Below are 57,671 nucleotides of genomic sequence, written 5' to 3'. Positions count from 1 at the left end.
CTTTTCAATTTCTGCTTTGGCTGCAGCTAACATCTGTTCCGCTTCTGCTTTTACTTCTCGAAGGTGTTGATTCTGCAGCTCTTTTTTTGCCTGCAAATCAGCATTATGGTTTGTCTCATCCATCATTTCAAAAGCAGTTCGAATCGGTTTCAATCCAATTACTTTTGACTCTTTCACTGCAACTGATTGCCAGATATTAGACAATGATGTCATCTCCTCCGCCACGGGATATAACTATCTCGCCTACTTCCTCCAGTCGTCGAATTACAGAAACAATTCGACTTTGTGCTTCTTCCACATCTTTCAAGCGGACAGGTCCCATGAATTCCATTTCTTCTTTAAATGTCTGCGCCATTCTGTCAGACATATTTTGGAATACGATATCCTTCACTTCGTCGCTTGCCACTTTTAGAGATAGCTTCAAGTCATCATTCTCTACTTCACGTATTACACGCTGAATAGCACGGTTATCAAGCGTAACAATATCTTCGAAGATGAACATTCGTTTCTTGATCTCCTCAGCCAAATCAGGATCCTGGACTTCCAACTCTTCCAGAATGGTCCGTTCCGTACTCCGGTCTACTCCATTCAGCACTTCGACAACTGCTTGAATGCCTCCAGTTTGTGTATAATCCTGTGTTGCCGTTGCGGAAAGATTTTTTTCTAGTATCTGTTCAACATGACTAATAATTTCAGGTGATGTACTGCTCATCGTAGCAATACGCTTTGCCACATCAGCCTGCATATCTTGCGGTAATTCAGACAGAATTTGACCAGATTGTTCCGCATCGAGATAAGATAGTACCAACGCAATGGTTTGCGGGTGCTCGTTTTGAATAAAATTAAGTATTTGGGTCGGGTCCGCCTTTCGCGCAAAATCAAATGGTCTGACTTGCAAAGTGGAAGTAAGCCTGTTCATGATAGCAGCTGCCTCATCTGCTCCAAGTGCCTTTTCTAATACGGACTTCGCATAGCTAATCCCGCCTTGCGATATATAATCCTGAGCAATGGCAATTTGGTGGAATTGGTCAATAATGGACTCCTTTTCTGCACTATCTACTTTCTTAACAGAAGAAATCTCCAACGACATACGCTCAATTTCTTCTTCTGTTAAATGCTTATATACGTTCGCTGCCGTATCAGCGCCAAGAGAGATCATCAAGACCGCCGCTTTTTGTTTTCCTGTTAAACGTCCTTTCACAGCTGCCATTCCTTCATTGCTCCTTTAATCTTCAGCCATCCAGCTTCGCAATAATTTCGCAAAATCTTCTGGTGACTCTTGTGCTAATTTTTCCAATTGTTTCTGCTTCATTGTTGCTTCTGTATCCGGTGCATCGTCAATTTCTTCCACATTAATCGTCGGAGGTACAATCTCCGGCATGTCATCCATTTCACTTTCTTCCGCTCGATCTCTTCTCGAACGAATCAGCATAAAGACAAGTACCACTACAGCCACTAATAAAATACCGCCAGCGATATAAGCCCAAATTGGAATTCCTGCTTTCAATGCGTCATCAGCTTGTGTACTCGTACTCTTTGCAAATGGCTGGAACACAACAGAAATACTGTTTTCCGGATTGATCGCCTGTGCAGCTTCTGCATCAACTGATGTGGATACAATTGAATTTAGAATCGATGTAATACTTTCTTCTACTTCAGTCTGCTCTTGAGCACTCAGCTGCTGCATTTCCCCATTTTCTGCGGCTGTGTTTTTATTGCTGTCTACCGCAACCTGAATACCGATGTCTTGGATGCTGTATGGGCTCTCTGTAATTTCTTTCTTAATCTTATTAAACTCATAGTTCACGGATTCTTTTACATTGTTATAAGCGCCATCACCAGTGGTCTCTTCCTCAGCAGCGACGTTTGGAACCTCTTCTTCTCCAGTTCCAGCTACGCCCGCTTCTTCTCCAGGCTCACCTTCGTATGTTTCTGTGATGGTTTCTACACTTACTGGCAGACCTTCATTGTTTTCTTCATCAACTGGTTCAACCAATTCTTCTGTCCGTGTTTCCTGATCGAAGTTTATAGCAGTTGTGACGGATACCCGTACATTTTCAGCACCGACCATAGCTGCGAGCATTTGCTGCACACGCTGCTGAAGTCCTTGCTCTATTTCCTGCTTGATGCCCATTTGATTCGTGTAAGCATCTCCGCCGGATTGTGCTGTGTCCATGTTGATGTATTCAAAGTCTTGATTGGTAATAACAATATTATCTTCAGGAAGATTAGGTATTGTTTTTGAAACCAGGCGATACATTGCTTCCACTTGATTAGGCTGAAAATCGTATCCTGTTTCTGTGTTCAGCACGATGGAAGCTGAAGCTTCTTCCTGCTCATCGGTGACAAATACGGGATCAGTTGGCTTATTAATCATCACTTCAGCACTTTTAATACCGTCTATATTCGTCAATAATGCTGCCAGTTCTGTTTGAAGGGCATCCAGCTTGATAACATCAAATTCATTATCTGTCATGCCCCAAGATGCATTGTTACTAAAGAAGGAGTAATCAATGCTTCCCGTCTTAGGCAGTCCTTCAGCAGCCAAATCGACAAGCAATCCTTCTGCTCCTGCATCCGGCACAAGGATAGTTGTTCCATTTCCTTCTAATTCATAGCTAACACCTTTAGCGTCCAATTCTTTCTTAATCTGCCCCGCTTCTTGTGCGGACAGGTCTTTGTACAGCGGCACCATCGTTTCCTTAGTTGCAAAAAAAGATGTGATACCGATGATTAGAATAAGAAGAATTGGGGTACCTATTAGTAAAGCTTTTTGCCAAGCTGGTCTTGTTTGCCAGAAACCAGCCATTTTTTCTTTGTATTTAGCAATTTGCTGATTCATTTTGTTCCCCCAAAGCTAGGTCAAATTCATAACAACAGCATGTCTGATAAAACAAATGTTTCTGTTACATAGACATGCGCATCATTTCCGTATAAGCGTCGATTGCTTTCCTTTGCACTTGAACAGCTGCATCCATCGCTACACTTGCTTTTTGAGACGCAATCATAACATCATGCAAATTAGTGACCTCTCCAGCTGCCATTGCTTCTGTCATTTTATCCGATGCTTGCTGGGTTTCGTTTAAACTTTCAATTGCCGCCTTTAAACTCTCGGTGAAACTTGCTTGTGCTTCTCCCGGTGTAGCTTGTTTGACTGAAGATATGCCATTCAACCCACTTAATCCGCTAATTCCTTCAACTGCCATGTTTTATCCTCCTTTATTTCCCGATTTCCAATGCTTTTTGAAGCATACCTTTTGTCGCATTCATAGCTGTTACGTTCGCTTCATAGGAGCGAGTAGCACTAATCAAATCTGTCATTTCTTTTAGTGGATCGACATTGGGCATTGCGACATACCCTTCTTCGTTTGCATCTGGTGAAGTGGGGTTGTATACCATTTGGAAGGGTGTCTCATCTTCTGTAATCTCTGATACTTTAACACCGCTTGAGGCTTGCTTCCCGCCTTGTGCGCGTTCCAGAAAAGAAGAAAAGCGATTAGAATCGCGTGACTCCAGTGATACCATCTTCCTTCGATATGGGACATAATTTCCATCTTCATCAATCGTTGCCCGGGTTGTCTCTGCATTTGCGATATTAGACGACACAACATCCATTCGCAGTCGCTGCGATGTAAGTGCACTCGCACTTATATTCATAGATGAAAAAATTGTCACGATTAATTGCCTCCCTTAATAACTTTGGATAAGCTGTTGAATTTTCCGCTTATCCGATCAGCGAGCGCTTGATAATATAGCTGGTTATCGGCTAATTCCGACATTTCCTTATCTATATCTACATTGTTGCCACTGTTTGTATAGGAAGTGTCTTCCTTTTTGGTTACCTGAAAAGCTGATGAATTTTCAGAACTGCCAAAAGCGAGGTGTTTTATATTGGTACGCTTGGCTGTAAAAGCAGAATTCATTGTCTGCTCCAAGGTGTCCTTAAAGGAAACTGTTTCTGCCTTAAACCCGGGTGTATCGGCGTTCGCTATATTATTGGCAATGGTTTGATTTTTCAAATTGGCATAATCCAATGAACGATCCAATTTTTGTATCGTCCCTCCATATAGGTCCATTGTCGTCCCTCCTAGAGTGCTATGTATACTGTCGAATTAGCTCTAATGTACAGGATAATTGTATTGAAAGGAGGTACGTGTGTCTATATGTTCTGTGATAATTTTCTTATATTTTATAAAATGGTCTAAGCATACTAATCCTATATACCCATTAAAGTTACATCTACTTACAGATTTCGCAGGTTTTAAGGTATTAACTTTTTTTCATATCTGATATTAATCTACTAAACATTTCCTCCATCCTGTTTAATTCCCTTTATTTTTCTAGCTATGTGAATATATTTTACTAGAATAAGATACATCTCTCCGAATCATATGTAAGGGTTTTCTTAGAAGTTCTCTCTTTCTAACAACTTACTAGTATAAGAGTCACAGATTTAATACCAAAAAAAAGAAGCAGGCCTGAATGCCTGCTTCTTTTTGATTAACTCGTATGTTTTTGCAGCTCTACTAAGAATTTATTGTTAAGAACTTTGATATAAGTTCCTTTCATTCCTAATGAACGAGATTCAATAACGCCTGCACTCTCAAGCTTACGCAGTGCGTTTACAATAACGGAGCGTGTGATACCGACACGATCGGCAACTTTACTCGCTACAAGCAAGCCTTCACTTCCATCCAATTCTTCAAAGATATGCTCGATTGCTTCTAATTCACTATAAGACAAAGAACTAATCGCCATTTGTACGACAGCTTTGCTGCGTGCTTCTGTTTCAATTTCCGCTGATTTTTGATGAAGTATTTCCATACCTACTACTGTTGCACCGTATTCTGCCAGCAGAAGATCATCATCACTGAAGTTCTCTGCAATTCGGCTTAGAATCAAAGTACCCAGTCGCTCTCCGCCGCCGATGATTGGTACGATTGTTGTTAACCCGCCTTGGAAAAGATCTTTATTTTCAACAGGGAAAGCCGTGTATGGACTCTCGATATCAATGTTAGCTGTTGTCTGCTGAATTTGGAATAAACTATCTGTATATTCTTTCGGGAACTGTCTTTCTTCCAGCATTTGTTTCATCCGGTCATTTTCAATTGCCTGGTTAATGCTAAAGCCAAGCAGTTTACCGCGACGGCTGACGATGAAAGTGTTACTCTCAATAACTTGCTGAAGTGTTTCCGACATATTATTGAAGTTAACAGCCTTTCCTGCTGTCTTTTGCAGCATAAAGTTTATATCTCTTGCCTTATCTAATAATTTCATGTTGTCCTCCTGTGATTTATAAAATATACTGGCTTAAATCTTTGTTCTTTGCAATGGACGCCAGTTTGTCATCTACGTAACTTGGTGTAATTTCTATTGTACCCATACTGATATCTGATGCTTCAAAGCTCAAGTCCTCCAGAAGCTTCTCTAAAATCGTATGAAGACGGCGGGCACCAATATTATCGGTTTCCTGGTTCACTTCAAAAGCCACTTCTGCCAGTCTGGTAACAGCTTCGTCCGTAAACACGACATTTATACCCTCTGTTTCCAATAATGCTTGGTATTGTTTCAGCAGCGCATTAGATGGCTCAACGAGAATTTTTTTGAAGTCCTCTACAGATAGCTTTTCCAGTTCGACACGGATTGGGAACCTTCCTTGCAGTTCTGGTATAAGATCGGAAGGTTTCGCCATATGAAAGGCACCTGCTGCAACGAACAGGATGTGATCGGTTTTCACCGGACCGTATTTTGTTGTGACAGTCGACCCTTCGACGATGGGAAGAATATCACGCTGTACACCTTCACGTGATACATTGGCGCCTTGATCTCCTTTAGCAGCTACTTTATCAATCTCATCAATAAAGATAATACCAGACTGCTCTACTAACTGAACTGCCTCTTGTGAGACTTCGTCCATATCAATCAGCTTTTGCGCTTCCTGCTGGACAAGCAGCGGACGCGCTTCAGATACAGGCAGCCTGCGCTTCTTCTTTTTCTTTGGCATAAATTGACCAAGTGCATCCTGCATATTCATCCCCATCTGCTCCATGCCAGAACCTTGGAGCATATCAAACATGGATGATTGCTGTTCTTCGATTTCAATGGTTACCATTGTATCTTCCAATTCACCCATCTCAAGCATGCGCTTTGTGCGTTCACGCTTCGATTCCGTTTCTTCGGAAGTTTTTTCATCTGGCTCTTCGTGCTGCTGCTGATTGAAGAGCATTTCGAGAGGATTTTTAAAGTTGTTATGCTGCTTCTTAGTTTCCGGCACAAGCAGCTTCACAAGCCGTTTATGCGCTTGCGTTTCCGCCTTCTCTGTCACAGATCCAAGCTTGTTTTCACGTACGATTCTGACAGCAGCTTCAACTAAATCACGGACCATGGATTCCACATCACGCCCAACATAGCCAACTTCAGTAAATTTAGTTGCTTCTACTTTAACGAATGGCGCACCAACAAGCTTCGCAAGTCTTCTGGCAATCTCTGTTTTCCCTACACCTGTCGGACCAATCATCAGAATATTTTTTGGCGTTATCTCATCACGTAAGTCACTGCTCAGCATCATACGGCGATAACGGTTCCTAAGCGCGACAGCAACCGATTTCTTGGCACTCTGCTGTCCAATAATATAACGATCCAGCTGCGCTACAATTTGTTTCGGTGTCAAATTCGTCTCCATCTTAACGCCTCCTATTCCAGAGTTTCCAACGTGATTTGATCATTTGTGAATACACAAATTTCCCCAGCAATCTCCAAGGCTGCACGAGCAATTTCAGCAGCAGACTTTTCTTCGGAATATCTTTTCAGCGCACGGCCGGCACTAAGAGCAAAATTACCGCCGGAGCCAATTGCCAGAATATCGTCATCTGGTTCAATTACTTCTCCTGTTCCGGAAACGAGGAACATCTGCTCTTTATTCATGACAATGAGCATTGCTTCAAGTTTTCGGAGCACTTGATCGCTTCGCCATTCTTTTGCCAATTCTACAGCGGCGCGCGCAAGATTGCCATTATAGGCCTCAAGTTTGCCTTCAAACTTCTCAAACAGCGTAAAAGCATCCGCAACGGAGCCTGCAAAACCGGCCAGCACCTGTCCTTTGAATAGTCGTCTGACTTTCTTCGCTTTATGCTTCATGACTACTTGATTGCCAAGCGTCACCTGTCCATCTCCTGACATCGCACACGTACCCCTGTGGCGTACGGCGAAAATCGTGGTCGCATGAAATTCCGAACTCATGTCTAGTCCAACTCCTTTATTCCCGATTCGCTCTCGGATGGCTATTCATATATATCGTACGCAAACGATCTTTCGTTACATGCGTATAAATCTGTGTAGAAGATAAATGCTCATGTCCGAGCAACTCCTGCACTGCACGCAAATCAGCACCTTCATTCAGCATGTGCGTGGCAAATGTGTGGCGCAGCTTGTGCGGATGCAGGTGCATATGTACAGCGGACTGCTCAACCAATTTATTCAGAATGAGACGAATACCCCGCTCTGTTATCGGTTTTCCTCTGCTGTTCAGAAATAGTTTATCGGTGTTTTCTTGCGATTTCTCTAACAGACGGCGGCGGCCATCCTCCACATAAGTCCGGATTGCTTTCTCCATAAAGCTGCCGAACGGAATATACCTCTCCTTGCGCCCTTTCCCTCGCACTAGCACAGTTCCAATGGACATGTCGATATCATCCAAAGTCATACCAGCACATTCACTGACTCGCATTCCTGTGCCGTACAGAGACTCCAAAATAGCTTGGTCGCGCTGTCCTAAAGGCGAATCCAAGTCGGACGCATCAAACAGCTTATCAAGTTCCTGTTCATACAGAAAGCTTGGTACATAAGCCGGTGCTTTCGGCTGTACGAGACGCAGAAAAGGATTAGCTGAAACAACATCCTCGCGTTCCAGAAACTTATAAAAAGCACGCAAGCTGGATATCTTCCGGGAAACTGTTCGCCTGGAAAGCTTACGATCATATAATTGCGTTAGAAACACGCGGACAACACCAGGATCAACCTGTTCAAACTGAATTGCTTCCGTTTGAAGGAAATCAAGGAAAAAATTCACATCATTCAGATAATAGTAAATGGTATGTGAAGAAGCATGCTTCTCCACTTGCAAGTACGATTTAAACGCTTGTACGTACTGTTCTGCTTTTTTCAATTTGATCTCCCCACTTCAAGCGTATAAAGCTTACCATAACTACGAGCGCATAAGCAAACGATAAAAGCAAGTTGTGGCAAAATTCTGAATTAAAGTCCATGCAGACCAGCAAAGCTTGTGATTGCTTCTGCTTCGTTGGCGTTCATTTCTATCCATCGCTATCTATATGCATCTAGGCGCTTTGCTTGTACCTCTCAACTGTCAAGCAAAATTCCTTTCCAATCCGTTATTATAGACCTCGCGCAAAACTGTGTCAAACTATTTCCTGCATATATTCTTATTTTAACTAACTCTTAACAGTTTAAACAAAAACTCCGGCTTATCAAAAGCCGGAGTCTGCCTGCCCTACTGCTGCACTTCTTCTTTATAATCGCAGCTGGAGCATGTAATTTGTGTGCCCTTCTTCGCTTTCTTTTCAACAAGCATTGAAGAACATTTTGGACAAGGTCTGGATATCGGTTTGTCCCAGCTGAGGAAATCACAGTCAGGATAGCGATCACAACCATAAAATACTCGGTTTTTCTTCGACTTGCGCTCTACTACTTCGCCCTCTTTACATTTAGGACATGTTACACCGATTTTCTTCAGAATTGGCTTGGTATTCCGGCAGTCCGGGAAGTTGGAACAAGCGAGGAATTTACCGTAGCGCCCCATTTTATATACCATTTCATGACCGCATTCTTCGCAATCAATCCCGGCTGGTTCATCGCGAATCTCGATTTTTTCCATTTCCTGCTCGGCCTTTTCCAATCTTGTGTCAAAGCCTTTATAAAATTCATCGATGATGGTAACCCACTGTGTCTTGCCATCTTCTACATGGTCAAGATCTTCCTCCATCTTAACCGTAAATTCCAAATCGATAATCTCCGGGAAGAATTCCTTCAGAATATCAATTACAATTTCGCCTAGTTCTGTCGGAACGAAGCGTTTATTATCAAGTGTCACATAGCCGCGGCGCTGGATTGTATCCAATGTAGGTGCAAATGTAGACGGTCGTCCGATTCCCTGCTCTTCCATTGTACGTACGAGGCGTGCCTCTGTATAACGCGGTGGCGGCTGCGTGAAATGCTGATTCGGCGTTATTTCTTCCGCTTTCACTTGCATGCCTTCTTCCAAATTTGGAAGCATTTTATCTTTCTCGTCCTTATTGTCGTCGTTTCCTTCCACATAGACCTTCATGAATCCTTTAAATTTCACTTTAGATCCGGTTGCACGGAACTCGACACCTTCATTGGTTAAGTGCACAGTCATTGTATCCAAAACCGCTTGTGACATTTGGCTTGCAATGAAGCGTTCCCAGATAAGCTTATACAGTCTGAACTGGTCTCGAGAAAGGATTGCTTTCACACTATCCGGATGGCGGAAAGCAGATGTTGGACGAATACCTTCATGGGCATCTTGTGCGCCTTCTGTTTTTTTCGCCTTCGCTCCCGCTCCGAGGAATTCCTCGCCGTACGTTTCTTTAATAAAATTGGCTGATTCTTCCTTTGCTGTGTTCGAGATTCTGGTAGAATCGGTACGCATATACGTAATTAAACCAGTAATACCGCCTTCTTTTTTCCCTAAGTCGATACCTTCATACAGCTGCTGTGCAACCATCATCGTTTTACGAGCTCGGAAGTTCAACTTACGTGCTGCTTCCTGCTGCAGAGATGAAGTTGTAAAAGGAGCTGCCGGGTTACGCTTACGCTCACGTTTGTTTACTTTATCCACTTGGAAGTTATTACCGCTTAACTTACCAAGAATTTCTTGCACTTCCTCTTCAGATGCAAGGCTGACCTTCTCGCCGTCTACGCCGTAAAATGCTCCTTCAAAGCTGTTTTTACCGGATTGGAACGCTGCATCAATGGACCAATATTCCTCAGGAATGAAAGCTTTGATTTCGTTTTCGCGGTCTATAATCATTTTAACAGCTACAGATTGGACACGGCCGGCACTTAATCCCTTCTTCACTTTTTTCCAAAGCAAAGGGCTGATATTGTAACCAACAAGCCGGTCCAAAATTCGACGTGCTTGCTGTGCATCGACTAAATCCATATTGATGCTGCGCGGATGCTTGAAGGATTCTTTAATAGCATCCTTTGTAATTTCGTTAAATACGACACGGCAATCTGAATTTTCATCTATATTTAAGCTATGCGCAAGGTGCCAGGCAATTGCCTCTCCCTCGCGATCGGGATCGGCTGCGAGATACACTTTTTTCACTTTCTTCGCAGCACTCTTTAATTCTTTCAGCACAGGGCCTTTTCCGCGGATGGTAATATAGCGAGGCTCAAATGATTCCTCGACATTGATACCCATCTGACTTTTAGGTAAATCTCGAATATGTCCCATCGATGCTTTTACTTTATATTTTTTTCCTAGATATCGTTCAATTGTTTTCGCTTTTGCTGGAGATTCCACGATTACAAGATAATCTGCCATATTGTTTCCTCCCAAGAGGTTTTTCTTTTCTGTTCTCTTTTTTGTATATTGTTTGATAAATCTTCCCTATTATTGAATACTTATCTTCTGTTTGTCAAACATAACTTGCTATTTTTTGTAATAGAAGAGTTTGAAAAATGCTAGTTTCTACTATTATAGTGTGCCCAATTCGTCTTATTCTGTTCCCACTCCTCTAGCAGCTGTCCCGGTTCAAATATAATTCCAGCTCCCTCTGAAATCATTTGATGACACCCTGCAGTTTGGGCTTTGAGCGGATCACCTGGAATGGCAAAAACTTCCCTTCCTTGTTCAAGTGCATGCATCACCGTATGCATGGAGCCGCTTTGCTTTTTCGCTTCCACAACGACGGTGCAAAAACCTAGTGCGCTAATAATTCGATTGCGCTCCGGGAAATGATGCTTACGCGGGGGCTGATCGGGATAATACTCACTAATCAGCAGCTGTGATTCTGCCATTGTATCAAATAATTTCTTATTAGAAAGCGGGTAAATATGATGCAATCCGCTGCCCAGAACAGCAATTGTGCTACCGTGTACGCGCAGCGCAGCATGATGAGCCATGCTGTCTATTCCTTTGGCCATACCGCTAACAATTGTCCATCCAGCCGATGCTAAAGGCTCTAGTAAGTATGCTATTTTTCCTGGTGCAGCATGTGTCGGCTGCCGGCTGCCGACAACACTGACAGCAGGCATTTGGTCAAGCAACTCAAGTTTGCCAGCAGCGTACAGTACAAGCGGTGCATCCGGAATTGCTTGCAGAACAGCTGGGTAATCTGCATCAAAACAGGTTACGGTATGAAAGTTTTGCACAGCTTGTTCGATTGCGTACCGATGAAAAGCGTCTTGCAGTGCGCGGAATAGTTTTCCTGCAAAAGTCTCAGAGAGGTGGTAGTGCAGCCTCAATTCTTGTGAGGATGCAAGTAAGAGGTTATCCAGTTGAGGATCGCACGCGAGGATATGCCGCATGAGCTTACGCCGTCCTTGCAGCACACGATGTAACAATAACAGTCTTTCCCGTTTCTCCAATATCTCACTCCTGTCTCTAAAAAAGATAAGAAAGCGGGCCGACTGTTCGGCCCACTTTCATCTTAATGTGTCTGACAGATTTCGTACAGTCCTTTTTCTTTCAGAACTTCAATCAGCGTCTCGCCCATAACAGCAGGTGTATCGGCGACCTTCACTCCGCATGCTTCCAAAACTTTCATCTTTTCAGCCGCAGTGCCTTTTCCGCCGGAAATGATTGCCCCAGCATGTCCCATTCGTTTTCCTGGAGGTGCTGTTGCGCCGCCGATAAAACCGACTACCGGCTTTGTCATATTATCCCGGATCCATTCAGCGGCTTCTTCTTCTGCCGTACCGCCAATTTCTCCGATCATAATAACCGCTTCTGTTTCACGGTCTTCGTTGAAAGCTTTTAAAACATCAATGAAGTCTGTGCCGTTCACTGGATCTCCGCCAATACCGACAGCTGTGGACTGTCCGATACCTGCTTGTGTAAGCTGATGCACTGCCTCATACGTAAGGGTGCCGGAACGGGATACAACGCCGATATGGCCTTTTTTATGGATATAACCTGGCATGATGCCGATTTTACATTCGTCCGGTGTGATAACACCTGGGCAGTTCGGTCCTACCAGTCTTGTATGTTTGCCTTCCATTGCACGTTTCACACGTACCATATCCATAACCGGAATATGTTCTGTGATACAAATTACTAAGTCTATCTCTGCATCTACCGCTTCCAAGATAGCATCCGCAGCGAATGGAGCCGGTACATAAATAACCGAAGCAGTCGCTCCAGTTTCGTGTACAGCCTCTTTCACTGTATTATAAACCGGTACGCCTTCCACTTCCGTACCGCCTTTTTTCGGCGTAACACCCGCAACGATTCGGGTACCGTATTCGATCATCTGCTTTGTGTGGAATAGTGCAGTAGAACCAGTAATACCTTGTACGAGTACTCTTGTATCTTTGTTAATGAAAACACTCATGTATTTGTACCTCCCCCGTTAGTTTACAAGTGCAACGATTTTTTCAGCCGCATCAGCCATGGAAGCTGCGGATGTGATATTCAAACCGGATTCTTCCAACAGCTGCTTGCCTTGCTCTACATTCGTACCTTCCAGACGAACAACAAGCGGAATGTCCAGCCCGACTTGACGAGATGCACCAATGACGCCTTCTGCAATTACGTCACACTTCATGATGCCTCCGAAAATATTAACCAAGATACCTTTTACATTCTGATCCGCCAAAATGATTTTAAACGCCTCAGTTACTTTTTCTGTTGTAGCACCGCCCCCAACATCAAGGAAGTTAGCGGGATCTCCGCCATAATGCTTAATAATATCCATCGTAGCCATGGCCAGACCGGCGCCATTTACCATGCAGCCGATATTCCCATCTAAGGAAATATAACTCAAATCATATTTTGATGCTTCAATTTCTTTTTCATCTTCTTCATCGAGATCACGAAGTCCAGCGATGTCTTTATGTTTGTATAATGCGTTTTCATCAAAGTTCAGCTTAGCATCCAGTGCCAATACCTGGCCGTCGCCTGTCGTAACAAGCGGATTAATCTCGGCAATCGAGCAATCCTTCTCCACGAAAGCCTGATACAAACTCATCATGAAGCCGACAGCTTTATTTAAGGATTCTGGCGGAATATTGATTGCAAATGCCAGTCTTCTAGCTTGGTAGCCAGTCAACCCGACAACAGGGTCAATCGTTTCCCGGAAAATCTTCTCCGGTGTCTTTGCAGCAACTTCCTCGATCTCTGTGCCACCTTCTTCAGAAGCCATCATAACAATACGAGATGTGCTGCGGTCAAGAACAAGACCGATATAATATTCCTTCTGGATATCACAGCCCTCTTCTATGAGAAGCCGTTTAACTTCTTTCCCCTCAGGGCCTGTCTGGTGCGTCACCAGCGTTTTGCCTAAGATTTCCTCCGCATATGTACGAACTTCATCCAAGCCTTTCGCTACTTTAACACCGCCTGCTTTACCGCGTCCGCCAGCGTGGATTTGCGCTTTGACAACGCATACATTTGTGCCTAAGCTTTCAGCTGCTTCTACAGCTTCTTCGACACTGAACGCCACTTTACCAGCAGGAACAGACACACCAAATTCACGTAAAACCTCTTTGCCTTGATACTCATGAATATTCATTCTGTACCCTCCCCGTCAGATTCCGTGCAAGACTATTGTAAACGATTTCTTTTAGGAATGTCTACCAAAAACTATAGAAATTACAGAATCTACATAAAACGCACAAGCACATAAGAAGAAGATAGAGCAGGTTTCAAAGAAGATTTATGAAAATGTTTTCATGAGAGAATTTATGGAAGAAGCATCCTGCAAAGGATGCTTACTCTCCGGCTTGTCTGTCCGCTTTATAGATGAATGCGAAGACTTCGGCCACAGCTTCGTATAAATCTGCTGGAATTGCATCATTCACCTTTAATTCGCCTAATAGACCTACCAATGCAGGGTCTTGCTGGATTGGGACACCGTTATCTTCAGCTCGCTTGATGATAGCTTCAGCAGTTAAACCGCGCCCGCTCGCTGTCAGCACAGGGGCGTGCTGCTTCGCTGTATCGTATTTTAAAGCTGCTGCTTGGCGTACAGGATGCTTGTCTGTCATATCCGGAAATCGACTCCTCTCTGTTCGAAGGAAACGTTTGGCTTTGCAACAGCATGCTGCCCAGCTGTATTTGCTTTACCCGACAAAGAATATTTTACAGAGGAGAGGTGATAGCCGCTAGTTTCCAATGCTGCCTTCAGCTTATTCTGCAGCGGGCGCATCACACTCTCTGTTGCATCTGATTGTGTATAAATATGCAAACTAATTGCTTTTTTCTGCACGAACATATCGACTACCAACTCTTTTAATACAGGCATGTCCAAATAGAACATGATGCGGCAATGTTCTGCAGATAATTGGCCATCTGCTTCTTTTCTGCTTTCGATGTCCAGCAGCATATCCTTATTCAGACCAAACGGCGCACCTGGCAGCTGCAGCTGGATATAAGCCATTTGCTTGTCATCTTGAACTTGAAGCAGCTGACTGCCCGTAATTTGCTGCAGCAGCTGCGAAGATAGCTCTGCTTTTTCGCTACCTGCTGCATGATGCTGAAGAAGCAATCCTTTTAAAGGCAGCTCTGTTACATCAGCAGCTGCCACATCGTGTTCATAGGAAAAACCCATCACCCGCATCACGTCTTGCAACAGCACCTTAAAAAATGCACCATCTTTGCTTTGTTCATTCCGCTGTGCCAGCTGAAGGAGCTGCAGCATATCAGCAGTCTTTGCCAATAGCTCCTCATTCTTCGAATTGCTGTTTGTGAGCATTTCTTGTAAACTCTGAGCTGTTGAGACCATGTTGAACGCATCTAACGCCTTGCTTACACTGGCTTGAACATTTTGTGCTAATGGCTGATCCGGGAACATACGAAGCAGCTGCTGCGCTGTAGAAAGTGCTGTTTGTGCATTTGACTGCACTGCAGCAATCGGCTTCGCAGCTTGCTGTAGTTCTACCATAAATGATTGCAAAGCAGCCGGGAAAGGAATCTTGCTGTCCTTGGAGACGCTGTTCATGGATACCTGCTGCAGACTTTGCGTATCCATTGCTCTCATTGTCTTTGTGTCAAAATTCAGCCACTCCTCTTGCCACGTGTTATATGTTGGCGGGTTGGAAGGAAAGAATGGCCGGATCGCTTGATACGTATCCTGTTTTCCTGATTTTACTTCTTGCACGATCTGCTGCACAAGCTGTGCGCTATTTCCTGTAGCACTACCGGGCGCCAATTTACTAAGTACGTTCTGAAGAGGCAGGTTCACCTTTCCATCCGCTGGCGAATCTTGGGCCAGCTGCTGTATGGATGCTGTCAAATCCATTGTTTGACGCGCTGTGATTGCTTGCAGCACATTTGCTGATAGCGGGAGCTGCCTTTTCAGCATAACTTGCAGTGCATCTTTGCTGACTTCCATAAGATGCGGCTCCTGCTGCTGAAGAAGCTGTAAAGCTTGTTTCAACTCTGCTATTGTAAAAGAAATCTGCTGTTTTCGCAGGCCTTCTATAAAGCTGCTGGCTGTGCTGTTTACCTTATTGCCAGTAAGCTCAATTAAACCTGCAACACTGCTTTGCCTTTGCGCTGTTGGCGGAAGAACTTGCAGCAGCGGGCGCTCGCCGCCTTCTTTTACTTCAAACCAATACGTACCTCCAGCTGATAACTGCGTTTGTAATTCCGCAATTACCTGCTTTGCGCCAATTTGCAGCAACGCTTTGTTATCAGGATAAAACTTATTGATCTTGCCTGTGACAATTTCACCTGACCGCAGTGTTTTTTCTTGCAGCTGTGCTGCTTGCATAAGCTTACCAGTCGCTTGAATTGAATGTTGGTACATGCTGTCGCTTCCCTTCTAGACGCGGGAAAGTTCCTTCACAGGACCAAAAGTCGTCCGATGAAGAGGCGTTGCTCCTTGCGATTGCAAAGCTTCAAGATGCTGCTTTGTGCCATAGCCCATATTGTCTTTAAAACCATAACCCGGGTATTCTCTATCTGCATCTTTCATAAGCCGGTCGCGCGTTACTTTGGCAATAATGCTGGCTGCCGCAATACTTACGCTCCGCTGATCTCCTTTAATAAGCGATTCGTAGGAACATGACAGTGTATCCAGCGGCATGGCATCGACCAACACATGATCAGGCTGTTGTTCCATTGCCTCGACAGCTTCTATCATTGCTTGCTTTGCAGCTTGATAGATATTAATTTCATCGATCCGCTTACTGGACACAATACCTACCCCGTAAGCTGTACAAGAAGCAATTATTTGCTTATATAATGCTTCTCTTTTTGTTTCACTTAGCTGTTTGGAATCATTTAATCCAGCTATGTAGACTTCTCTCGGTAAAATAACGGATGCTGCCACGACCGGCCCAGCAAGTGGTCCTCTGCCCGCTTCGTCGATACCAGCAATATACTTTTTCCCATCTGCGTAACAAGCATTTTCAAAGCTGCACATTTCGGTGTATAACTCACGAAGCTCTTTTTCTTTCGCCTCTTTCCGTTGATGTGTCGCTATCAGCTTTTGAACACCGGTACGATGGTCTTCCTGCCAGGAAGTGAGCATCTCATTTGAGTACGTGCCTTCATGTAAATGAGTGCGTATTTGCTGAATCGTCAGTGCGTCTTTCATAAAACTATCTCCCTTTTCTTTGTTTATCGGTCAGCAAAGCAAAAAATAAAGACATACATAAAAAATATGTATGTCCAATTATTCTGCTGCTGGCTTTTCAAATGTAACATTCGCTATACGCTTACTGCGCAGGTCGCGAATAACAATTTCGTATGTTTTCTCGTAGTTAATCATACCGCCGCCTTCAAGAGCACCGCGGATACGGCCAATATGCGTAAACATCTCTATCACTTCAATATCAGCAAGATTATCGATCCCGTATCTCTCGGATAGCTGAGCCGGATAATGTTCTTTTAAATAAGAAAGGATGAATGTTGCCACTTCTTCCATCGGCAAAATCTGATCTTTGATTGTACCAATTGCAGCTAACACAAGACCTACTTGCGGATCCTCAAATTTCGGCCATAGAATCCCTGGTGTATCCAGCAATTCGAAATCCTTCTTTACTTTGATCCATTGCTGCTGCGTAGTGACACCTGGTCTGTCGCCTGTTTTGGCAATTTTCTTGCTGGCAAGCCGGTTGATCAGTGTCGATTTTCCTACATTTGGTATACCAATAATCATCGCACGGCCGGGGGGAGGATTTTGCAAGCCTTTGCGTTTCCATCTTTCCCGTTTAGCTGCATGCATGTCATGCGCCCGCTGAATAACACGCTGTACGTCACCTTTTTCATCCGCATTAACAGCAAGTGCCGGCGTTCCTTGTTCCTCGTAATAACGGATCCAAGCATCTGTGACAGATTTGTCTGCTAAGTCTTTTTTCATGAGTACAACCATTTTTGGCTTATTGCCAAGTACTTTTCTGAGCATCGGGTTTTGCGATGCTTCTGGCGCTCTCGCATCAACCAGCTCAATGACAAAGTCCACCAGCTTTAATTTTTCTTCTACTTCTCTCCTAGCTTTGGCCATATGACCGGGAAACCATTGAATCGTCACGAGAATATGTTCCTCCTAATTTGTCAGACCGATGCGATTTAGCGGCCAGAAAGTCAGCTGTACTTTCCCAACAATCTGATCCTCGGGTATCAGCCCAATATATCTGCTATCGGTTGAGTTTCTGCGATTATCCCCGAGTACGAGTACATAGCCTTCTGGAATCTCCTCGTAATTACCCGGCAAATCTTCAAGCGTGAAATCATTGGTCAGGTTACCGCCGTCTGTTAGCGCCTCTTTCTCGCTTTCCAAATACGGCTCTTCCGCAACTTCACCGTTTATATATAAAGTATCGTCAATCATTTCAACATGATCACCAGGGATACCAATCACACGTTTTATATAGTCTTTCTCTTTCGTAGCATGAAAAACAACGATATCTTTTCGTTCTGGATCGTGCAAATGATAGCTGAGTTTATTTACAATCATAAAATCATTATCATGCAATGTCGGCTGCATGGAAGGCCCGTCAACTACAATCGGGGCAAACAAAAACATCCGAACCACAACAGCAATGATAACAGCGATGACCAGTGCTTTTAGCCAATCCAGCCACTCGTTTTTTTGTTTGGCCATGCAGAAGCCTCCAATTGTCTAAAAATGTCATAATAGCAAAAAAAGAGCTTGACGAAGCAAGCTCTCTTTTCTGGTACTTAGCGGATTTCTTTGATACGAGCAGCTTTTCCGCGAAGTTTACGTAGGTAATAAAGTTTCGCACGACGTACTTTACCACGACGGCTAACTTCAATTTTATCCAAACGTGGGCTGTGTACTGGGAAAGTACGTTCCACACCAACGCCTGAAGAAATCTTACGTACTGTGAAAGTTTCTGAAATTCCGCCGTTTTGACGTTTGATTACAACGCCTTCAAATAGCTGGATACGCTCGCGAGTACCCTCTACTACTTTAACGTGTACTTTAACCGTATCTCCGGCACGGAATTCAGGATGATCAGCGCGAAGCTGTTCTTTTGTAATGTCATGAATTAATTCCTGCATTCTGTTCAACTCCTTCTCACCAATGCTCATTCTCGTATAAACGACAGCGGAACATTGTAATATGATGCCTACCGTTGTAAGCACAGCATTAAATATATCATATTTACCTTATGAATTCAAAGCATTATTTAATCTTTTTGCCACTTTTTCACTTGGTCGCGTTCTTTGTCGGAAAGTGCTGCATCTGTAAGCAGATCAGGTCTTCTCGTAGCAGTCCGATACAGCGATTGTTCCCGGCGCCAAGCTTCAATCTTACCGTGATCTCCTGACGTAAGTACCTCTGGCACTTGCATACCGCGGAAATCCGCTGGGCGCGTATAATGCGGATGCTCTAATAAGCCAGTCGAAAACGAATCTTCCGGAGCAGATGAGGCATTACCTAGTACATCCGGCAATAATCTTACTACACTATCAATAACAGCCATCGCACCGATTTCTCCGCCTGTAAGAACATAGTCACCAATTGAAATTTCATCCGTTACCAGGTTTTCGCGTATGCGTTCATCATATCCTTCGTAGTGACCGCAAATGAAGATTAAATGCTCTTCTTTCGCTAATTCTTCTGCTTTCTTTTGGTTGTATGGTTCTCCCTGCGGACACATGAGGACAACACGAGGCTTAGCGGCTCCTTCTGTCACATGCTCAATTGCATCAAAGATAGGCTGCGGCGCTAATACCATTCCTGCTCCGCCGCCGTAGGGATAGTCGTCAACCTTTTTATGTTTGTTTGTTGTAAACTCTCGGAAATTCACTAAGTTCGGCTGAAAAGCACCCAGCTCCTGCGCACGTTTTAAGATAGAATGCTGCAGCACACCTTCGAACATTTCCGGAAATAAAGTCAATATATCAATTTTCATAGATCCAGTAATCCTTCCATTGGCTCAATGACAATTTTCTTTGCATCTACGTCAATATGTTTGACGACGTCTTCAATATATGGCAATAGCAAATCCTTCTGCTTCACGCGTTGCACAACCCATACATCATTTGCTCCGGGAGAAAGAATTTCTTTCACTTTACCGAGCATTTCTCCTTCTGTTGTCTCAACAGAGCAGCCAATAATCTCGTGATAGTAGAACTCATCTTCTTCTAGTTCACCAAGCTGATCCTCTCGAACTTTAAGGACGCCGCCTTTCAATCCTTCCACTTGATTGATGTTGGTATACCCTTGGAATGTAAGCAGATCAAATGTTTTGTGCTGTCGATGCGTTTGAATTATTAACTTCTGCGGTTTGCTGTTTTCATCTTGGAACCAATAAAGCTCCTGTCCCGGCTCAAATCGTTCCTCAAAATCGGTAATCCGGACAACTCGGACTTCACCGGCAATTCCATGTGTATTAACAACTTTTCCTACATTAAACATTTTAATATCCATTATATCTCACCTTTATTATTCAATCCGGATGACAGTGCCATCCTGGATGACGATTTTATGTGTTGTAAGCTCGTCCCACTTCATGCCTACTTCAACTTCAACAAGAGCTTCAACCTCTTGGACTAAAATTTCACTGCCGATTGGCAATACGTCCAGCTGGCTGAGCTGGAATTCAATCGAAGCTCTTTTTTCCTGCCGCTTTCTAATTTCTGATTGGAAACGGTTATGTACATCCTGTTTGGATACACCTTGTTTCTTTTCAAGTTTCCGTTTCTCGAACAACAGCTGTTGACTCTCTTGGTCAAGTTGATGCGCAGCCTTTTGAAGACGCTCTCTGATTGCTGTTTTGCTGGATTCAGTAATCACTTCATCGACGCGCAGTTTTCGGATGATCTTCATTGGACACCTCCGGCTTTCTGCTGGCAAAACTTTTTTACATGGTAAAAAAGGGAAAGGTTTCCCTCTCCCTTTTACCTAATATCCAGATAAATGCGTTTACCGTAATCAGCGCCCGCCCGCAGCACCGCACGCAAGGCACGTGCATTGCGGCCGTCCTTGCCGATCACTTTGCCAATATCAGATTCATGCACATGAAGCTGATAGGTGACCTTATGCTGCTCTTCCTGTTCGTACACGACGATTTGCTCAGGAAAATCAACAAGCGGAGCAACCATCGCTTCAATGAGTGCTTTCAGAATCGATCAGCCCTTTACTTCTGGTTTTTTGCGTCGTGGAACTTTTTCAAAATGCCTTCGTTAGAGAAAAGATTGCGAACTGTATCACTTGGTTTCGCACCTTTAGCCATCCAATCAAGAGCTTTCGCTTCGTCCATTTTAACCTCAGCTGGGTTAACTGTTGGATTATATGTTCCGATTTGCTCGATAATACGTCCGTCACGAGGAGAACGAGAATCAGCAACTACTACACGATAGAAAGGGTTTCTTTTAGAACCCATACGTTTTAGACGAATTTTTACTGCCATGTTGTTGCACCTCCAAAATAATGTTTCTCACAAGAATTGATTGTATCAGAATAAATAATCACTGTAAAGGGTTTTTACATTACATAAACGGAAATTTCATTCCGCGCTTCTTTTTCCCCTTTTGCATATTGGTCATCTGCTTCATCATTTTCTTCATATCTTCGAATTGCTTCAGCAGTCGATTGACCTCAGAAACGCTGCGGCCAGAACCCTTTGCAATCCTTTTTTTACGGCTGGCATTGATCAGAGACGGCTCCTGACGCTCTTTGCGCGTCATGGATTGAATAATCGCCTCGACATAAACAAGCTGCTTTTCATCCAGCTGGACATTTTTCATGCCTTTCATTTTGCCTGCACCTGGAAGCATATCTAATAAATCATCCAATGGCCCCATTTTCTTCACTTGACTCATCTGCTCAAGAAAATCGTCAAAAGTGAAGCTCATGCTGCGCATTTTTTCTTCCAAATCGCGCGCCTGCTTCTCATCAACGTTCTCCTGCGCCTTCTCAATAAGAGAAAGCACGTCACCCATGCCAAGGATACGGGACGCCATGCGCTCTGGATGGAAAGCTTCCAGCTGATCTGTCCGCTCCCCCATCCCGACAAATTTAATCGGCTTGCCCGTTACTGCACGAATGGAAAGCGCCGCACCGCCTCGTGTGTCGCCATCAAGCTTCGTCAGCACAACACCAGAGATGTCAAGCTGGCTATCAAAGCTCTCGGCCACGTTAACAGCGTCTTGTCCTGTCATCGCATCAACAACGAGAAAAATCTCTGCAGGCTTGACGTCTGTCTTAATCTGCGTCAGCTCATCCATGAGCTTCTCATCAACATGCAGACGGCCGGCTGTATCAATAATCACATAGTCATGATGCTCTTCTTTTGCTTTCTTTATCGCCTCATTGGCAATATCAACCGGATTGGCTTCTGTTCCCATAGAGAAAACAGGAAGGCTGAGCTGTTTGCCTAGTGTCTCAAGCTGATCAATAGCCGCCGGACGGTACACGTCAGCTGCCACGAGCAATGGGTTCCGATTATGCTTTTTACGCAAATGATTCGCCAGCTTACCGGTTGTCGTCGTCTTACCAGCACCTTGCAGACCGACCATCATAATGACAGTCGGCGGGCGCTCCGCCGTTGCAATTTTGCTTTGCTCACCGCCCATAAGCTGTGTGAGCTCTTCTTGGACGACTTTAATAACCTGCTGACCAGGTGTTAAGCTCTCCATTACTTCCTGTCCGATAGCACGCTCTTTGATTTTGTTAATTAGTTGTTTAACGACCTTGAAGTTAACGTCAGCTTCCAATAACGCCAGTCTTACTTCACGTGTCATTTCTTTTACGTCTTGCTCTGTGACTTTACCGCGCCCGCGTATTTTCTGAATCGTACTCTGCAGTCGGTCGGCTAATCCTTCAAATGCCATGGAATCGACCTCCTAATCTAATTCTTTTATCTTCATGATCAGGTTCTGAGCATGCGGCTGTGTTTCCGAGTCTATTGTCTCCTCGAGCTCATCCAGCAGCGTGCTTCTTTCCTTAAAGCGACCATACAAGTTTAGCTTTTTCTCATAGCTTTCAATCATTGTTTCCGTGCGCCGTATATTATCATAGACTGCCTGACGGGATACGTCGAATGATTCCGCGATTTCCCCTAAAGATAAGTCCTCTAAATAATACATCTCCATATAACTGCGCTGCTTCGGCGTGAGCAGTGCTTGATAAAAATCGAAAAGATAGTTCATTCGCGTCGTTTTTTCTAACATAAGCCGCACCCCTTGTTAAGTGAAATGCCTTTACAAAATTGTAGCCAACAAAGTGCACAGCTGTCAAGAACCTGCTACTCTGCCTGTTCTTCTTCCTGCATTAAATCAGCAAATATACCATATACGAATGCGTTTGGATCGAATTCCTGCAAATCTTCCATTTGTTCACCGAGACCGACAAATTTAACCGGAATCTGCATTTCATTTCGAATAGCCAGCACGATACCGCCTTTTGCAGTACCGTCTAGTTTGGACAGAACAATCCCAGAAACCTTCGCCGTCTCCTGGAATGTTTTCGCCTGCGCCAGTGCATTTTGACCTGTTGTAGCATCCAGCACGAGCAATACTTCATGAGGAGCACCTGGTACTTCACGCTCAATCACGCGATGTACTTTATTCAGCTCATTCATCAAGTTGACTTTGTTCTGCAAACGCCCGGCTGTATCACAAAGCAGAACATCCGCACCGCGTGCCTGAGCTGCTTTGATGCCATCATAAATGACAGCAGCTGGATCACTTCCTGCGTTATGACGGATTACTTCCACTCCTGTGCGCTCTCCCCATACTTGAAGCTGCTCAATAGCTCCAGCTCGGAAAGTATCCCCCGCTGCCATAACAACTTTTTTTCCTTCGTTCTTGAGCTTATATGCCATTTTACCAATGCTCGTTGTTTTACCGACACCATTAACACCAACAAACAGGTAAATCGTCAACCCATTTTCGTTTATTTGCAGTTTTTGCGGCTGTTCGTCTTCATCACCTTGATAGATTTCGACTAGTTTTTCTGAAATAACGTCTTTCAGCTGACTGCTGTCTTTAATATTCTGCCGTTTCGCTTCCATGCGAAGCTCGTCTACTAAATCCATTACAGTCGTTACGCCCACATCTGATCCAATCAGGACTTCTTCCAGTTCCTCGAAGAAATCTTCATCAACCTTTCGATAGCGTGCCATCAGGTTATTCATTTTGTCAGAAAAGGATGTTCTGGTTTTTTTCAGACCTTCTTTGTACTTTTCGGGTGTTTGTTCATCTGTTGTGTTGTTTTCAGGATTTTTGAATTTATTTTTCAGTTTCTGAAAAAAGCTCATTTTGTTCTTCCTTTCCTATATCTTCACTAGTGCAGGCGTATCTTCAAGACGGACAGATACAAGCCTGGAGACGCCGGATTCCTGCATGGTAACGCCATACAATACATCTGCTTCCTCCATTGTACCTTTTCTATGCGTAATCGCAATGAACTGGGTCTTTTCACTGAATTGCTTCATATACTGCGCAAACCGGCTGACGTTTGCATCATCCAGCGCCGCCTCTACCTCATCCAGAATACAGAATGGCACCGGCCGGACACGCAAAATGGCGAATAACAGTGCAATGGCTGTTAATGCCCGCTCCCCGCCTGACAGAAGACCTAGATTTTGCAGTTTCTTCCCTGGCGGCTGTGCAATAATATCAACACCTGTCTCTAAAAGATTGCCGCTATCTGTCAGCTTCAACTCCGCGTGACCGCCCCCGAAGAGCGATCGAAACACTTCCGTAAATTCAGTTTTGATCTTCGTGAACACATCTTCAAATAACCGCTTCATTTCTTCATCCATTTCCTCAATGACCGCAAGCAATGTAGCTTTCGCTTGATACAGGTCATCTTTTTGTTCCGTAAGGAAGCTGTATCTTTCATTGATACGATCGAACTCCTCAATCGCACCTACATTGACAGTGCCTAGTTCTTGAATAGCACGTTTAATCAGTTTTACTTGCGTTTGCGCGCTCTCAATGTCTTCTGCTCTTCCGTAAGTAGCCAAAGCTTTCTCAAATGTCAGTGAGTAGCTCTGCTGCAAGTTCAACAGGCGATTCTCCAGCTCTACATCCAGACGATTTGTGCGAACTTCCTGATCTTGTACTTGCTGCACTAGATTTTGATGCTGACGGTTAGCTTCTTTCACGGACAGCTCTTCTTTCTGCACCCACTCATGCCGCTCCAATCGTTCTGCTTTGCGCTCTTCTACTAATGCTGTCGTTTGCTGCTTATGCTGCTGTTTCACCGTAATTAATTCTATAATCTCTTCTTCTGTCTGACCTTTCTCACCGACTTCATTCATTTGCTGCAGCGTGCGCTGCTGCTCCTCGAATTTCTGCTTAGTCTGCATCAGCTGCTCTGTCAGCTCGCCGATACGCAGTTCTTGGTTTTGAAGCTTTGCAAGACTTTCTGCTGAACGAATCTGAAGGGTTTGCTGTTCTTGCCGTTTTATTTCCTTCGTATCCTGCCAAGCTTGATGTGCTTCCGTAAGCTCTTTGATTTCCTGCTGTATTTGCTGCAGCTGGTCATCCAAGTCAGCAAGCTCCTGCTGCAGCTGCTCCTCACGCATTTCTACTTCCTTACGTTCGGCGTCATACTGTGCATTGTCTTGATCATACATCGTCAAATTATCATTCGCATGCATAAAACGGATGCTCGTTTCCGTAAATGCTGCTTGTAATTCCTGCTCTGTTTCTTGCAGCTGTTTCATTTGCTGCCGAATTTCTTCTGAGGAAGTCTCAACTTGCTGCAGTTCTTCCTTCAGCTGTGATACTTTGCGTTCAAATACTTCTGTACGAGCCTGAAAATCAGCAAGTTTCTCTGTTACTTCCTGCATTTCTTTTTCTCTCGTAAACAAAGACTGTCCGCTCCGCTTTTGGGCACCGCCTGTCATAGAACCGCCCGGATTCACCACATCACCAGTTAACGTAACAATTCGGTAACGTCTGCCCAGTGCGGCTGCAATTGTATTTGCATGCTGCAGGTTTTCCGCGATGACGACATTACCGAGAAGAAAATCAACAGCACGCTTATACGCTTCATCTACTTGTATTAAATCAGCTGCTATACCGATAAAGCCCTCACGGTTTCTTGCATTTTGCAGCACATTGGATGGTATTTGCTTCGGTTGAATAGAGCCAAGCGGCAGGAAAGTCGCCCTTCCGTTATGTGTCTGCTTCAGCCAATTAATAGCTTGGCGCGCACTCGCTTCATTGTCGACTACGATATGCTGTGCTTGGCCTCCTAAAGCCGTTTCCATAGCTGTCACGTACTCATTTGGTACATCAATCAGTTCAATGACAGCTCCTTCTATGCCTTCGAGCTTTTGTTCTTGTCGTGCTTTGAGCACAGCCTTTACACCTTGGAAAAATCCTTGGAACTCCTCTTTCATTTCCAGCAGCATTTCCTGCTTGGAGCGGAGCTTTTCAATATGCTGGTAGCCGGTATACAGTTTGCTTTGCGCATCCTGATATTGCTCTCGTTTTTTTGTCGATTCACCGCGCAGTGCTTCTGCTCGGTCCTCCGCTTGTTTCCTGCTCGCAGTTGCTTCTTCCAAACGAGCCGCCAGTTCTTCCCGCCTTGCTTCTATTTCATCGCGATTTTGAACGACATCTTTATATTTCGTCTGCTGGCGGTCTTTTTTCGCTTCTATAGCTGCAATTTGCTGCTTTAGTGAATTTGTTTCATTTCGTTTCGCAGCTTGCTCATTCAGTAAATCAATATACTCACTTTTCTTTTCTTCAATCTGTTCACTCAGATCCTCTTGTGTGCGCGACAGCAGTTTGTCCAGCGTCCGAAGTTCTGACTTGATCGTTTTATTCTCACTCTCTAATGCCGTCAGCACGGATTGCTCCTGCTCGAGCTGCTGTGTTTGATGCGCGAGGGTGCCGCTGAGCTGTTCAGTATCTTTCTCAAGCTTTTCTTTGTTCTCAGCTAAATGCTTGGAACGTTCGTTTAACAGCTGTTTTTTTCCTTCCAAGTTCTCAAGCTCTTGGGTTACGATAAGCAAGGATGCTTGAAGTTCATCGATAGAAGCATCTAAAGCTTGAAGTTCACTCTTTTCAGCCTCCAGCAGCTGTTCCTTTTGGTTGATTTCCTGCTTTTGGCCTTGCAGAACAGACTTGTTGCTTTCCAGCTCTTCCAGGACAGCTTTCCACTCTTTATGTAGTTCCTCTATTTCTGCTACAAGCAGTCCAATTTCCACATCTTTGAGCTGCGCTTTTTTCTCCAAATAATCTTTGGCGATTGTTGCTTGTTCACGCAGCGGCTCCAGCTGTCCTTCAATTTCGAATGTTATATCTTCTACCCGGTTCAAGTTTTCCTGGGTTTCAGCTAGCTTATATTCTGCTTTTTTCTTCCGCTGTTTGTATTTCAGCACACCGGCAGCTTCTTCAAAGATGGATCGTCTTTCTTCCGGTTTGGAGCTTAAAATCTCCTCTACTTTACCTTGACTGATAATAGAGAAGGCTTCTCTTCCTAGTCCGGAGTCCATAAACAAGTCAACGATATCCTTCAGCCGGCAGCTTTGGTTGTTGATCAAAAACTGACTTTCTCCAGAACGGAACACCCGTCTGGTCACACTCACTTCCTGATACTCCAGCGGTAATGTCTGATTTGCATTATCCAATACGAGTGTTACTTCTGCTACATTGAGCGCCTTTCTCGTATCACTGCCTTGGAAGATAATATCCTCCATTTTGGATCCGCGTAAGGACTTGGCTGATTGCTCACCCAGCACCCAGCGGATGGCATCGGTAATATTGCTTTTTCCGCTGCCGTTTGGTCCAACCACAGCTGTAACACCTGGTACAAAATCAAGTGTGACTTTCTCAGCAAATGATTTGAATCCGACGGTCTCTAATCGTTTCAGGAACATATTCATTCTCCTATATAAAAGCATTTCGCTTATTCTGCATTGTTGGTGATTTTTCTTTCGTTTTTAACTTATTTATTTTATCATAAACTAAAGGTACATAATAGGTATCAATTACGTGCAAAGGAGGCTGACCATGCAGCTTGAACAAGCATCGGAGGAGAATTTAGCAATCTTGATTAACACGATTGCTGACCGCCTCTCTGTCGTTAACCGCTCGATTATGCAGCCAGAAGATTATCAGCTGGAGAAGTACCAAGATATTAAAGATCTGTATGATCACATTGAATCACAAGGACAACTCAGTGTGTATGAAACAGAAGCTTTTATCCAGGAACTGGCAAGATACAGAAAGTGATAGCAGTTCGGACTAAACTAATCGGACAACACTTCCGTTGATTCGCCAGCCTTACGCTTTCTATATCTAGCTCAATAAAAAATCCGAATCAATGAAAATTCTTGTTACAGAATTTTCATCGGTTCGGATTTTCGTCTGATCTAAGCATTTCCCCAAGCTTCGCCTCTTACGCCTTCAAAACTTCCAATGCAATACGGGCAGCATTTTGCTCCGCTTCTTTTTTTGTACGGCCGACGCCTGTGCCTGCTAAGTCACCTTGAATTTTCAGTTCAGCAACAAATTCTCGGTTATGTGCCGGGCCTCTTTCGTCGACAATTGCATAAGTGATCAGCTTGTCCTTATCCTGCTGTACGACTTCCTGCAGTTTGCTCTTATAATCCATCGCATGTGAAAAAGCACCTTGGCTGATTTTAGGGAATACGATTCTGTCAAAGAACCGGAGTACCACTTCAAAATCCTGATCCAAATACAACGCCCCGACAAATGCTTCAAAAACATCTGCCAAGAGTGCTGGACGCGTTCTTCCGCCAGTACGCTCCTCACCTTTGCCAAGCAGAACATATGCCCCAAGATTCATCTCTTTCGCAAATAACACAAGGGACTCTTCCCTGACGATTGCTGCTCGTAGCTTGGTCATATTTCCTTCCGGCATATCAGGATAATGCTTGTACAGGAATTGAGAAACGCCAAGCTCGAGTACTGCATCTCCCAGAAATTCCAAGCGTTCATTATCCGTCTTCTTCAGGTGGCGATGTTCATTCACATAAGATGAATGGGTTAAAGCATTCTGCAGCAAAGCTTCATCATGAAAATAAATTTCTAGCTGCTCCTGCAGTTTTTGTAATGTCATACTGCTGTCCCCACTTTCCTAAATGGTATGATAATGCGGAGAAAGCCCCGCCTAATTAAGCGGGACTTTCACCTATGCATCTTATTTAAATCTTACTGTTTGCTGTTTATGTAGTTTACAGCGTCACCAACAGTTGCGATTTTTTCCGCATCTTCATCAGAGATTTCCGTGTCGAATTGATCTTCCAATTCCATAACCAATTCCACAACATCAAGGGAATCTGCTTCTAGATCTTCTTTGAAAGAAGCTTCTAGTGTTACTTTGGATTCGTCTACATCAAGACGATCAATAACGATTTGTTTTACTTGCTCGAATACATCTGCCATAGGAAACTCACCTCCCTTCGTTATTATAGGACATTTTGTCCCGGAAAACTACAGGTTTTTTTATGGAATTACATTACCATGCCGCCATCGATGTGAAGCGTCTGTCCTGTCATGTAATTACTGTCCTCAGAAGCAAGGAATCGTACGACGCGTGCAACGTCTTCGGGCTTACCTGGTTTGCCAAGCGGAATCATGCTTTGCATCGCTTGTTTCTGCTCTTCTGTCAGTTCATCTGTCATATCTGTTGTAATAAATCCTGGTGCAACAGCGTTAACTAGGACATTACGAGCTGCCAATTCCTTCGCAGCTGTTTTGGTCAATCCGATAACTCCCGCTTTAGCCGCAACATAGTTTGCTTGTCCAGGGTTGCCGCTTACGCCTACAATGCTGGCCACGTTAATAATACGTCCTGCTCGCTGCTTCATCATCTGACGTGTAACAGCTTTTGTGCAAAGGAAGACTCCTTTTAAATTTGTCTGGATAACAGCATCAAATTCTTCTTCCTTCATGCGCATTAGCAGGTTGTCACGCGTGATACCAGCATTATTCACTAGTATGTCCAGACTTCCGAAAGCATCAATCGTCTGCTTGACCATTGCTTTGACGCTATCTTCTTCGGCTACATTCGCTTGAATTACGATAGATTCCTGCCCCAGTGCGCGAATTTCTTCTGCAACAGCTTCGGCTTTTTCTTTGCTGCCAGAATAATTGACTGCCACGTTCGCACCTTTGCGTGCAAGCTCTAGTGCGATTTCTCTGCCAATTCCACGTGATGCACCCGTTACTAGTGCTGCTTTGCCTGCTAACATTATGCTTCCTCCTTATACCACGACAAGAAAGCCTGCAATGATTCAGGATCTTGCACGTTAAAAGTTGTTGTGCGACGGTTGATTTTCTTGACAAGACCGCTTAGTACTTTACCGTTACCTACTTCAACAATTGCATCAAGGTTATCATCATGCAGCATATTCACAATCGTTTCCTCAAAGCGTACGGGAGAGTACAGCTGCTCAATGAGAAGCTGCTCGATATCTTTATGGTCTTGTACTTTATTTGCTGTTACGTTGGCGTACACAGGAATAGAAGCATCTGTCTTTTCGACTGCTTTCAAGACAGACCCAAATTCCTCAGCCGCTTCTTTCATCAGCCGGGAATGGAAAGGACCGCTCACATTCAGCGGAAGCACACGCTTGGCGCCTGCTTCCTTCAGCATTGGCTCCGCAAGCTCGATGCCTTTTTTCGTACCAGAAATAACAACTTGGCCCGGGCAGTTGATATTGGCTGCATCAACAATCTCATCATGCGTATCATTGACTGTTTGCAGGACGGTCTGAATTTCTTCTGCACCAAGTCCAAGAACCGCTGCCATAGAGCCTTGTCCAGCTGGATAAGCTTTCTCCATGAGCTGACCGCGCTTGTTGACGAGCACTGCTGCATCTTCCGCAGAGAATACACCAGCAGCAACAAGCGCACTGTACTCACCTAAGCTGTGACCTGCTGCAACAACTGGACGAACGCCTTCATTTTGCAATACCTGATAAATCGCTGCACTTGTCAATAACAGCGCAGGCTGTGCGTTCTCTGTCTTTGTCAGGTCTTCAGCCGGCCCTTCGAACATTAGCGGTGTAATTGGCTGCGGAAGCAATTCATCTGCAGCCTGGAAAAGACTTTTGACTTCCTGATATTCATTGTACATTTCCTGTCCCATGCCTACTGCTTGGGAGCCTTGACCTGGAAATACAAATGCTACTCTTTTCACTTATACTTCCTCCTCATCCGTCTTAATCTGCTTAATCGTTTCTTCAATAATTCCTGTTACGTTTTTTTCGGCCATTTGTTTTGTCTGTTTGATTGCAACTTGAATTGCTCGTGCGTTCGAGGAGCCGTGCGCCTTCACCACTGGTGCGCCTAACCCAAACAACGCCGCTCCGCCGTATTCTGCATATTCTGTGCTCGCTTTAATTTCTTTCAGCTGCGACTTCATCATGCCTGCTGCAAGCTTTGTTTTCATATTCTGCAAGAACGCTTTTTTCATCATAGAGAAAAACATCGAAGCCGTACCTTCAATTGTTTTTAAAGCAATATTCCCGCTGAAGCCATCTGTCACGACTACATCAAAATCACCAGTTAGAAAATCACGGCCTTCTACATTACCGACAAAATTAATTGGTGCTTGACTAAGAAGTTCGAATGCCTTCTTCGTTAAATCATTGCCTTTTCCGTTTTCTGCACCAACATTCAGCAGTCCTACTCGCGGATTTTCAATGCCGCGGACTTTTTCTGCATAGATGGAACCCATTATCGCATACTGCAGCAAGTGGCTTGCTTTCGCATCAATATTTGCTCCAACGTCAAGCAGTACAAAACCTTTCCCATCCATTGTCGGCAGCGTTGGTGAAAGCGCAGGGCGCTCAATTCCTTTTATTCTTCCGACAACCATGAGTCCTGCCGTCATTAGCGCGCCTGTATTACCGGCTGATACACAAGCATCAGCTCGCCCTTCTTTCACTTCTTGCGCTGTCAGTACAAGAGAGGATTGCTTTTTGCGCCGGATAGCACGCACCGGTTCATCGTCTGCCGTAATAAACTCCTCTGTATGTATAATTTGGATGTTCGACGGACGTACCTCGCCAAGATGCGGTTCGATCTTTTTCTGATCTCCAACAAGCGTCAGCTGTAAAGAGGCGTCCTCTGTCGCTGCGAGTACGGCACCTTTTACAATTTCTTCTGGTGCGTGATCTCCGCCCATTGCATCAATTGCGATTCGCATAACTTAATTCCCTTCCTTGACGCTCGAGCGAAACATCTCGAACGTACCCTTGAATACTTGTTCTTGTTCCACAGTACTTTCTACTTCAATGACTGTTCGTTTTCGGTCCTGACGTATGACCTTCGCCTTGGCAACCACTCGTTCATGCAGCTTTACTTGTCTAGTAAATGTAATCTCCGAATGAAAGGTCAGCGCCAGCGGATCATCTATCAGGGCAACTGCCAAAGAGTTCGCTTGTGCAAACAAGTGATGCCCTCTGACAATCTGATTTCGTGTGAATACATGCTCTGGTTTAATATCTAATATACTTATTGCCCGTTCATCAAGCTCTAAATCAATAATCTCACCAATAACTTCATCGATATTGATAGATTTCACGGTTTCATCCCATTGGGAATTAGCAACATGCTTAATCCGTTCCCTCAGTTCCGGTATCGTCAGCTCCATCCGGTCCAGCCGGATTGTCTGAATACTGACACCAAACTTTTTGGCCAATTCCTCGTCTGTAATGAACGGTGTGTGTTCAATCGTCTGCCGTAACAAGTCCTGTCTGTCTTTTTTGCTTCTTCTCATTTCTCCACCGCCAAAATTAAGACTAGGTACTAAAGGTAATATATAATAGCAGGCTTTAAATTGCAACAGCCGTTTTTAGTCAAGCACTTCCCCATTCAATGCAAACTGGGCATCTAAGGCTTCTAACAAATTGCGATAATCCGGATCGTTTTCCAGTTTTTCTTCGGCAATGATCTCTTCTGCATCCTTACGCGCAGTTTCCAACGCACGGTAGTCATGCACCATATCCGCCACCTTGAATTCCGGGATACCGCTTTGTTTTTTACCAAAGAAATCACCAGGTCCGCGCAGCTGCAAATCTTGCTCAGACAACTCAAATCCATTGGTCGTTTCAGTCATGATCCGCATCCGTTCTTTTCCGATTTCGCCTTTTGGCTCTGCAATCAAAATGCAGTAGCTTTGTGCGTCTCCGCGTCCGACACGCCCCCGCAGCTGGTGCAGCTGTGATAGTCCAAATCGTTCTGCGTCATAGATGATCATTAAAGTGGCATTCGGTACGTTTACACCAACTTCGACGACCGTTGTAGAAACAAGAACTTGCGTCTCATTATCGGCAAATTCCTTCATCACAGCTTCTTTTTCATCTGGGTGCAGTCGGCCGTGCATGAGTCCGACCCGAATGTCAGGTTCAAACACTGCAGACAGCATCTGATGAAGATCAACCGCATTCTGGATGTCTAACTTGTCCGATTCCTCGATAAGCGGACTAATTACATAGGCTTGGTGCCCTGCTGCAACTTCTTTGCGGATAAAATCCAAAACCCGGTCAACCGTATTCTCTTTTACCCAGTACGTCTCGATTTCTTTACGGCCAGCTGGCATTTCGTCAATAGCAGAGACGTCCATATCACCAAAAGCAGTAATTGCCAATGTACGCGGGATTGGTGTTGCGGTCATAAACAAAACATCCGGATGCAGACCTTTGTCACGGAGTGTGCGACGCTGCTGCACACCGAAGCGATGCTGTTCATCGACAATTGCCACAGCAAGCGCTTTGTAGTGGACTTCATCTTGAATGAGTGCATGCGTCCCGACAACAATGTCCACGTCGCCTTTTGCTATTTGTTCCAGAACCGCTTTTCGCCGCTTACCCTTTACACTTCCCGTTAACAAGGCTACCGTTGCATAACCATCCAGCATAGCAGCTAAAGACTGTGCATGCTGCTCGGCTAGTATTTCCGTTGGCACCATAATGGCACCTTGCTTCCCGGCAGTTACCGCGGCGTACAGCGCGACAGCAGCAACTGCTGTCTTACCTGATCCTACATCTCCTTGCAGAAGACGATTCATGCGGTAAGCTGACCCAAGATCACGCATGATTTCTTTCAGAACACGCTGCTGGGCATTTGTCAGCTGGAATGGCAGCGTCGTTATAAAGTCTTTCACTTTTTCTCTGTCATAATACAAACTGCCGCCAGCACTCGCTTCCCGTTTTTTCTTACGAATGAACTGCATTTTCAACTGAAAAAGCAAAAACTCCTCATACGTAAATCTCCGTCTCGCATGCGCAAGTGACTGCCTATCAGCCGGAAAATGCATATGCTGAAGTGCTGTTCGGCGATCAGGCAGTTTGTAGCTCGTTAAAAATGTAACTGGGAGGACTTCCTGGATATCTGTTTCAAATTGATCCAGTGCTTGCTTTACGCTTTTTTGGAGCTGCCGCACTGTCACACTGCCCTTCACACCGTAGACAGGCTGGATTGGTGTCATTTCATCGGCATCACCCAGCTTAAAATTGCTGACGGTAAGCTGCAGGCGATGCTGGTCCCACTTGCCAGTCATCGTCACACGCCGGCCCGGAAGCAGTTGTTTTTGCGCAAAGGCGCGATTGAACATAATCGCCTTCACGGCGACATTTTCTACAAGGAGTGTTACAGTCAGTCTATTTTTCTTACGGCCGTAATACTGCACTTGGGCAGGTGAGGCGATTTCTCCTTCAATTGTCACTTTATCGTCGTGAATCAGTTCAGCTAGCGGCTGGACTTCGAAAACATCATAACGGTATGGAAGATGGAAAAGGAGATCTTCCACGGTGAAGATCCCCATATTCGCCAATCCTTCCGCAAGCTTGTCACCGATTCCTTTTACTTGGTCAACCGGTTGCTTCAGCACGTTTCTCACTCTTTCTCTTTTGTTATCCCATTAATCATTTCTGCTAGTCGCCGTCCAGTTGGTGTAGCTGCCAACCCGCCTTCTGCTGTTTCTCGGAGGGATGATGGCATCGAACGCCCGATACGATACATCGCTCCTATCACTTCATCGCAAGGAATTCGGCTCGTAATCCCCGCCAGTGCCATATCAGCAGATACAATTGCGTTGGATGCTCCAGCTGCGTTCCGTTTTACACATGGAACCTCCACTAACCCAGCTACCGGGTCACACACAAGCCCAAGCATATTCTTTAACGTTATGGCAAATGCTTCGGAACTTTGTTCTGGTGTGCCGCCAGCCATTTCGACTACTGCTGCACTAGCCATTGCAGCCGCAGAGCCGACTTCCGCTTGACAGCCTCCTTCAGCCCCGCTGATGGACGCATTGTTCGCTACCACAAATCCAAAAGCTCCTGCTGTGAATAAAAAACGGATCATTTGCTCGCGAGTCGGCTGCAGCCTTTCTTTAACAGCGAATAACGCTCCCGGCACACAGCCTGCACTTCCCGCGGTCGGTGTGGCGCAAATCATTCCCATCGCGGCATTTACTTCATTCGTCGCAACTGCTTTACTTACGGCATCCAGCAGCAGATGGCCAGAGAGCGTGTTGCCTTTTTCCATATACTTCTGAAGCAATACAGCATCATTTCCGGTTAAGCCGGAATGAGACGTTACCCCTTGCAACCCTCGCTCCACCGCTTCTTCCATGATTACTAGATTGCGCTCCATCTGTCCCATTACTTCTTCACGAGAGCGCTGATGGACATCCATCTCCTGGCGAATCATCACTTCCGAAATAGAAATACTATCCGCCTTTGCTTGTTCAATCAATTCCGCTACGTTGCGAAACATGTTCATTCCTCCTGTCAGCTCATCAAACGAGACACACGGTTGATATGCGATGCTTGTTCCAAGTCTTTCATCACATTGTCCTCCACGTTTTGGTCCGTCTCAATTACCATTAGCGCGTCCTTCCCGACATCTTTTCGGGAAACTTCCATATGCGCAATGTTAATCTCATGCATAGCTAAAATTTGAGTTACCGAAGCGATTGCACCAAAACGATCATTATGCATGATCAAGATAGCTGGCTTATTACCTGACATACGCAGTTCAAAGCCGTTCAGCTCCGTAATCTCTACTTTCCCCCCGCCGATAGAAACACCGACAAGCTCCATGCTGCTATCATCTGTTCCGAGTTTCACTCGTGCTGTGTTCGGATGTTCTGTAGCTGCTGTATCTTCAATGAATTCAATTTTCATATTTTTCTTTTTCGCAGTTTCTAACGCGAACCTGATTCGATCATCATCTGTATCGTAGCCTAAGAGACCGCCGACAATCGCCAAATCAGTTCCATGTCCTCGATACGTCTTCGCAAACGAGCCGTACAAGTGAACAGCTGCCCACGTTGGTTCTTTACCGAAGATAAGGCGCGCTGCTCGGCCGATACGCGCAGCACCGGCAGTATGCGAACTAGATGGACCGACCATCACCGGTCCGATAATATCGAATACGGATTGATATTTCATAGGCTCACTCCTCTTTCTTTACTCTTCAATTTATTTTATCATGTATTCAAGTATGCAGCACACATATGTTCCTACTGCAAGCAATGAAAAAAGCTCCTGCAGCAGGAGCTTTCCCCATCCTTATTCAACTGCAACCAAATACATATAAACCGGCTGATCGCCGTCATGTATCTCGAGTTCTGCATCCGGAAACTCTTCTTCAATGAGTACTTCTAATCGCTCACTGGAAGCACTTGCATCTTCTCCGCGAATGACTGTAATCAATTCATCTTCTTCATCGACCATCTTGCGCAGAAGCAGCTCTAAGGCTTCCTCCGCATCGGAAGCAGCAGATATAATCTTCCCTTCCAAGATAGCGATATATTGTCCTTCTTTGATACTGACGCCTTCAATTGTCGTATCTCGTACTGCATGCGTTACTTGGCCGGATTTCACCTGCGTCATCGCATCTTTCATAGCAGCTGTATTCCGATCAGCTGCTTGTGTCTCATCATAAGCAAGCAATGCGCGCATTCCTTGAGGAATTGTTTTCGTAGGGATGACAAATGCATTCGTATCTGCCATTTCAGCTGCTTGCTCTGCAGCCATCGTGATATTTTTGTTGTTTGGCAATATATAAACAGCATCAGCATTTGCTTCCTTGATGGCATCTGCAATATCCTGTGTGCTCGGATTCATTGTCTGGCCGCCCGAAATAACAACATTTGCACCTAGGCTTTCAAACAATGCTTTCACACCACCGCCCATCGCAACTGTTACAATACTATGCTGCATGCGCTCTTTTGCCGTTTCTTTCTTGCCAACAATCGCCGCATGCTGTTCCCGCATATTTTCTATTTTCATATTAATTAAGCTGCCGTATTGCTGGCTGTACGTCATGACATCGCCAGGAAATTCCGTATGGATATGCACTTTCACGACGTCTTCATCCGCTACAACCAGCAAAGAATCTCCGCGTTCATTTAATTCCTCACGATAAGTCTGCTCATCAAAAGGATGCTCCTGCAGCTTGTCTGCTTCGATCTTCACCATAAACTCTGTGCAATAACCGAACGTGATATCCGCTGTATCCAGGAAGTCCTGTGCTTGCTTGTGATGCTCGGCACTAACCAGATTATCCATGCTGCCATGCTGTACTGCTTCCGGCAGTTCTTCGCCTGTGAGTGATGCTAAGAAGCCTTCATAGATTGTTACCAATCCTTGTCCGCCGCTATCCACTACACCGACTTCCTTCAAAACAGGAAGCAAGTCAGGCGTCCGGCTAAGGCTTTGCTTTGCAGCTTCTACCACATAACGGAACAATTCCACCGGGTCTGCTTCTGTTCGTGATTTTTCAACTGCAGCAGCTGCTGCATCTTTTGCCACTGTCAGAATTGTACCTTCTACTGGTTTCATGACTGCTTTGTATGCTGTCTTCGTCCCCGCATCTAAAGCATTTGCCAGCTGACCGGCTGTTAAATCACTTTTTCCTTCCAGCGCTTTACCAAAACCTCTAAACAGCTGGGAAAGGATGACACCGGAATTACCGCGTGCTCCCATTAATAATCCTTTGGCAAACGCGGAGGCTATCTGACCGACTTCCTCGCTGCCTGTCTCCTGTACCGCTTTCGCACCAGCTGTAATTGTTAAATTCATATTGGTACCTGTATCACCATCAGGCACAGGAAATACATTCAGTGCATCAATTGTATTGGCATTATTCGATAGATGATGTGCACCTGTGAGCAGCATCGCTGAAAATGTCTTACTATCTATATGTCGAACACTCAAACTGTTTCCTCCTCAATCTGCCGGCTGTTGTTTAGTCTGCAGAAACGCTGACGCCTTGTATATAAATGTTTACAGAGCTTGTCAGCACGCCCAATGCCCGATCCAATGTATACTTCACTTGGGATTGCACATTATGCGCAACCTCCGATATTTTCGTTCCATAGCTTACGATAATATGCAAGTCGATCTGGACCTTGTTGTCCGCCTGGGTGACAACTATTCCTTTTGAATAGTTTTCCCTGCGAAGAATTTCTGCTATTCCGTCGCGTAACTGATGTCTGGAAGCCATACCGACAATGCCGTAGCATTTTTCCGCAGCACTTCCAGCCAATGTCGCGATTACATCCGTCGCAATTGTAATATTCCCATCTTCTGTAGTAAGATGAAAGCTCATAATGGCTCCTCCTAACGCTACTCAAATCTACACCTACTATACTATATAGCAAGTGTATTTGAAAGCGGATTAAAAATAGCCCTTTTTACAATGCCCGATAAAATCTGCACTGTCAAGTAAATTTTCTTGATGTATTTTATTGCATTACGTTCTAAGTTATGATAGATTTATTTAGTGTTACAATTAATCGTCATATTAGGAGGGATAACATGGGACGCAAATGTGTAATCACTGGACGTACTACTCGTTCTGGAAATGCTCGTTCTCATGCCATGAACGCTAATAAACGTACTTGGAAAGCAAACGTTCAAAAAGTTCGCATTCTTGTTGATGGTAAACCTAAAAAAGTTTATGTATCAGCTCGTGCACTTAAAAAAGGTAACATCGAACGCGTATAAATAGCATTTCTAAAATACTTTTATGGAGCATTCGCATGCGACAAAAAAAGCACACCTTTCATGGAAAGGGTGCTTTTTTTTGTGCTAATCTTTCTTAAATGTGCCGATAATGACGCGAACAAAGCCACCGATGAACCTCGGGAGTTTAAAGGTATAGAATTTCATATGGTCCCCTTCCTCCTTTTTCTGAGCAGCCTAACGCTGTAGCTTTTGTACATCCTTGCTCTTTATGATTATTACTATGCCTGTAACAAAAGAATAAGTACCAGTTTGTGCAACAAGCTCATTCGAGATGGACAGCGTCTCTCCCCATTGGATGCTGGCATCTGTTAAAGGATATTTAAAGCCGGTCAAGGTTAGACCAGTAACTTGTTCAGAAAATGAAAGAAATGAAATATACCGGTAATTTTGGTCTTGTTCGATATGATATGTACCTGGTCGGTGCATCTGCACACTATTTTGTCTGTCAATGATGATAGCAGATGAGAAGCTGTCCAGCATGCGGTAAAGCATTTGAATATTGATCAGCTCATGATCAAGCCGCCCGCCAGTGACGCCGTAAACAGCTACCTTATCCGCTTTTATCTCCTCTGCTTGCCGAATAGCAAGCTCGAAATCTGTTTCATCTTTCTCAGGAGGATAGACATATACTTTGTCAGCGTAATGCTTGATTGCCTCTAGCTCCTCTGGTGAAACTGAATCGAAATCACCTACAGCAACCTTCATTCGAATACCAGCAGATGCCAGTGCTAGTGCACCGGCATCTGCTCCAATCCATATGGTATGCGCAGCTGGGTTCAAGTCAGGCAGGTTTCCCGAACCGCCGACAATACCAACACTAAGCTTGGCGCTCATGTCTTATTCAGCCGCTTCCCGAATTGCTGCAATCGCTGCTGCTCTGTCTTCTTTGCCATAAACAGCACTGCCTGCAACTAATACATCCGCTCCGGCATCTGTACATAATTTTGCTGTTTCTGCGTTCACACCGCCGTCAATTTCAATTTCGAAATCAAGCTCCAAGGCTGCGCGGAGCCGGGAAAGCTCCTCCACTTTCTTCAATACAGACGAAATGAACTTCTGTCCTCCAAAGCCTGGATTAACTGTCATCAAGAGAACCATATCTAATTCTGGAAGTATTTCTTCAATCAAACTGACAGGTGTCGCAGGATTTAAGACAACACCTGCTTTCACGCCTTGTTCTTTGATTAACATAATCGTACGGTGAAGGTGGATACAAGCTTCTTGATGCACAGTAATAATATCAGCGCCTGCTTTTGCGAATGTTTCGATATAGCTGTCTGGATTTTCAATCATCAGGTGAACATCAAGAGGCAGCTTTGTTACCGGACGGATTGCTTCGACAATCAGCGGTCCGATGGTAATGTTCGGTACAAAATGACCATCCATAACATCTACATGGATATAATCTGCTCCGCCTTTTTCCACATCTTTAATTTCATTTCCTAAACTTGCAAAATCAGCTGAAAGAATTGATGGTGCGATTTTTGTCATCGTTAATACCTCGGCTTTCTTGATTTGATTTCTTCCAGGAATTGCAAATAATGCGTATAGCGATATTCTGGTATATCCCCATCTTCTACCGCTTGCTTCACTGCACATTTCGGTTCCCGGTGATGCATACAGCCTCGAAATTTACAGCCTTCCTCTCGTTCTCTGAATTCCGGAAAACAAGAAGGAAGCTCTTCAGATTCAATCTCGGTAAATTCAAGCGAACTAAATCCAGGCGTGTCAGCAACAAGTCCGCCACCGATTGGGATAAGCTCCACATGCCTTGTCGTATGACGCCCGCGACCCAGACTTTCGGAAATTTCTTTGGTTTCCAATTCCAAGCGCGGATCAATTGCATTCAGCATGGAAGACTTTCCGACACCTGACTGTCCGGCAATAACCGATATTTTGTCTTTCATATGATGTTTCACTTGTTCCAGATTCGTTTCTTCTTTTGACGATAACATCTCGACAGGATAGCCGATTTTTTCATAATCCTGCTTAAAAGTCTCTAGTTTTGCAAGCTCGTCCTCTGACAGCATATCAATCTTCGTAATAAAAATAACCGGGTCAATATGCTTGGATTCCACCAATACAAGAAAGCGGTCCAGCAGTACTGTACTGAAATCAGGCTGTGCAGCAGAAGTCACGATAATTGCTTGATCAATATTGGCAATTGGAGGCCTTACAAGTTCATTCTTGCGCGGCCGTACATCATGCACATAGCCTTCCAGTTTCGTTTCTGCTTCGAATTCTACTTCATCTCCAACTAAAGGTGTGATTTTCTGTTTACGGAAAACGCCTCTGCCGCGGCATTGGTAGGTTTCTCCTTCTGCTGTAAGCACATAATAAAAACCGCTCAGTGCTTTCATAATCTTTCCTGCTGGCATCTATTCACCTTCCCTGTCTTCATACGGTACCGTTTCTTCTAAATATACTTCATCATCACGCATCACCCGGTACTCGGCTTCTCCGCCTGCTGGAATACTTAAACGGAGCGTTACTTCTTCGTCTGCCGTGATCGACCGCTCGTCATAAAGTTCCGTTATATCGTGATCTGCATCCCCGACATAAATCCGCACCTGCTGCGCCACCGGCTCCTGCTCTTCTGCTGTTGCTTCACCTGCCCCATCCCCTGTTTCAGGTTCAGGTTCAGCTGGCTTGTACGGCACAGTAAATGTCACAGTATGCGTTGCAGGCGGCAGGTTTTCCGGTCCAGTAGAGACATATACATCCACACTGCCATTTTCTTCGACAGAATTCCCAGCAGCCGGCTCTTGGCGGATGACAACTCCTTTTTCTACTTCATCAGATGGCTGCTCAATGAAGCTGCCATTCAGATTGTTTTTATCCAAATAGGATTGTGCCTCATCTTCTGTCATTCCGGAAAGATCCGTCAGCGTGACAGCTTCCGGCCCTTTGCTCACTTCAAAGATGACAGTGGTGTCCTCTGGCACTACCCCTGTGCCCGCTTGCGGCTGAATCTGCGAGATGATGGTTCCTTCTGGTTCATCTGAAAATTCCTCGTAGGAGCGGACATTTTTGTAGCCTTTATCTTCTAACAATTTTTCTACTTGAGAAAATGACTTTCCCTCGTAATCCGGGAAATCTTCTTTTTCCTTCCCGATGCTCGTATAAATGGTGACCTTAGATCCCTCTTTAATTTTGTTCCCCGCAGTAGGATCTGTCTTCACAACATTTCCTTCTTCAATCGTATCTGATGCTGTTACTTCCCGCTTCACACGCAAATCCAAATCCGATAATCTGTCTACAGCATCTGCATAGGGCTGGTCTGTTACATCGACCATTGTAACTTCCTTTGGCGTCATTGCGAAGACCACGCCAACTCCTACTGCAGCTAGTGCTAGCAGAATCACGATAACCCAAAGAAAAACTTTCCAGCGCTTCTTCTTCTTCGGCTTTTGTTCTTCTGTTTGAATCGGCGGATTGGTATTTCCATTATGAACAATCGTATCTGCTAAGGAAGCTTTGTTCAGATCATTTTCGGTAATAATCGGAATTGCTTTCGTCGTATCCCCGTCTTCTTTTGGCGGCTCAAAACGCATTTCGTCAGCCCGGCTCGGCTCCAGGCAAGTTTCCAGATCCGACTCCATATCATACGTGCTTATATAACGATAAAAAGGATCCTTCGTTGTTGACTTCAGCACAATGTTTTCGACACTTTGCGGAATATCCCCAGCCCAGCGTCTGACAGATGGCGTTTCATTTTGCAGATGCTTTAAGGCAATACTCACTGCAGATTCACCAGAAAAAGGCAAACGCCCAGTCAGCAGCTCAAACATTACAATCCCAAGTGAATAAATGTCCGATTTCTTCGTTGCTATGCCGCCTCTAGCTTGTTCCGGCGACAAATAATGCACAGATCCTAGCATTGCATTTGTCTGTGTTAAGGAAGTCGCACTCAGCGCGGTCGCAATGCCGAAATCGGTCACTTTCACTTTACCGTAATTGTCAATCAGGATGTTTTGAGGTTTTATATCCCGATGAACAATCCCGTTTGCATGGGCATGTGAGATAGCAGAAGTAACTTGTTTCATAATATCAACCGTATCAGGTACCACAACAGGCCCATGCGCCTGTATGTATTGCTTCAGCGTCATACCGCTGACATATTCCATGACCATATAGTAAATGCCATCCTCGTCACCTACGTCAAATATGGTTACGATGTTTTGATGAGAAAGACTGGTTGCTGCGTGTGCCTCCCGATGAAACCTGGCAATAAACTCATCATCATTTGCGTACTCCAGCTTTAAGACTTTAATGGCTACTTCGCGGTCCAAAATAATATCCTGGCCCAGGTAGACATTCGCCATACCGCCACCGCCGATCAGGCGGTGAATTTCATACCGCTCATTCAGCGTACGTCCTTCCAGCATGCTATGCCCCCTCTCGGACTGGTGCATCCGCCAAATCAGCAATTATTAAGGAGATATTATCCTCCCCGCCGCGATCATTAGCGACAGACACAAGCTGAGAAGCGATTTTCTCAATATCTTCTTCCGATGTGATGTATTGTAATAACTCCTGTTTGTCCAGTTTGTTTGATAAACCATCGGAGCATAGCAGCAGACGATCACCGGCATCCCACGTAATAGAGAGCACATCCATCTCTACATTCTGATCTGTACCAAGTGCGCGGAGCAGGACATTTTTCCTCGGATGGTTTTCCGCGTCTTGTTCGGTAATCTGTCCGGACCGGACGAGCTCATTGACAAGCGAATGATCCTCCGTTACTTGCTTGAATCCTTCTTCATTCAGCAAATAGCAGCGACTATCTCCAATATGTGCAATCGTAACGAAATTATCTGTGCACAGGGCGGCGACAATTGTTGTACCCATCCCGTTCAGCTCGTCGTTTTGACGGGATTCTTCAAAGACATGCGAATTGATTTCTTTGATGGCTTGTTGAATCGCTTCTTCCGCTTCCAGCGGAGATTTAAACGCACTTGCGCTCGTCCACCACTGTCGTAAATGTGATATAACCAGCTCACTGGCAACATCGCCTGCTTTATGCCCGCCCATACCATCGGCAATGACAGCTAAATGCTGCGCATGGGCATTCGAGAATACTCCGCCCGCATCTTCGTTATGACTTCTGATTTGGCCTCGGTCGGTAATGAAATAACCTCTCACGCTACTCACCTCATCTATATGCAGTCTGTTTGCTGCTCCAAATTTATCCTACCACATTTTTCACGCTTTTCTAACAAGACGTACAAGGAAAAAGCCATCTGTATCAAAATCTTGCGGGAATATTTGTAAGCCATTTGAACTTAGACCAGGCGCATCCTGTACCGCTTTCGGTAATTCCTGCTGAAAATCGGGATCAACTTCAAAGTCCGGATGCTCGGCAAGGAAGGTTTGTACCACTTGCTCGTTTTCTGCTTTGTCAACTGTACACGTACTATAAACAAGCTTTCCGCCGACTTTTAGAAGCGGCGCAACATCATGCATCAGTTCAGCCTGGATGGAAGCAAGCGACAAGACATCTTGCTCTGATTTGTGATACTTAATATCTGGTTTTCCGCGTAAAACACCAAGTCCGGAACAAGGCGCATCAAGCAGAATACGGTCAAACGTCTCCGGTGCATGTGTCTCTTGCAAATTTCGAGCATCAGCTTGGTTGGCTTCAATGATGGTAAGCTTCAGTTTCTCAGCTTTCTGACTCACCTGCTTTGCTTTCTTCGCATGCAAATCATAAGCAAGAAGTTTCCCTTCGTTCTTCATCGTTTCCGCAATATGCGTCGTTTTACCGCCAGGTGCGCTGCACGCATCCAATACGGTCATCCCAGGTGCAGCATCTACCATTTGACCAGCGAGCATACTTGTTTGATCTTGTATCGTTACTTGGTTAGACAAGAACAGATCGCTTTTCAGGATATTCCCTTTTTCGATTATGATTCCTTGTGGATTAATAGCCGAAGCACGCACTGTAAAGCCTTGTGAGGTTAGCTCTTCCATTGCAGTTTCGCGCGTTGTCAGCATAGGCTGAACACGGACACTAATTGGCTTTTCAACTTGATTGACGGCGCACATTTCCCGAGCCGTTGTTTCGCCGTAATGAGAAATCCAACGCTCCACAAGCCATTTCGGATGGCTTGTCTCCAAGGAAATGCGCTCAGCAGGATCTTGTATATTATCCAAATTCGGGAATCCTTTTCGCTGCACATTGCGCAGGACAGCATTAACAAGGGAGGCAATTCCTTTATGACCGCGCTGTTTGGCAATTTCTACCGATTCATGAATAACCGCATGGTCAGGCACACGATCTAATACGTACATCTGATAAAAGGCAGACAAAAGCAGCCAGCGTGCCCAGTTTTCTAATTTCTTGTTAACAAATTGACGCAGAAAGTATTCAAGCGTCAATTTATACGATAAAGTTCCGTAAACGATTTCGGTTAACAGCGCCGTATCCCTGCTGTCAAAACCTTTCGTTTGAATTGTCTTATCAAGCAGCAGATGGCTGTAGCCTCCTTGATCCCCAATGCGGGAAAGCAGGGTAACTGCCGTATCACGTAATTCATACTTCTTCATTCTGGCCCAACCTTTCTCCAGCTTGCATATCTTTACCTACACCGCGCAGGAAATCTGCTGCTGTCATTTGTTTCTTTCCTGCTGGCTGAACTTGTGTTAATTTAACAGCCGTGTTTTCAGCACAGATGACAACAATACCATCTGGCTCACAAGCTGCGACTTGTCCAGGTTCTCCTTCGTATGTTTGATCAAGCAATTCACTCCACCAAATTTTAAATGGCTTGCCTTGGTATGTGGTAAATGCTACCGGCCAAGGGTGCATGCCGCGAATATGATTGAAAACCTCCCAATTCGAACGATTCCAATCAATTACTTCCTGTTCCCGCTTAATTGTTGGCGCAAAGGTAACTTTTGTTTCGTCCTGCTGAATAGGGTTTATCGAATTGGCGAAAATGTCGGGCAGAATATCATGCACCATCTCTGCTCCTAATACAGCTAATTTATCATGCATCGTGCCGACGTGATCTTCCATTGTAATCGGTACAGAACGCTGCAGCAGCATATCGCCTGCATCTAATTTTTCTACCATATACATAATTGTCACGCCTGTCTCTGCTTTTCCTTGCTGAATAGCATAGTGAATCGGCGCTCCGCCGCGCAGTTCCGGCAATAGTGATGCGTGCACATTGATGCAGCCGTATTTTGGATATTCAAGCAGCTCTTTGGGCAAAATCTGCCCAAACGCAGCTGTCACAATTAAATCCGGCTCATAAGAGAAAATTTCTTCATAGCTTTCTTTAATTTTTTCCGGCTGGTAAACCGGAATTCCGTGCTTTAATGCTTCCTCTTTAACAGGGGAGCTGGTTAGAACTCTTTTGCGGCCTTTCGGTCGATCTGGCTGCGTGACAACCAGGACTACCTCGCAATCCTCTTCTGTCAGTTGTTTTAGTGATGGTACAGCAAAATCAGGTGTACCCATGAATACAATTCGTTTCATTTAAAAATAACTCCTTTCTTACATGAGCGAATACGGCTGTAAATCAACATGTATTTGCAAATCTTCTTTTTTCCGTGCGTCTTCGTAATAATGGAGAATTCTCCGGATTACATCACGAAGGTTCGGTTCGTTTTTGTATTTTATCATGCACTGGAAGCGATATCTATCTTTGATACGCGCCAGTGGAGATGGAGTAGGCCCTAAAATTCTTACTTGGTCAGACAAATGCTTCTGCAGCAGCTGGACGATTGTCTGTGTTGTCTGCATAGCTTTTACCTGGTTTTGGTGGCTGATTGTCAGCAGCGCTAAGTAATAATAAGGCGGATACTGAAACACCCTGCGCGTTTGCATTTCCGTCTGGAAAAACGGCCGGTAATCGCCTGAGGCTGCAAGCTCTACACTGTAGTGCTCCGGTGAGTATGTCTGAATGATTACTTCTCCTGGAAGCGCATGTCTGCCAGCACGTCCGCTCACCTGGGTGAGCAGCTGGAACGTTTTCTCCGCAGCGCGAAAATCAGGCAAATGCAGCATGGAATCAGCCGCTAAAACACCAACCAGCGTCACGCGTTCAAAATCCAAGCCCTTTGCGATCATTTGTGTACCCAGCAAAATATCAGCTTCTCCTCTTCCAAATGCGCCGAGCAGTTTTTCGTGGGAGCCTTTCCTTCTTGTCGTATCCACATCCATCCGAATGACACGCGCTTCCGGCAGAAGCTGTGTTAACGTTTCTTCTACTTTTTGAGTTCCTGTACCAAAATAACGGATTGTATCGCTTTCGCAGGATGGACAAAAATGGGGAACAGGTTCTTCATAACCGCAATAATGGCATTTGAGCTGCTCACTGCTGCGATGATACGTCAGCGTAATATCGCAGTGCGGACATTCAACTGTATGACCGCAATCGCGGCACATAACAAAGGTGCTATAACCACGTCGATTCAAGAACAGCACTGTTTGTTCCTTCTTACAAATTCGTTCTTTCATCTGATCCAGCAGCTCGCGAGAAAAGATGGACCTGTTCCCTGCATGCAGTTCATCACGCATATCGATGATTTGATAATCCGGCATACTTGCATCGTTGACACGCTCAGGAAGTTCGAGCATTTGGTAGACACCTTTTTCCGCTCTGGCGTATGACTCAAGTGAAGGTGTTGCACTGCCAAGTACAATAGGAGCGTGGTGATACTTGCCGCGGAAAATGGCAATATCTCGAGCATGATATTTGGGATGATCTTCTTGCTTGTAACTTGTTTCATGCTCTTCATCAATAATGATAATGCCCAAATTCTCAAATGGCGCAAAGATTGCCGATCTGGCTCCGACAGCGACTTTCACTTGCTTGCGCTGAATCTTACGCCACTCATCATATTTCTCACCCGCTGACAACGCGCTGTGCAGCACGGCAACATCAGAGCCAAACCGCCCTTTAAAACGATTTACAGTCTGCGGCGTGAGGGCAATTTCAGGTACAAGTACAATCGCTTCTTGCCCTTTGTCCAGGACCTGCTGGATTGCCTGTAAGTACACTTCCGTTTTGCCGCTTCCGGTAACACCATGCAAAAGAAAAACATCATGCTTTTCAGTTAAAATGCTCTTCAATATTGGCTGGAGTGCTCGGGCTTGCGAATCTGACAATTCCAATGGCTTTGTTGGCTCTATTTTTCTATCTTCATACGGGTCACGCATTATCTCTTTATCATAAGCCTGCAGGATACCTGCATCGAGTAGCGGCTTTAAAGTGGAAGCAGTCGTCTGATAAATCGATAACAGCTGCTTTTGCGCTACCGGCCCAGGCTCTTCGATGAAATGTTCTAATAGCGCTCTTTGCTTCATTGCCCGCGGATTTACGTTACTAAGCTCCGCTTGCAGCTCTTCGGTCGTCTGCTTTGTATCAAGCATGCGGACTGTTTTTTTTGTTTCCTTAGAGTTAACCTGATAGCGAAGCTCCACCTGACCTGCTTTGATAGCTTGCTGCAGCATCGCAAAAGAGACGCCGCTTTGCTCAAATTGTTCAAATAAAGCAGTGTTATCCTTTGAGAATACGGACTGCAACTCGTCTGGTATGTCTCCAGTCCGAACAAGTATTTTCTTATATGTTGCCTTCATCGCTTGCGGCAGCATTGCTTGCAGGGCAGTGATATGGAAGCTCAATGTTTGTTCGCCCATCCATACACCTAAATCGAGCAATTCCGGAGTCAGTGCTGGAAGCAAGTCCATTGTTTCCTGTATTTCCTTTAACTTGTCCACTTCGGTTCTATTGCTGATTTGCAAAACAAATCCCATGATACGACGGTTGCCAAATGGAACAATTACACGCATCCCCGGCTGCAGGACATCCATCAGCTTTGCTGGAATCAGATAGTCATAGACGCGATCGGTCTGACTAGCCGGGACGTCCACAACAACCTTCGCGATATTCATACTTCATCTGCCTCCATGTCGGCCAAAATTTCATTTAGAATTTGATGGGCAATTTGCTGCTTCGTGTTGGAAGGAAAATGCTGATTCTTTCCTTCCTTGTTGAGATACGTAATTTCATTGGTATCCGATTGGAATCCGGCACCGTCTTTTCCTACTGTATTGACACAAATTGCGTCCAAGTGCTTTCGCTCCAGTTTTCCAAGGCCATAAGCAATTGCATCATCTGTCTCTGCGGCAAACCCGACAAGGAACTGATGCTGTTTCCGCTGACCAAGTGTAAACAGAATGTCTGTTGTCCGTTCCATCTCTATAATCAGATTGCCAGCTTGCTTCTTCATTTTTTTGTCCGAAGTCTGAACGGGACGATAATCGGCAACCGCTGCCGATTTAATGACTATGTCTTGCTCATCATATACAGACAGCACTGCCTGCAGCATATCTTCAGCACTGACAACATCTACTCTCTTCACACCGGCTGGCGCTGCCAGCTGCGTAGGACCACTTATTAACGTAACGGAAGCTCCTCGTTTGGCGGCAGCTTCCGCTAAGCTATAGCCCATTTTGCCGGACGAATGGTTGGTAAAGAAACGAACAGGATCAACTGTCTCCTGTGTCGGACCAGCAGTCACCAATACCCGCTTCCCAGCAAGATCTTGTGCTTGTTCTGATTGTTCTTCCAAGATCCGAATGATTGATTCCGGCTCCTCTAATCGTCCTTTTCCAACATATCCGCAAGCAAGATAGCCAGCTTCCGGCTCGATAAAACGATATCCCCATGCATCGAGCTGCTGCATATTACGAATCACAGCAGGATGGGCATACATATGTACATTCATAGCTGGAGCAATATAAACTGGTGCCTCTGTTGCAAGCAATGTTGTGGTGAGCATCTCATCTGCGATACCACCGGCAATTTTGCCAATCAAATTAGCTGTAGCCGGGGCAAGCAAGAACAAATCTGCTTTGTCTGCCAAATCAATGTGAGCGATTTTTTCCGGATGCTTTTCGTCAAATGTATCTGTATAAACAGGGTTGCGGGATAATGCCTGAAACGTGAGCGGCGACACGAATTCTGCTGCATGCTGCGTCATAATAACGTGAACATCGGCACCTTTTTGTGTTAATTTGCTTGTCAGCGCACACGCTTTATAAGCCGCGATTCCGCCGGAAACCCCTAGACAAATCGTCTTGCCAGCTAAATTCATTACGTTTTCCCCTCCTGATCACAATAAGAAAGAAACCCCCGCTTGGTCTTCACCAACGCGAGGGCATCTCAATCGGATGCGCCTGGCATCCTCACCGTTTATTCTTCTGTGAATTCCAATAGATCAGCTTGAATCTCTTCAAGTGCGATACCAACGCATTTATGCGATTTCGGATTCGCGATCTTCGTCGTTTTCGTAACCTGCATCTGACGGGCACGCTGTGATGATAACGTAACCAGTGTGTATTTAGAGTTGATTTTTTCCTGTAGTGCGTCAATAGACGGTTCCAACATCATATTAGTTTACCTCCAATGCTTTCTTGTATTCTTTGGCAACACGCTCACGCTTGCAATGCTCACCTTGCACGATTGATTGAATCTTTGAAACAGCATGATCAAGCTGGTCATTCACAACCACGTAATCATATGCATCCATCATCTCAATCTCATCGCGGGCTGCATTCAATCGGTTTTTCACCAAATCTGGTGTTTCCGTGCCGCGGCCGACAATACGATTTTTTAATTCCTCTAGACTTGGCGGGATAAGGAAAATGAAAACACCTTGCGGGAAGTTCTCTTTCACTTGCAATGCTCCTTGTACTTCAATCTCCAAGAAGACATCGTGACCCGCTTCTAAGGTTTCTTCTACATAATCACGCGGTGTGCCGTAATAATTGTCGACATAGCTCGCGTACTCCAAAAGCTTATTCTGCGTAATCAAACGCTCGAATTCTTCCTTTGATTTATAGAAATAGTCTACACCATCTTGTTCTCCCGGACGCATATTACGAGTCGTCATGCTGATCGAGTAACGCAAATGTGTATCCTGTTCAAATAATGCCTTTCTTACCGTCCCTTTCCCGACACCTGATGGGCCGGACAGGATGAAAAGAATTCCTTTCTGTTCAATCATGTGCTTCCTCCTAGCTATTCCTCAGATAGTTCATCGTCACGCAGGACACGCTGCCCTACTGTTTCCGGCTGCACTGCTGAAAGAATGACGTGATCACTATCCGTGATGATGACAGCTCTTGTTCGCCTTCCGTAAGTAGCATCCACCAGTTTGTTTGCATCACGTGCAACCGTAATGATTCTTTTGATGGGAGCCGATTCAGGAGAAACTATTGAGATTATTCTGGTTGCGGAAACGACATTCCCGAAACCGATGTTAATCAATCGTAAGCTCATCTTGCTTCTCCCCCTTGCTGTACTGCTCTGTTGAACGGCATTCAAAAATTTCGATAATGTATGTAAACCGCTCTGCATATGAAAGGATTTATCATCATTATACCTTTATCATCAAATAAACTATATCTTATACATTATAATTATACTTATTAATAAACTCAACACTATTCTATATTTTGCACTTGCTCTTTTATTTTCTCCAGTTCCGATTTCATGCTGACAACGATCACACTAATAGAAGCATCTGTTGATTTAGAACCAATTGTGTTTGCTTCCCGCTGCATTTCCTGCAAAATAAAATCGCAGGTTCTCCCAATCGGGCCTTCTTTATCTAAATTATGGAGCAGCTGTTTTACATGACTTTCTAACCGGATAATTTCTTCCGTAATGTCACCTTTTTCAGCTAGTAAGGCTATTTCCTGATACAAGCGGCTGTTTTCCGGAAGCCCTCCGTCCACATAATGATTGATCCGCTCTTCCACCCGGTTTTTATAGGCCTGCATAACTTGCGGACGCAACACCTTAAGCTCCTGCAGCATCGATTGTAATCCGGCTATTCGGTTTCGGATATCTTTCGCGAGTGCTGCTCCTTCAGCTGATCGCATCTCAATAAACAATTGCAGCGCACCTTGCAGCGCCTCACTGATCAAATCAGGCAGTTCTGTCAGCTCCGGCTGTTTTTCTTCCAGCAAGATGTCGGACGATTGAGAAAGCAGTATATCAATTGTAATATCCCCACGCATTCCGAAAGCATTTCGTATTGCTTTCAGCTTATCCATATATGTCTCGGCTAATTCCCAATCAATGGAGATTTCCCTGTTACGCAATCCTTCCCCATCAATATCTACCGTTAGTTCAAGCTTTCCTCTGCTGACAACCTGCTGCAGCTGATCTTTAAGACTCGGTTCCAAGGAGGAAGCCATTTTCGGAAGCTTATATTTAATGTCTAAGTATCTGGAATTGACACTCTTTAGCTCTGCTGTGACGGTAAGGCTGTTTCCTGAAGCCGTACTTCTGCCATAACCTGTCATACTTTTTGTCAAGAAAACCCCTCCGGTTTAGTGGTAGTTCTAGTTTATCAAATGTAATGGCGTTTGTCGTGTTTGAAGGATGGGGGTGGGAAGATTATAAAACAAAGCAGACTCGTATAGAATTGTTTACCACAATACATTGTTTGCGCACTTTATCTTCTTTACCTAATAAAAATCTCCCGGTCGTTTAGATAATCTTTTAAAGAGTCTTCGTGCTGTTTATTAACCAAAGCAGGTACTTTATCAAGCGGAAAGAACTTTAATTCCAATGTTTCCTCTTCTTCCGTGTTCAATGATCCAACTTTAGGTTGTAATTTGTTACTATGATTTGAGCAATCACCGCTTGGGTACTCATCGAAGTATTTCGTATAGATCCCTACTAATCTATTTACTTTAACATCTAATCCAGTTATCAATTTATCCGGTTGCTCTAGTGTTGTATTTATTAATTCGTTGTTCATAGGTCTTTTGAAAATTTAAGCACCATGTTATACCATCTCAGCTGCTTTTATATTACCACGCTCTTCCCCTGTAGATAAAAGCAGCTTCACTCTAACTAAACTGCCTTGAAAGTAAACCGTTTTAATAAAGTTCAATTTCTTTTTCACAAATATACATATAAAAATCCGAACTATGTCATCATAGCTCGGATCTTCATTAAATACGTATCTATTTTTTCATAAACCCAAAAAGCACAGTCGGCACAGCACTCAGCCCCATAATCAGCAGCCAGTCACGAAGCAGTAAATCTGTTGTATGGAAAATTGGCTGCAGCGGTGTTATATAAATAACAGCGAGCAGGAGAATCATCGATATGAGAACGGCACCGATGAGCCAGATGTTGCCGAGCGGATTGCGGGCAAATACTGATTTTTCGCTGCGGCAGTCAAATACGTGAATGAGCTGGGCCATTACGAGTGTCGTAAATGCTGTTGTTTGGGCGTAAATGAGATTGTCTGGATCACCTTGGTACATGAGCATGAAAGCAATGATGGTGACCGAGCCTATCAGGATACCGCGTGTGACGATTTTTGTTCCTAGTCCGCGGGCAAATACGCCTTCATTCGGATGACGCGGCTTCTGTTTCATTACTTCATCTTCTGCTTTGTCCATTCCTAAAGCGATGGCTGGCAGTCCATCGGTCACCAAGTTCACCCAAAGAATTTGGATTGGCACGAGCGGCATAGGCAGGGCTAGAATCATGGCAAACAGCATGACGAGTATTTCGCCGACATTCGAGGCTAGCAAGTAACGGACAAACTTACGGATATTTGAATATATAGTTCTGCCTTCTTTAATTGCTGCTTTAATTGTGGCAAAGTTATCGTCCATTAACACAAGTCCACTTGCCTCTTTGGCAACATCTGTGCCTGTGATGCCCATGCTGATGCCAATATCACTTGCTTTGATAGCTGGCGCATCATTCACACCATCGCCTGTCATGGCAACAATATGCCCAACATGCTGCAACGCTTGTACAATTCGCAGCTTATGCTCTGGGGTAACACGCGCAAAGACATACATGCTATCTACTTCGGTACGCAACTCTTCGTCGGACATACGATCCAGATCTTTTCCTTCTACTACTTTTCCGCCGGCTGGAAGGATATGGAGCATCTTGGCGATGGCTGCTGCCGTCTTCACATGATCACCAGTTATCATAACCGTCTTAATGCCAGCTTTTCGGCAATCAATGATGGCATCCTTCGCTTCTTGGCGTGGTGGATCAATCAAACCATTCAGCCCGATGAATGTCATGTTCTGTTCTAACTCTTCTTCTTTCGGTTCATATCCGGCTGGAAATTCGCGAATACAAACCGCAATTGTGCGCAGTGCTTTCGCTGCCATCTGATCGACGGCTTCGTACAACACTTTTTTGTCTTTTGCAGCAAGCGGCTTCTTATCGGTACCAACTTCTTCATAAACAGCTTTATCAATTAAAACATCCGGCGCTCCCTTGGTTATTGCGACCAGCTTTCCTTCAGGCGTTCGGATGAGTACGGTCATGCGCTTCCGTTTACTATCGAAAGGCACTTCATGCACAAATTCATAATCTGTCAGTTTGTCAGCATCCAGACCTGCTTTTTTTCCGGCAACAACGAGCGCCCCCTCCGTCGGATCACCGTCAATGAGCCAACGCTTCTTCTTACGAATCATTTTTGCGTGACTAGCAAGAACACCGTAGCGAAGAAAGCGAATGAGTGCCTTATCATTTGATTCTTTTCCACCTCGGTAAAATCCGCCAGATGGATCATATCCGCTGCCGGTTACCGTATAGCTGTTTCCGCTTAAGAATATCTCTTTTACTGTCATTTGGTTTTCTGTCAATGTTCCAGTTTTATCCGAACAAATGACGGTTGCTGAGCCGAGCGTTTCGACAGCTGACAGTCTTCTGACGATGGCTTTTTGCTTGATCATGCGCTGCACGCCGAGAGAAAGCGCGACGGTTACGATAGCCGGAAGACCTTCTGGTATAACAGCAACTGCAAGCGACACACCAGCAAGCAGCATGTCATAAAGCGGATTGCCTCGATAAACACCGGCAAGGACTGTTAACGCCGTCAGAAGCAAAGCAATCACAATTAGTACTTTACCAAGCTTTTCTAATCTTTTTTCCAGCGGTGTTTGTTTGCGTTTTGTATCAATCAGCAGTTCTGCAATTTGTCCGACAGCTGTGTTGGAGCCGGTACCAATGACAATGCCCGTTCCATTTCCTCGAGTGACTAGGGAGCTCATAAAAGCAATATTCACTTGATCTTGCGGACCGAGCTGTTCTTTGTTCAACGGTTCTGTCATTTTAGCTACGGGCAGTGATTCGCCGGTAAGTGCGGATTCCTCTGTCTCCAGGCTGGTTACAGCAATTAAACGCAAGTCAGCAGGCACCCGATCCCCTGCTGTCAGCGAGACGATATCCCCCATGACCAGTTCCGCGGAAGACACTCTGCTCCATTGGCCGTCCCGCAGTACACGTGCCATTGGCGCATTTAACTCTTTTAACTTGCTGAGTGATTTCTCGGCATTTCTTTCTTGGAAGAATCCAATCAGCGCATTCAAAAAGACGATGAGCAAAATGGCGATGCTATCGATGTATTCACCTAGTATTCCTGATATAACAGTAGCAGCAAGAAGCACCAGAACCATGAAATCTTTGAATTGTCCAAGAAATAACGCCAGCTGAGATGCGCTTTTCTCTTCTTTCCATTCATTTCTTCCGTCCCGCTTCAGCCGCTGTGTAACTTCTTTTGTAGCCAGGCCTTTCTGTGGATCAGACCCTGTCTTCTTGGCTGTTTCCTCTGCAGAAAATTGATACCATCGCACGTTGCATACCTCCACCTCTTATTTCTAGTGTAAATGTATGCGTGCTTGTCCGATAAAATGCTATACTAGCAGAGAATGAGGTGAAACCATGGCATTTGATGGAATAGTAACAAGAGCGATGGCTAGAGAACTGGATAGCACATTATCAACTGGCCGACTGTCGAAAATATACCAGCCGACTGATACGGAGATCGTGCTTACCTTCCGCAGTCAAGGGAAGAATCACGCCCTATTACTATCGGCGCATCCTAGCTACGCACGGGTGCATATAACAGACGATACCTATCAAAACCCGCAAAATCCTCCGATGTTCTGCATGCTGCTCCGCAAGCATCTGGCAGGCGGTTTTTTGGAAAAAGTAGAGCAATATGAAAACGAGCGTATTATCCAGCTTACTTTTATTAGTAAAGATGAACTTGGTGACAAAACTTCCAAGCGCATCATCATGGAAGTAATGGGGAAACACAGCAATATTATGCTAGTAGATAATGAAACAGAAATGATTATCGACAGTATTAAGCACATCTCTTCCAGTGTGAACAGGCACCGTACGATTCTTCCAGGTCAAACGTACAAGCTGCCGCCAAGTCAGGAGAAATTGAATCCATTCACTCTGGATCCAGCGGAATTTGCTCGCAAGCTCGATTTCAACAGCGGCCGTATGCACAAGCAGATTTTAAACTTGCTGCAAGGTGTATCTCCTGCTTTAGCCGGCGAACTCGCGGAACAAGCTTATATGGGAGATAAAGAAGCATATGCAGCTGCGTTTTCCGCTTTCATTGATAAAATGAAGCAAGACAGCTACGAGCCAACATACTTCAAAGGAAAAAAAGAAGATTTCTATGTAATGGATTTACGCTCTATTGAAGGGACTCGTGAACATTACGATACGATGAGCGGACTCATTGATGCGTTTTATTCCGGGAAAGCAGAGCGCGACCGCGTGAAACAGCAAGCAGGTGACTTAATCCGTTTCTTGAAAAATGAACGGGAGAAGAATATCCGGAAGCTTACCATTCATGAGAATACGTTGAAAAAATCAGAAGAAGCGGATACGTACCAGCGAAATGGCGAGCTGCTGACAGCACATATGCACCAAATCAAGCAAGGTGACACCGAAGCTGTCGTCACGGATTATTATGATCCGGACCAAAGTCAGGTAAGTATTAAACTGAATCCAAACAAAACACCTAGCGAAAATGCACAAAGCTATTTCAAGCAATACAATAAATTGAAAAAGTCACGTACGATGGTGGAGCTGGAGTTAGAGAAAACAAATGCGGAAATCGATTATCTCGACCAGCTCGTGCAGCAAGTGGAAGGCGCCCGAGAGCAGGATGTCGAGGAGATTCGTGAGGAACTGCGTGAGCAAGGTTATTTGAAAGCAAAAACTCAGCAAAAGAAAAACAAAAAGCCGAACTTGCCTACACCTGAAACGTACACCTCAACTGACGGCACCACCATTCTTGTCGGACATAACAATAAACAGAATGAATACTTGACGACGAAGCTTGCACACAAACAAGATACATGGCTGCATACGAAGGATATTCCGGGATCACACGTCGTCATCCGATCAAGCGAACCTTCTGAGGAAACATTAGAAGAAGCAGCTAAATTGGCCGCTTGGTTTAGTAAATCAAGACTATCCTCATCTGTACCGGTAGATTATACACTTATACGACATGTCAAAAAGCCGAATGGCGCAAAGCCAGGTTTTGTAACATATGATCAGCAAAAAACATTGTATGTCACCCCTGAAGAAAGCTTAGTGAAAAAGTTAGCTGTGAAATAAAGCAGTTAACTGCAAGACACACAATATAATAGTGTTTTAGCAATATAAAATCCAAACGATGCTCCGTTTAAGCAGTGTCGTTTGGATTTTTTTTGCATCAACTGTATGTAGGCACCCGCTCCGGAAATACACTCCGCTTCCCTGCGCTAAACTGTTAAAGGAAACCTGTACTGAGCTCTATACTCTTTTAAGACACTATTCTGTGGTTATTCGTGTTTAGAGTTAACTGTTTTAGTTACATACCAAGCTCTTTACTGTAAAGATTATCATAGAGACAAACACTAGATAAAAGTGATTGTATTGAATGGTCCATATAAAAAATGACCTTGGCACAATACCGAGGTCATTCAACAAAAAACGATGTACTTTTAATTAAACTGTTCATTCATGGTACACTTTCTTCGTCCGCTTACGAAAAAAGATAATGCTGTTCTTATAAAAACAACCCAACAATCGTACCAGTCAATATTGACCCCATTGTTGCCACTAACAATACCTTCAATCCTACTTTCGCAAGCAAACTAGCCTGCTTTTGATCAATTGCTTGGACAGTCCCTAAGATCA

General features: G+C 44.7%; 59 protein-coding genes and 1 pseudogene (2 of these 60 cut by a window edge). 3 read left to right on the top strand and 57 right to left on the bottom strand.

The features are described 5' to 3' along the window. From fliH to smc, 29 genes are all read right to left on the bottom strand, one after another. On the bottom strand, window positions 1-204 hold the start of the coding sequence (fliH, locus tag CRO17_RS06255) for a flagellar assembly protein FliH (RefSeq protein ID WP_179636878.1). It extends 543 nt beyond the left edge of the window; 204 of the gene's 747 nt are visible here — the first part of the coding sequence; its start codon is at window positions 202-204; its stop codon lies beyond the left edge, outside the window. Then, complete coding sequence (gene fliG / locus CRO17_RS06250; protein WP_097040423.1) at window positions 197-1,210, bottom strand: flagellar motor switch protein FliG; 1,014 nt, start codon at window positions 1,208-1,210, stop codon at window positions 197-199. Before fliG ends, fliH begins: the two co-directional genes overlap by 8 nt. A gap of 15 nt (window positions 1,211-1,225) precedes the next feature. After that, window positions 1,226-2,842 (bottom strand): flagellar basal-body MS-ring/collar protein FliF, encoded by a 1,617-nt coding sequence (gene fliF / locus CRO17_RS06245; protein ID WP_097040421.1) that lies wholly within the window; start codon window positions 2,840-2,842, stop codon window positions 1,226-1,228. Window positions 2,843-2,906: 64 nt separating this feature from the next. Next, on the bottom strand, window positions 2,907-3,206 hold the full coding sequence (gene fliE, locus CRO17_RS06240) for a flagellar hook-basal body complex protein FliE (protein ID WP_097040419.1): 300 nt from the start codon (window positions 3,204-3,206) through the stop codon (window positions 2,907-2,909). A 13-nt stretch (window positions 3,207-3,219) separates the two neighbouring features. Next, window positions 3,220-3,675 (bottom strand): flagellar basal body rod protein FlgC, encoded by a 456-nt coding sequence (flgC, locus tag CRO17_RS06235; RefSeq protein WP_097040417.1) that lies wholly within the window; start codon window positions 3,673-3,675, stop codon window positions 3,220-3,222. Between the two features lie 2 nt (window positions 3,676-3,677). Next, the gene (flgB, locus tag CRO17_RS06230) at window positions 3,678-4,076 is read right to left on the bottom strand and encodes a flagellar basal body rod protein FlgB (protein ID WP_097040416.1); all 399 of its coding nucleotides are present in this window, start codon (window positions 4,074-4,076) and stop codon (window positions 3,678-3,680) included. Window positions 4,077-4,500: 424 nt separating this feature from the next. Continuing rightward, window positions 4,501-5,277 carry a GTP-sensing pleiotropic transcriptional regulator CodY gene (gene codY / locus CRO17_RS06225; RefSeq protein WP_097040414.1) on the bottom strand — a complete coding sequence of 259 codons (777 nt, stop codon included), beginning with the start codon at window positions 5,275-5,277 and terminating at the stop codon, window positions 4,501-4,503. A 16-nt stretch (window positions 5,278-5,293) separates the two neighbouring features. Beyond that, window positions 5,294-6,682: an ATP-dependent protease ATPase subunit HslU gene (hslU, locus tag CRO17_RS06220; protein WP_097040412.1), complete on the bottom strand. Its 1,389-nt coding sequence runs from the start codon at window positions 6,680-6,682 to the stop codon at window positions 5,294-5,296. An 11-nt stretch (window positions 6,683-6,693) separates the two neighbouring features. Next, window positions 6,694-7,239, bottom strand: coding sequence for an ATP-dependent protease subunit HslV (gene hslV, locus CRO17_RS06215; RefSeq protein ID WP_097040410.1), 546 nt, complete (start codon window positions 7,237-7,239; stop codon window positions 6,694-6,696). 16 nt (window positions 7,240-7,255) lie between these two features. Continuing rightward, complete coding sequence (gene xerC, locus CRO17_RS06210; RefSeq protein WP_097040407.1) at window positions 7,256-8,164, bottom strand: tyrosine recombinase XerC; 909 nt, start codon at window positions 8,162-8,164, stop codon at window positions 7,256-7,258. A 345-nt stretch (window positions 8,165-8,509) separates the two neighbouring features. Then, window positions 8,510-10,588: a type I DNA topoisomerase gene (gene topA, locus CRO17_RS06205; protein ID WP_097040405.1), complete on the bottom strand. Its 2,079-nt coding sequence runs from the start codon at window positions 10,586-10,588 to the stop codon at window positions 8,510-8,512. Window positions 10,589-10,728: 140 nt separating this feature from the next. Beyond that, window positions 10,729-11,634, bottom strand: coding sequence for a DNA-processing protein DprA (gene dprA, locus CRO17_RS06200; RefSeq protein ID WP_097040403.1), 906 nt, complete (start codon window positions 11,632-11,634; stop codon window positions 10,729-10,731). A 62-nt stretch (window positions 11,635-11,696) separates the two neighbouring features. Continuing rightward, complete coding sequence (gene sucD / locus CRO17_RS06195) at window positions 11,697-12,599, bottom strand: succinate--CoA ligase subunit alpha (protein WP_097040400.1); 903 nt, start codon at window positions 12,597-12,599, stop codon at window positions 11,697-11,699. Between the two features lie 18 nt (window positions 12,600-12,617). Further along, window positions 12,618-13,778: an ADP-forming succinate--CoA ligase subunit beta gene (gene sucC / locus CRO17_RS06190; protein ID WP_097040398.1), complete on the bottom strand. Its 1,161-nt coding sequence runs from the start codon at window positions 13,776-13,778 to the stop codon at window positions 12,618-12,620. Between the two features lie 199 nt (window positions 13,779-13,977). Beyond that, window positions 13,978-14,253 carry an EscU/YscU/HrcU family type III secretion system export apparatus switch protein gene (locus CRO17_RS06185; protein ID WP_097040397.1) on the bottom strand — a complete coding sequence of 92 codons (276 nt, stop codon included), beginning with the start codon at window positions 14,251-14,253 and terminating at the stop codon, window positions 13,978-13,980. Beyond that, a complete protein-coding gene (locus CRO17_RS06180; protein WP_097040396.1) occupies window positions 14,250-16,016 on the bottom strand; it encodes a hypothetical protein in 1,767 nt (588 codons plus the stop codon). Before CRO17_RS06180 ends, CRO17_RS06185 begins: the two co-directional genes overlap by 4 nt. A 15-nt stretch (window positions 16,017-16,031) precedes the next feature. Then, window positions 16,032-16,808, bottom strand: a complete 777-nt coding sequence (locus CRO17_RS06175; protein WP_097040394.1) for a ribonuclease HII — start codon at window positions 16,806-16,808, stop codon at window positions 16,032-16,034. A gap of 78 nt (window positions 16,809-16,886) precedes the next feature. Then, window positions 16,887-17,744 carry a ribosome biogenesis GTPase YlqF gene (ylqF, locus tag CRO17_RS06170; protein WP_097040392.1) on the bottom strand — a complete coding sequence of 286 codons (858 nt, stop codon included), beginning with the start codon at window positions 17,742-17,744 and terminating at the stop codon, window positions 16,887-16,889. A 15-nt stretch (window positions 17,745-17,759) separates the two neighbouring features. Next, on the bottom strand, window positions 17,760-18,317 hold the full coding sequence (gene lepB, locus CRO17_RS06165) for a signal peptidase I (protein WP_097040390.1): 558 nt from the start codon (window positions 18,315-18,317) through the stop codon (window positions 17,760-17,762). Between the two features lie 77 nt (window positions 18,318-18,394). Next, window positions 18,395-18,739, bottom strand: a complete 345-nt coding sequence (gene rplS / locus CRO17_RS06160) for a 50S ribosomal protein L19 (RefSeq protein WP_077309621.1) — start codon at window positions 18,737-18,739, stop codon at window positions 18,395-18,397. Between the two features lie 128 nt (window positions 18,740-18,867). After that, window positions 18,868-19,596, bottom strand: a complete 729-nt coding sequence (gene trmD / locus CRO17_RS06155) for a tRNA (guanosine(37)-N1)-methyltransferase TrmD (RefSeq protein WP_077309623.1) — start codon at window positions 19,594-19,596, stop codon at window positions 18,868-18,870. Further along, window positions 19,593-20,114, bottom strand: a complete 522-nt coding sequence (gene rimM, locus CRO17_RS06150) for a ribosome maturation factor RimM (RefSeq protein WP_097040388.1) — start codon at window positions 20,112-20,114, stop codon at window positions 19,593-19,595. Before rimM ends, trmD begins: the two co-directional genes overlap by 4 nt. Window positions 20,115-20,129: 15 nt before the next feature. Continuing rightward, window positions 20,130-20,513 (bottom strand): YlqD family protein, encoded by a 384-nt coding sequence (locus CRO17_RS06145; protein ID WP_097040386.1) that lies wholly within the window; start codon window positions 20,511-20,513, stop codon window positions 20,130-20,132. Between the two features lie 71 nt (window positions 20,514-20,584). Next, window positions 20,585-20,809, bottom strand: a complete 225-nt coding sequence (locus CRO17_RS06140) for a KH domain-containing protein (protein ID WP_097040384.1) — start codon at window positions 20,807-20,809, stop codon at window positions 20,585-20,587. Between the two features lie 14 nt (window positions 20,810-20,823). Next, window positions 20,824-21,096: a 30S ribosomal protein S16 gene (gene rpsP / locus CRO17_RS06135; RefSeq protein WP_077309632.1), complete on the bottom strand. Its 273-nt coding sequence runs from the start codon at window positions 21,094-21,096 to the stop codon at window positions 20,824-20,826. Window positions 21,097-21,175: 79 nt separating this feature from the next. After that, window positions 21,176-22,519 carry a signal recognition particle protein gene (gene ffh / locus CRO17_RS06130; RefSeq protein ID WP_097040382.1) on the bottom strand — a complete coding sequence of 448 codons (1,344 nt, stop codon included), beginning with the start codon at window positions 22,517-22,519 and terminating at the stop codon, window positions 21,176-21,178. Between the two features lie 12 nt (window positions 22,520-22,531). After that, window positions 22,532-22,858 (bottom strand): putative DNA-binding protein, encoded by a 327-nt coding sequence (locus tag CRO17_RS06125; RefSeq protein WP_097040379.1) that lies wholly within the window; start codon window positions 22,856-22,858, stop codon window positions 22,532-22,534. Between the two features lie 74 nt (window positions 22,859-22,932). Beyond that, window positions 22,933-23,946 carry a signal recognition particle-docking protein FtsY gene (gene ftsY, locus CRO17_RS06120; RefSeq protein ID WP_097040377.1) on the bottom strand — a complete coding sequence of 338 codons (1,014 nt, stop codon included), beginning with the start codon at window positions 23,944-23,946 and terminating at the stop codon, window positions 22,933-22,935. 15 nt (window positions 23,947-23,961) lie between these two features. Next, complete coding sequence (gene smc / locus CRO17_RS06115; protein ID WP_097040376.1) at window positions 23,962-27,528, bottom strand: chromosome segregation protein SMC; 3,567 nt, start codon at window positions 27,526-27,528, stop codon at window positions 23,962-23,964. A 133-nt stretch (window positions 27,529-27,661) separates the two neighbouring features. On the opposite strand from smc, the gene CRO17_RS06110 reads away from it, so the two are divergent. Further along, complete coding sequence (locus tag CRO17_RS06110) at window positions 27,662-27,883, top strand: DUF1128 domain-containing protein (protein WP_077309642.1); 222 nt, start codon at window positions 27,662-27,664, stop codon at window positions 27,881-27,883. A 166-nt stretch (window positions 27,884-28,049) separates the two neighbouring features. Here CRO17_RS06110 and rnc read toward each other — a convergent pair whose 3' ends face one another. The 11 genes from rnc to CRO17_RS06055 form a co-directional block, all read right to left on the bottom strand. Next, on the bottom strand, window positions 28,050-28,733 hold the full coding sequence (gene rnc / locus CRO17_RS06105) for a ribonuclease III (protein WP_097040374.1): 684 nt from the start codon (window positions 28,731-28,733) through the stop codon (window positions 28,050-28,052). Window positions 28,734-28,825: 92 nt separating this feature from the next. Beyond that, window positions 28,826-29,059 carry an acyl carrier protein gene (acpP, locus tag CRO17_RS06100; protein WP_077309647.1) on the bottom strand — a complete coding sequence of 78 codons (234 nt, stop codon included), beginning with the start codon at window positions 29,057-29,059 and terminating at the stop codon, window positions 28,826-28,828. A gap of 68 nt (window positions 29,060-29,127) precedes the next feature. Next, complete coding sequence (gene fabG, locus CRO17_RS06095) at window positions 29,128-29,868, bottom strand: 3-oxoacyl-[acyl-carrier-protein] reductase (RefSeq protein WP_179636876.1); 741 nt, start codon at window positions 29,866-29,868, stop codon at window positions 29,128-29,130. Then, window positions 29,868-30,818, bottom strand: a complete 951-nt coding sequence (gene fabD / locus CRO17_RS06090) for an ACP S-malonyltransferase (RefSeq protein WP_097040369.1) — start codon at window positions 30,816-30,818, stop codon at window positions 29,868-29,870. The genes fabG and fabD overlap by 1 nt, the downstream gene beginning before the upstream one ends. Continuing rightward, window positions 30,819-31,829, bottom strand: a complete 1,011-nt coding sequence (gene plsX / locus CRO17_RS06085; protein WP_097040367.1) for a phosphate acyltransferase PlsX — start codon at window positions 31,827-31,829, stop codon at window positions 30,819-30,821. Between the two features lie 3 nt (window positions 31,830-31,832). Then, a complete protein-coding gene (gene fapR / locus CRO17_RS06080) occupies window positions 31,833-32,402 on the bottom strand; it encodes a transcription factor FapR (RefSeq protein ID WP_097040366.1) in 570 nt (189 codons plus the stop codon). Between the two features lie 75 nt (window positions 32,403-32,477). Then, window positions 32,478-34,514: an ATP-dependent DNA helicase RecG gene (gene recG, locus CRO17_RS06075; protein ID WP_097040364.1), complete on the bottom strand. Its 2,037-nt coding sequence runs from the start codon at window positions 34,512-34,514 to the stop codon at window positions 32,478-32,480. Window positions 34,515-34,519: 5 nt separating this feature from the next. Further along, window positions 34,520-35,404: an L-serine ammonia-lyase, iron-sulfur-dependent, subunit alpha gene (sdaAA, locus tag CRO17_RS06070; RefSeq protein ID WP_097040362.1), complete on the bottom strand. Its 885-nt coding sequence runs from the start codon at window positions 35,402-35,404 to the stop codon at window positions 34,520-34,522. Between the two features lie 14 nt (window positions 35,405-35,418). Next, a complete protein-coding gene (sdaAB, locus tag CRO17_RS06065; protein WP_097040360.1) occupies window positions 35,419-36,081 on the bottom strand; it encodes an L-serine ammonia-lyase, iron-sulfur-dependent subunit beta in 663 nt (220 codons plus the stop codon). Window positions 36,082-36,201: 120 nt separating this feature from the next. Then, on the bottom strand, window positions 36,202-37,851 hold the full coding sequence (locus CRO17_RS06060; RefSeq protein WP_179636874.1) for a DAK2 domain-containing protein: 1,650 nt from the start codon (window positions 37,849-37,851) through the stop codon (window positions 36,202-36,204). A gap of 31 nt (window positions 37,852-37,882) precedes the next feature. Further along, window positions 37,883-38,245 carry an Asp23/Gls24 family envelope stress response protein gene (locus tag CRO17_RS06055; protein ID WP_077309665.1) on the bottom strand — a complete coding sequence of 121 codons (363 nt, stop codon included), beginning with the start codon at window positions 38,243-38,245 and terminating at the stop codon, window positions 37,883-37,885. A 209-nt stretch (window positions 38,246-38,454) separates the two neighbouring features. Between CRO17_RS06055 and rpmB the strand changes: the two genes are divergently transcribed. Continuing rightward, a complete protein-coding gene (gene rpmB, locus CRO17_RS06050) occupies window positions 38,455-38,643 on the top strand; it encodes a 50S ribosomal protein L28 (protein WP_038560076.1) in 189 nt (62 codons plus the stop codon). 84 nt (window positions 38,644-38,727) lie between these two features. Here the strand turns inward: rpmB and spoVM are convergent, their stop codons facing one another. The 16 genes and pseudogenes from spoVM to CRO17_RS05970 all read right to left on the bottom strand — a co-directional run bounded on the left by spoVM (window position 38,728) and on the right by CRO17_RS05970 (window position 55,312). Continuing rightward, a complete protein-coding gene (gene spoVM / locus CRO17_RS06045; protein ID WP_077309667.1) occupies window positions 38,728-38,808 on the bottom strand; it encodes a stage V sporulation protein SpoVM in 81 nt (26 codons plus the stop codon). Between the two features lie 30 nt (window positions 38,809-38,838). Next, entirely contained in the window at window positions 38,839-39,498 is a 660-nt protein-coding gene (locus CRO17_RS06040) for a thiamine diphosphokinase (protein WP_097040358.1), read from the bottom strand. Window positions 39,499-39,501: 3 nt separating this feature from the next. Then, a complete protein-coding gene (gene rpe, locus CRO17_RS06035) occupies window positions 39,502-40,155 on the bottom strand; it encodes a ribulose-phosphate 3-epimerase (protein ID WP_097040357.1) in 654 nt (217 codons plus the stop codon). 2 nt (window positions 40,156-40,157) lie between these two features. Continuing rightward, window positions 40,158-41,042, bottom strand: a complete 885-nt coding sequence (gene rsgA, locus CRO17_RS06030; RefSeq protein WP_097040354.1) for a ribosome small subunit-dependent GTPase A — start codon at window positions 41,040-41,042, stop codon at window positions 40,158-40,160. Next, on the bottom strand, window positions 41,043-43,052 hold the full coding sequence (gene pknB / locus CRO17_RS06025) for a Stk1 family PASTA domain-containing Ser/Thr kinase (RefSeq protein ID WP_097040353.1): 2,010 nt from the start codon (window positions 43,050-43,052) through the stop codon (window positions 41,043-41,045). A 1-nt stretch (window position 43,053) separates the two neighbouring features. Beyond that, window positions 43,054-43,809: a Stp1/IreP family PP2C-type Ser/Thr phosphatase gene (locus CRO17_RS06020; RefSeq protein WP_097040351.1), complete on the bottom strand. Its 756-nt coding sequence runs from the start codon at window positions 43,807-43,809 to the stop codon at window positions 43,054-43,056. A 60-nt stretch (window positions 43,810-43,869) separates the two neighbouring features. Beyond that, on the bottom strand, window positions 43,870-45,213 hold the full coding sequence (gene rsmB, locus CRO17_RS06015) for a 16S rRNA (cytosine(967)-C(5))-methyltransferase RsmB (RefSeq protein ID WP_097040349.1): 1,344 nt from the start codon (window positions 45,211-45,213) through the stop codon (window positions 43,870-43,872). Then, the gene (fmt, locus tag CRO17_RS06010; RefSeq protein ID WP_097040347.1) at window positions 45,200-46,150 is read right to left on the bottom strand and encodes a methionyl-tRNA formyltransferase; all 951 of its coding nucleotides are present in this window, start codon (window positions 46,148-46,150) and stop codon (window positions 45,200-45,202) included. Before fmt ends, rsmB begins: the two co-directional genes overlap by 14 nt. An 18-nt stretch (window positions 46,151-46,168) precedes the next feature. Further along, on the bottom strand, window positions 46,169-48,571 hold the full coding sequence (priA, locus tag CRO17_RS06005; RefSeq protein WP_097040346.1) for a primosomal protein N': 2,403 nt from the start codon (window positions 48,569-48,571) through the stop codon (window positions 46,169-46,171). Then, window positions 48,568-49,776, bottom strand: coding sequence for a bifunctional phosphopantothenoylcysteine decarboxylase/phosphopantothenate--cysteine ligase CoaBC (coaBC, locus tag CRO17_RS06000; protein WP_097040344.1), 1,209 nt, complete (start codon window positions 49,774-49,776; stop codon window positions 48,568-48,570). The genes priA and coaBC overlap by 4 nt, the downstream gene beginning before the upstream one ends. 98 nt (window positions 49,777-49,874) lie before the next feature. Next, entirely contained in the window at window positions 49,875-50,069 is a 195-nt protein-coding gene (gene rpoZ / locus CRO17_RS05995; protein ID WP_097041916.1) for a DNA-directed RNA polymerase subunit omega, read from the bottom strand. 4 nt (window positions 50,070-50,073) lie between these two features. Continuing rightward, the gene (gene gmk / locus CRO17_RS05990) at window positions 50,074-50,688 is read right to left on the bottom strand and encodes a guanylate kinase (RefSeq protein ID WP_097040342.1); all 615 of its coding nucleotides are present in this window, start codon (window positions 50,686-50,688) and stop codon (window positions 50,074-50,076) included. Between the two features lie 14 nt (window positions 50,689-50,702). Next, window positions 50,703-50,963 (bottom strand): extracellular matrix/biofilm regulator RemA, encoded by a 261-nt coding sequence (remA, locus tag CRO17_RS05985; protein ID WP_038560050.1) that lies wholly within the window; start codon window positions 50,961-50,963, stop codon window positions 50,703-50,705. 164 nt (window positions 50,964-51,127) lie between these two features. Then, window positions 51,128-52,006, bottom strand: coding sequence for a YicC/YloC family endoribonuclease (locus CRO17_RS05980; RefSeq protein WP_097040340.1), 879 nt, complete (start codon window positions 52,004-52,006; stop codon window positions 51,128-51,130). 149 nt (window positions 52,007-52,155) lie between these two features. Then, window positions 52,156-52,272: pseudogene (locus CRO17_RS18015) on the bottom strand (NUDIX hydrolase); the annotation flags it as partial. A gap of 391 nt (window positions 52,273-52,663) precedes the next feature. Continuing rightward, window positions 52,664-55,312, bottom strand: coding sequence for a cation-translocating P-type ATPase (locus CRO17_RS05970; RefSeq protein WP_097040337.1), 2,649 nt, complete (start codon window positions 55,310-55,312; stop codon window positions 52,664-52,666). A gap of 88 nt (window positions 55,313-55,400) precedes the next feature. On the opposite strand from CRO17_RS05970, the gene CRO17_RS05965 reads away from it, so the two are divergent. Further along, a complete protein-coding gene (locus CRO17_RS05965; protein WP_097040336.1) occupies window positions 55,401-57,107 on the top strand; it encodes an Rqc2 family fibronectin-binding protein in 1,707 nt (568 codons plus the stop codon). Between the two features lie 433 nt (window positions 57,108-57,540). Here CRO17_RS05965 and CRO17_RS05960 read toward each other — a convergent pair whose 3' ends face one another. Further along, a protein-coding gene (locus tag CRO17_RS05960) for a NupC/NupG family nucleoside CNT transporter (RefSeq protein ID WP_097040334.1) crosses the window boundary here: on the bottom strand, window positions 57,541-57,671 show its 3' end. Its footprint extends 1,045 nt past the window's final position; 131 of the gene's 1,176 nt are visible here — the last part of the coding sequence; the start codon falls outside the window, past its right edge — the gene reads right to left on this strand; it ends in the stop codon at window positions 57,541-57,543.

This window comes from Terribacillus aidingensis (genome assembly GCF_900215625.1).
Lineage (GTDB): Bacteria > Bacillota > Bacilli > Bacillales > Amphibacillaceae > Terribacillus > Terribacillus aidingensis.
The sequence above is the reverse complement of the archived record's forward strand: the minus strand, read 5'-3'. Positions and strand labels throughout refer to the sequence as shown.

What these genes read in the sequence shown, in the direction of transcription:
- fliG (WP_097040423.1), bottom strand. Translation starts at nt 1,210, where the DNA reads ATGGCAGCTGTGAAAGGACGTTTAACAGGAAAACAAAAAGCGGCGGTC.
- fliF (WP_097040421.1), bottom strand. Translation starts at nt 2,842, where the DNA reads ATGAATCAGCAAATTGCTAAATACAAAGAAAAAATGGCTGGTTTCTGG.
- fliE (WP_097040419.1), bottom strand. Translation starts at nt 3,206, where the DNA reads ATGGCAGTTGAAGGAATTAGCGGATTAAGTGGGTTGAATGGCATATCT.
- flgB (WP_097040416.1), bottom strand. Translation starts at nt 4,076, where the DNA reads ATGGACCTATATGGAGGGACGATACAAAAATTGGATCGTTCATTGGAT.
- codY (WP_097040414.1), bottom strand. Translation starts at nt 5,277, where the DNA reads ATGAAATTATTAGATAAGGCAAGAGATATAAACTTTATGCTGCAAAAG.
- hslU (WP_097040412.1), bottom strand. Translation starts at nt 6,682, where the DNA reads ATGGAGACGAATTTGACACCGAAACAAATTGTAGCGCAGCTGGATCGT.
- hslV (WP_097040410.1), bottom strand. Translation starts at nt 7,239, where the DNA reads ATGAGTTCGGAATTTCATGCGACCACGATTTTCGCCGTACGCCACAGG.
- topA (WP_097040405.1), bottom strand. Translation starts at nt 10,588, where the DNA reads ATGGCAGATTATCTTGTAATCGTGGAATCTCCAGCAAAAGCGAAAACA.
- sucD (WP_097040400.1), bottom strand. Translation starts at nt 12,599, where the DNA reads ATGAGTGTTTTCATTAACAAAGATACAAGAGTACTCGTACAAGGTATT.
- sucC (WP_097040398.1), bottom strand. Translation starts at nt 13,778, where the DNA reads ATGAATATTCATGAGTATCAAGGCAAAGAGGTTTTACGTGAATTTGGT.
- CRO17_RS06185 (WP_097040397.1), bottom strand. Translation starts at nt 14,253, where the DNA reads ATGACAGACAAGCATCCTGTACGCCAAGCAGCAGCTTTAAAATACGAT.
- CRO17_RS06180 (WP_097040396.1), bottom strand. Translation starts at nt 16,016, where the DNA reads ATGTACCAACATTCAATTCAAGCGACTGGTAAGCTTATGCAAGCAGCA.
- CRO17_RS06175 (WP_097040394.1), bottom strand. Translation starts at nt 16,808, where the DNA reads ATGAAAGACGCACTGACGATTCAGCAAATACGCACTCATTTACATGAA.
- lepB (WP_097040390.1), bottom strand. Translation starts at nt 18,317, where the DNA reads ATGGCCAAACAAAAAAACGAGTGGCTGGATTGGCTAAAAGCACTGGTC.
- rplS (WP_077309621.1), bottom strand. Translation starts at nt 18,739, where the DNA reads ATGCAGGAATTAATTCATGACATTACAAAAGAACAGCTTCGCGCTGAT.
- trmD (WP_077309623.1), bottom strand. Translation starts at nt 19,596, where the DNA reads ATGAAAATTGATATATTGACTTTATTTCCGGAAATGTTCGAAGGTGTG.
- rimM (WP_097040388.1), bottom strand. Translation starts at nt 20,114, where the DNA reads ATGGATATTAAAATGTTTAATGTAGGAAAAGTTGTTAATACACATGGA.
- CRO17_RS06145 (WP_097040386.1), bottom strand. Translation starts at nt 20,513, where the DNA reads ATGAAGATCATCCGAAAACTGCGCGTCGATGAAGTGATTACTGAATCC.
- rpsP (WP_077309632.1), bottom strand. Translation starts at nt 21,096, where the DNA reads ATGGCAGTAAAAATTCGTCTAAAACGTATGGGTTCTAAAAGAAACCCT.
- ffh (WP_097040382.1), bottom strand. Translation starts at nt 22,519, where the DNA reads ATGGCATTTGAAGGATTAGCCGACCGACTGCAGAGTACGATTCAGAAA.
- CRO17_RS06125 (WP_097040379.1), bottom strand. Translation starts at nt 22,858, where the DNA reads ATGTTAGAAAAAACGACGCGAATGAACTATCTTTTCGATTTTTATCAA.
- ftsY (WP_097040377.1), bottom strand. Translation starts at nt 23,946, where the DNA reads ATGAGCTTTTTTCAGAAACTGAAAAATAAATTCAAAAATCCTGAAAAC.
- smc (WP_097040376.1), bottom strand. Translation starts at nt 27,528, where the DNA reads ATGTTCCTGAAACGATTAGAGACCGTCGGATTCAAATCATTTGCTGAG.
- CRO17_RS06110 (WP_077309642.1), top strand. Translation starts at nt 27,662, where the DNA reads ATGCAGCTTGAACAAGCATCGGAGGAGAATTTAGCAATCTTGATTAAC.
- rnc (WP_097040374.1), bottom strand. Translation starts at nt 28,733, where the DNA reads ATGACATTACAAAAACTGCAGGAGCAGCTAGAAATTTATTTTCATGAT.
- acpP (WP_077309647.1), bottom strand. Translation starts at nt 29,059, where the DNA reads ATGGCAGATGTATTCGAGCAAGTAAAACAAATCGTTATTGATCGTCTT.
- fabG (WP_179636876.1), bottom strand. Translation starts at nt 29,868, where the DNA reads ATGTTAGCAGGCAAAGCAGCACTAGTAACGGGTGCATCACGTGGAATT.
- plsX (WP_097040367.1), bottom strand. Translation starts at nt 31,829, where the DNA reads ATGCGAATCGCAATTGATGCAATGGGCGGAGATCACGCACCAGAAGAA.
- fapR (WP_097040366.1), bottom strand. Translation starts at nt 32,402, where the DNA reads ATGAGAAGAAGCAAAAAAGACAGACAGGACTTGTTACGGCAGACGATT.
- sdaAA (WP_097040362.1), bottom strand. Translation starts at nt 35,404, where the DNA reads ATGTTTCGCAACGTAGCGGAATTGATTGAACAAGCAAAGGCGGATAGT.
- sdaAB (WP_097040360.1), bottom strand. Translation starts at nt 36,081, where the DNA reads ATGAAATATCAATCCGTATTCGATATTATCGGACCGGTGATGGTCGGT.
- CRO17_RS06055 (WP_077309665.1), bottom strand. Translation starts at nt 38,245, where the DNA reads ATGAGCTTTCATCTTACTACAGAAGATGGGAATATTACAATTGCGACG.
- rpmB (WP_038560076.1), top strand. Translation starts at nt 38,455, where the DNA reads ATGGGACGCAAATGTGTAATCACTGGACGTACTACTCGTTCTGGAAAT.
- spoVM (WP_077309667.1), bottom strand. Translation starts at nt 38,808, where the DNA reads ATGAAATTCTATACCTTTAAACTCCCGAGGTTCATCGGTGGCTTTGTT.
- CRO17_RS06040 (WP_097040358.1), bottom strand. Translation starts at nt 39,498, where the DNA reads ATGAGCGCCAAGCTTAGTGTTGGTATTGTCGGCGGTTCGGGAAACCTG.
- rpe (WP_097040357.1), bottom strand. Translation starts at nt 40,155, where the DNA reads ATGACAAAAATCGCACCATCAATTCTTTCAGCTGATTTTGCAAGTTTA.
- rsgA (WP_097040354.1), bottom strand. Translation starts at nt 41,042, where the DNA reads ATGCCAGCAGGAAAGATTATGAAAGCACTGAGCGGTTTTTATTATGTG.
- pknB (WP_097040353.1), bottom strand. Translation starts at nt 43,052, where the DNA reads ATGCTGGAAGGACGTACGCTGAATGAGCGGTATGAAATTCACCGCCTG.
- rsmB (WP_097040349.1), bottom strand. Translation starts at nt 45,213, where the DNA reads ATGAAGAAGTATGAATTACGTGATACGGCAGTTACCCTGCTTTCCCGC.
- fmt (WP_097040347.1), bottom strand. Translation starts at nt 46,150, where the DNA reads ATGAAACGAATTGTATTCATGGGTACACCTGATTTTGCTGTACCATCA.
- priA (WP_097040346.1), bottom strand. Translation starts at nt 48,571, where the DNA reads ATGAATATCGCGAAGGTTGTTGTGGACGTCCCGGCTAGTCAGACCGAT.
- coaBC (WP_097040344.1), bottom strand. Translation starts at nt 49,776, where the DNA reads ATGAATTTAGCTGGCAAGACGATTTGTCTAGGGGTTTCCGGCGGAATC.
- rpoZ (WP_097041916.1), bottom strand. Translation starts at nt 50,069, where the DNA reads ATGTTGGAACCGTCTATTGACGCACTACAGGAAAAAATCAACTCTAAA.
- gmk (WP_097040342.1), bottom strand. Translation starts at nt 50,688, where the DNA reads ATGATTGAACAGAAAGGAATTCTTTTCATCCTGTCCGGCCCATCAGGT.
- remA (WP_038560050.1), bottom strand. Translation starts at nt 50,963, where the DNA reads ATGAGCTTACGATTGATTAACATCGGTTTCGGGAATGTCGTTTCCGCA.
- CRO17_RS05965 (WP_097040336.1), top strand. Translation starts at nt 55,401, where the DNA reads ATGGCATTTGATGGAATAGTAACAAGAGCGATGGCTAGAGAACTGGAT.